Raw genomic sequence first — 57671 nt, 5'->3', positions numbered from 1 at the left:
GCGGCTCGGCAGCCGTCGCCGGGGTGGGTGCCGTCGTCGGCGTTCCCGAGGCGCAGTCGCTCGACAACAATGACGCGCTCGCCATCATCAGCAGCAACGCCCTCACGCTCGGGCAGGCCGCGCTCGCGCTGCATGAGCTGCGTGGTCTTGTGGAGGCCACGCAGGTGGTCGGTGCGTTGTCGATGCTGGCCGTCGACGGGTCGCACGAGCCGTACGCCGCTCCCGTGCATGCCGCCCGGCCGCACCGGGGGAGCAGCGAAGTCGCGCGGCGGATGCGGGAGTTGATCGGTGCCGCCGATCGGCCCACCCCGCCGCTCGGCCGGATCCAGGACCCGTACGGCTTCCGCTGTCTGCCGCAGATCCACGGGCCGGCGCACGACGCGGCCGACGCGCTGGAGGCGGTGCTCGCCATCGAGATCAACGCGGCCGCCGAGAATCCGCTGATCTCCCCCGAGGACATGGCCGCCTACCACCACGGCGGCTTCTACCAGGCCCAACTCGTCCTCGCCCTGGACCACTTCAGGCTCGCGCTCACCCAGGTGGCCCGGCTGTCGACGTCACGGCTCTCGTCGCTCAACGAGCCCGCGTTCACCCGCCTCAAGCCCTTCCTCGCCGACCAGGAACCCGCCTCCTCCGGCGTGATGATCCTGGAGTACGCCGCCGCGGCGGCCCTCGGCGACCTGCGGGCCTTCTCCGCTCCCGCCTCGCTCGGGCACGCTGTACTCTCCCGGGGCGTCGAGGAACAGGCCAGCTTCGCCTCGCTCGCCGCACGCCAGACGCTGCGCGCCTGTCGTGCGTACCGTCTCGTCGTCGGCTGCGAGCTCGTCGCCGCGGTACGGGCGCTGCGCCAGCGCGGGCTGCGGCCCGAGCCGGACCTTCCGGTGGGCCGCGCGCTGGAGCTCGCCGAGTCGGTGCTGGCGCAGGACCAGGCCGACCGGCCGCTCACGGACGACGTGACGGCGGCGGCCGCGCTGCTGGACCGGTTCACGGACATCTGGAGGGGGAACGCGTGACGAACGCGGAGAGGGGCACGACCGTGACGGACACTCCGGCGGGGCGGCTGCAGACGCTCTTCGAGGGGCACCGGCTGACACCGACCCAGCGGCGCATCGCGCACAGCATGGTGCGGCGGGCCGCCGACGTGCCGTTCCTGTCCAGCGTCGAGCTCGCCGAACTGGCCGGCGTCAGCCAGCCCTCGGTGACCCGCTTCGCCGTCGCCCTCGGCTTCGACGGCTACCCCGCGCTGCGTAAACACCTGCGCGAGGTCGCGCCCACCGAGCAGCCCGCCGACGCGGGCTCCTACAACGAGTACCAGCAGGCCGTCGAGGCCGAGATCGAGAACCTCAAGCACCTCGCCGAACTGCTCGCCGACCCACGCCCGTTGCAGAAGGCGGGCCGTCTGCTCGCGAACTCCCGCCCGCTGCCCGTCCTCGGCCTGCGCGCCGCCGCCTCCCAGGCCTACGGCTTCGCCTACTTCGCCGCCAAGGTCCATCCGGACGTACGGCTGCTGAACGAGGGCGGCACGATGATCCACGACCGCATCGAGGCCGCCGTGCGTGCCGGGGCGACCGCCCTGCTCTGCTTCGCGCTGCCCCGGCATCCCCGCGAGGTCGTCGACACCCTCACTTTCGCCAAGGCCGCCGGCCTGACCGTGGTGACCGTCGCCGACTCCGCCTTCGCACCGGTCGCCAAGGCCTCCGACCTGCTCCTGCCCGCCGCCGTCGGCACCGGCCTCGCCTTCGACACGGCCTGCGCGCCGATGCTGCTCGGCCGGGTCCTGCTGGAGGCCATGTGCGACGACCTGCCGGACGCCCAGGCCCGCCTGGAGGAGTTCGACGCGGGGGCGGCGGCACGGGGGCTGTTCGTGGAGTGAGACGGGCGGTCCAGCTGGTGGGTTCTCAGCTTCGTCTCACGTTCGCTCACTAGTCTCCCGGCCGGACGGGACTGTGCCGTGACGATGAGGAGGCGCGACGTGGCGCGCGGAAGTGGAGATCGCAGAGCCCAGGGTCTGACCCGGGTGGCTGTAGTCGTTCGGGCCGGGGCCGGCCCACTGTGGTGGTCCGGGGTGTTCGCGGCCGGTGTCGGCGTGCTGCCGCCGGGCATCACCGGGCGCCGGATCGGGGTGATGGCAGGGGCCGCGCTGTTCATCATCGCGGCGATCGTGGCGTCGTACGGGCGTCGTAAGCGCTACCTCGCCCTCGCCCGCGGAGCGGCCCGCGCCGGCAAGCACGACGTGCTCCAGGACCGCGCGGTCGGCGTGCGCAACTGGCGCCGCGGACACCGCTGGTGGCTGCTCCTGGCGTTCCTGCTCGCGGTGGGCTCGTCCTTCGCCGTGCCCGCGGCGGGCGGCATGCTGCTGGCCGGCGCCGGTGTCGGGCTGCGCCTGAAGGCCGCCTGGCTGGGCCGGCGCGAACGGGCCGAGGACGCCCTGCTGTGGGTCCGCGTCGACTGGCTCGCCGGCAACGGCGGCCGTCCGGCCGGCAAGTCCGTCAAGGCCTACCGCAGCACGGGCATCGCGGCGGGCGACGCGGCCCCGGGCGGGACCCGCCGCCGCACCGCGGCGCTCGTCTAGCGGTCGTGGGCCGAGCCGCCGCCCGTCAGATCTCCAGGTCCTCCTCGATCTTCTTCAACTGGTGGCGGGCCATCGCCAGGTTGGACCTCTTGGCGTCCAGCACCAGGTAGAGGAAGAGACCGTTGCCGCCGCGCCCGCTCATCAGGCGCAGCAGGTGGTACTGGTCGGACAGCGTGATCAGGATGTCCTCGATCTGGCCCTTGAGCCCGAGGTGCTCCATCGTGCGCATCTTGGCGCGGACGACGTCCGTGTTGCCGGCGGCGGCCACGCCCAGGTCGAAGCTCTTGCTGCCGCCCAACGTGCCGAGCGCCATACCGCTGGTGTAGTCGACGAGCGCGACCCCGGTCGCGCCCTCGATCGAGGCCAGGCACTCTTTCAGCGAGGTTTCGGTGTTCGCCATGACTCTGCTCCTTGGGTTCCTGTCAACTTTCCGTGGTGGTGCGCGCGCTGGTGTTCGTGGTGCGTGGAGCGCGCGCCGTTCTGGTCCGTGCGGGGGTGGCCGGCTTGAGGGCCGGCTTCGTGGGCTTGGGGACCGCCTTGGCGAGCGCGGCGGCCCGGGCGTCGACGAGTTCGCCGACGCGGACCCCGGCCCGGCGTCCCTCCAGCAGCAGCCGCCCGACGTTCACCCGGTCCTGGGCGAGCAGCGTCAGCACGGCCCCGCCGCCGGCCGCGTACGTCGCCACATAGCCGTACACACCGCGTACGAGCACCTCGCGGACCTCGCCCTGGCCGGTCGCGTCCGCCAGCCTGGCGGCGGCCGTGTGCGCGGTCGCGGCGAGCGCGGCCATGCTCTCCGGGTCGACGCCCGGGGTGTCCTGGGCGAGGACCGCCCCGTCGACGCCGGTCGCGAGGGCGCCGGTGAGCTGCGGGACGCGGGCCCTCAACCGGCGCAGCTCGTCCAGGATTTCGGGCTCGGCGGCCATCCGGGTTCTCCTCTCAAAGGGCCTCCAGCGCATCCCTGAGCCTCTTCAGCAGCGTGACGTGGGGATCGAGTGGAAGCTGTCCGGCGGCTGGGTCCTCGGCGGCGGCCGGCTCGGCGGGTTCGGGGCCGCGGCCCGGCCGGCGGGTGCCGACCGCGCCGGCCGCCGTCAGCCGCCGTACGTCCACCAGGGTGTGGAAGGCCGGCCGGCCCAGCGCCCGGGCGATGTCCGTCGCCGTGCGGACCCCGTCCACCAGGGCCAGCACCGAACGCTGGCGGCGGGTGAGCGCGGGCACCTCGGGGCGCTCGGCGCGGGTCAGCGGGGCCTCGTCGGGGCCCGGGTCCGGCCAGAGCCGGTGCAGCAGATCGCGCCGGCGCAGCGTCTCGCGCTCCAGGGCGGCCACCGGCACCGGATGGACGGGGCTCAGCTCGTGCGCGGAGCCGTAGCGGAACCGGCCCGGGGCGCTGCTGGGCCCCAGCGTGAAGTACGCCGCGTCGTACACCGCCGCCAGATGGCACAACTCCAGTGCTCCGGCGGCGAGTTGTCCGCTGTCGACCAGCCGGCGGCCCACGTGGTAGCGGTCGCCCGCGTCGGTCAGCGCCTGGTGCCAGACCTCGGGGGTGAGCGTCCCGTGCGCCGTCAGCAGGACGTCCAGGCCGGGGGCGGACGCGCTCTCGGCGTGCACCACCAGGCCTTCGGCGAGGTAGAGCGAGCCGCGCTCGCGGACCAGGACGCCGGTGGCCCGCTCGGCCGCGAGCCGGGTCAGCATCGGTGAGACACCGCCCCACCCGCGGTCGCTCGCCGCCGCCTTGTCCCGCACCGGCAGGCGCGGTGGTTCGGTCGTGCTCACGGCGCTCACGCCAGCACCAGCCGTTCCGCCATCTCGGCGAGCCGGATGCGGGCCAGCGCCAGATTGCCCTCGGCGCGGGCCAGCCACAGGTGCAGGAACACGCTGCCGTCGAAGGACGCGCCCACGAACCTGAGCACGTGGTAGCTGTCCCGGTTGCTGATGATCAGGTCCTCGACCGGCGGGTCCGCGTCGGCCGCCGGACCGGCCTCGGGGTCGTCGTCGGGTGCGAAGGCGTGCTGCTCGGCTGCGAGCCGGGCGAACTCCGCGGCCTCCACGGCGGCGGCCTCGTGGTCGCCGCCGGGCGACTCGCCCACGGTGCCCAGGGCGAGCCCACTGGTCCAGTCGACCAGTGCGGCGCCCCGAGCACCGGGCAGTCGCATGGCTTCCAGCAGACACTCGTCGATTCCGGGCACCGTGGCTCCCCTCCTGCCTTGGTTTCGGCTGAGTGACGCCGAAACTACGCACCGTGTGCGTGAGGGGTGAGGGATCTGGCATTTTCCGGCGGAACATGCGGCGGGGGATTAGGGTGGGTCAACTGTGCCTGTTTTCTCCCCAGTTGAACATCATGTTCCTCGGGACACGTCAACCGCGCCCGGGTGCGCGCCGGGTGGTGAGCGCATCCGCGTGCGCCCCTCCGGATTCGGCCACGATCTCGTCGAGGCGCTGCGCCGTCCGTACCGTCGCGAAGGAGACGCTCCCGCCGGGCCCGTCCTGCGTGAAGCCGTAAATGCCGGGCCGGGCCAGGGAGTTGTAGGCGTAGTGGTGCGCGAAGTAGTACGCGCCCGTGTCGAGCGCCGCCGCGTAGTCCCCCTGCTCCAGGAGCGGCAGCGCGCGCCCCTCGGCGAGCAGGTCGCCCGCGAAACAGGCCGGCCCGGCGATGTCCTGCACCACCGGCGCCCCCGTCCTGGGCCGCCCCTTCCCGTCGTACGCGGCGATCCTGAGCGGCCACGACCCCGGTACGTACACCGTCCGCGTCGCCACCTGCACGCCCGCGTGCGTGACCGCGACCGGCCGGCCGCCCGCGCTCTTGGCGTACTCCACCCGGGCCACCACCGTCCCGTGCTTGGCCAGTAGCGACCGCCCGAACTCGGTCACCAGTCCGTACCGCCCCGAGAACAGCCCCGGCACCGCCTCGCCGAGGAGCCGCGCGTACTGCGCGTAGGTCGGTGTCTGCTCGTCCGAGCCGAAGTTCACCGGCAGCCCGCCGCCGATGTCGAGCGTGTCGATCTGCGGGCGCCCGATGCGCCGGTTGATCTCCTCGGCCAGCGCGTACGTCTGTGCCACGCCCTGCGCCAGCAGCGAGAGCGGGATGCCCTGGGAGCCGGTGTGCGCGTGCAGCCGGGTCAGCCACGGGCGCTCCGCGTACGCCCGCACCACCCACTCTCGCGCCCCCTCGTCGCGCAGCGCCACCCCGAACTTCGAGGTCGCCGTCGCGGTCGAGGTCGCCCCGATCGACCCGCCGCCGACCTGCGGATTGACCCGGATCCCGAGCGGCGAGCGGCTGGTCGCCGACCGCATCAGACCGTCGATGCGCTCCAGCTCCTGCGGGTTGTCCGCGTTGACGGCGATCCCCAGCGCCAGCGCCTCGCGCAACTCGGCCGGCGTCTTCGCGGGCGAGTCCAGGACCGTACGGCTCGGCGGCACCCCCGCCGCCCGCGCCAGCGCCAGCTCGCCCGGGCTCGCCACCTCCGCGCCGATGCCCTCCTCGAGCAGCAGCCGCAGCACCGGCACCAGTGGGGTCGCCTTCACCGCGAAGGCGTGCAGCACGGGCGTGCCGGGCGCGGTGACCGCGTCGAACGCCGCCCGCAGGGCCGCCGCCGACTCCCGGATGCCGGCGACGTCCAGCAGGCCCACGATGGGGGTGTCCGGCCCCAGCAGCCCCTGTTCCACGGCGGCCCGCACGGCCTCGTCGCGGCGCGCGGGCCGTCCCCCCTGGCCGTCGATCCGGTCCGCCGGTTCCCCGCCGGCCTCCCTGCGTGTATCCCTGTCCACAAGGTCCCCGTCCTGTCGTCGCCCGTGCCCGTGCATCCAGCCAAACATCCACAGTCCACCCGTAGTGACGCCGGGAGGTGTTGACTAGTTCTATTCAGGAAGTCAGGATGTGAATAACCGCAGTAAAGATGTGCCGTAGACATCCGCTGATCGCAGTCCGCTAGGAGGCAGACCATGTCAGGACCCCGCCCCGTACGAGCACCGCGCGGTACGGAACTGAGCGCCCTGGGATGGCAGCAGGAAGCCGCTCTGCGGATGCTGCAGAACAACCTCGACCCGGAGGTCGCCGAGCACCCCGACAAGCTCGTCGTCTACGGCGGCACCGGCAAGGCCGCCCGTGACTGGCGCTCCTTCGACGCCATGGTCCGCACGCTGCGGACCCTGAAGCAGGACGAGACGATGCTCGTCCAGTCCGGCCGCCCGGTCGGCGTGATGCAGACCCACGAGTGGGCCCCGCGCGTCCTCATCGCCAACTCCAACCTGGTCGGCGACTGGGCCAACTGGGAGGAGTTCCGGCGTCTTGAGGCGCTCGGCCTCACCATGTACGGCCAGATGACCGCCGGTTCCTGGATCTACATCGGCACCCAGGGCATCCTCCAGGGCACCTACGAGACCTTCGCCGCCGTCGCCGCGAAGAAGTTCGGCGGCACCCTCGCCGGGACGATCACCCTCACCGCGGGCCTCGGCGGCATGGGCGGCGCCCAGCCCCTCGCCGTGACGATGAACGACGGCGTCGCGATCTGTATCGACGTCGACCCGCGCGCCATCGAGCGCCGCATCGAGCACCGGTATCTGGACGTGCGCGCCGACTCGCTGGCGCACGCCCTGCAACTCGCCGTCGAGGCCCGTGACGCGCGCCGCCCGCTCTCCATCGGCCTGCTCGGCAACGCGGCGGAACTGCTGCCGCAGATGCTCGCCGAGGGCGCCCCCATCGACATCGTGACCGACCAGACCTCGGCCCACGACCCGCTCGCGTACCTGCCGGTGGGCATCGCCTTCGAGGACATGGCCGACGCCGCCGCGAAGGACCCGGCGGGGTTCACCGTCCGCGCCCGTGAGTCCATGGCCACGCACGTCGAGGCGATGGTCGGGTTCATGGACGCCGGCGCGGAGGTCTTCGACTACGGCAACTCGATCCGTGGCGAGGCCCAACTCGCCGGGTACGACCGGGCGTTCGCCTTCCCCGGCTTCGTCCCCGCCTACATCCGCCCCCTCTTCTCCGAGGGCAAGGGCCCCTTCCGCTGGGCGGCGCTGTCCGGCGAGGCGTCCGACATCCACAAGACGGACAAGGCGATCCTCGACCTCTTCCCGGAGAACGAGTCGCTCCACCGCTGGATCAAGCTGGCCGGTGAGCGCGTCCACTTCCAGGGTCTCCCGGCCCGGATCTGCTGGCTCGGGTACGGCGAGCGGGACAAGGCCGGCGAGCGCTTCAACGACATGGTGGCGAGCGGTGAGTTGGCTGCGCCGCTGGCCATCGGCCGTGACCACCTCGACTGCGGGTCCGTGGCCTCCCCGTACCGCGAGACGGAAGCCATGCTCGACGGCTCCGACGCGATCGCCGACTGGCCGCTGCTGAACGCGATGGTGAATGTGGCGTCCGGGGCGTCCTGGGTGTCCATCCACCACGGGGGTGGGGTCGGCATGGGTCGCTCCATCCACGCGGGGCAGGTCTCGGTGGCCGACGGTACGAAGCTCGCCGGCGAGAAGATCCGGCGTGTGCTGACGAACGACCCGGGCATGGGTGTCATCCGGCACGTGGATGCCGGGTACGACATCGCGGAGCGGGTTGCGGACGAGCGGGGTGTTCGGGTGCCGATGCGTGAGGGTGGGGGCGAGTGACCCGGCGTGACGTCGAGCACGGCGACGCTTCGGTGGGGGCGGACGCCTCGTCGCCGAGCGCGGGTCCGGCTGTGCCCACCCGTTCCGCCCTGCGGAACGACTGCCCACAGCCTGTAGCGGCGGAGGCTGGTACGCCCACCGACGGCCAGCAGCCTGGCGTGGGTGTGGCGGTGAGTCGTCCGGCGCCTGGGCAGTCTGAGGGGCACAGCCAGGCCGTGAGTCATAACGCGCCCTCCTTTCATGAGATGTGGCGGGAGTTGTTGCCCATTGGGCGGCATCCCGACTCCCACGGTTACCGGCGCTTCGCCTGGACCGGGGCCGATGCCGAATGTCGGGACTGGTTCAGGGCGCAGGCCGAGACGCGGGGTCTGGTCTACGAGCTCGACCGGAACGGGAATCAGTGGGCCTGGCTCGGGGATCCGGACGCCGGGGACGCCGTTGTCACCGGGTCGCATCTGGACTCCGTGCCCGATGGTGGGGCCTTTGACGGGCCCCTCGGGGTTGTCTCGTCCTTTGCCGCGCTCGACGAACTGCGCCGCAGGGGAGTGCAGTTCGGGAAGCCCCTTGCCATCGTCAACTTCGGGGACGAGGAAGGTGCCCGGTTCGGGCTCGCGTGTGTCGGGTCGCGGTTGGCCGGTGGGCAGCTCAACGTCGAGAAGGCGCGCCTGCTGACCGACATGGACGGCGTCACCCTGCCGCGGGCCATGGAAGCCGCCGGGTACGACCCCGACGGCATCGGGCCCGACCCCGAACGGCTCGCGCGGATCGGCGCCTTTGTCGAGCTGCATGTCGAACAGGGACGGGCGCTGGACCTGAGCGGCGACCGCGTCGGCATCGCCAGTGCCATCTGGCCGCACGGGCGGTGGCGGTTCGACTTCCGGGGCGAGGCCAATCACGCCGGTACGACGAGGTTGGTGGACCGGCGGGACCCGATGCTCTCGTACGCCGAGACCGTGCTGGCCGCCCGCCGCGAGGCCGAACTCGCCGGTGCCGTCGCCACCTTCGGCAAGATCGCCGTCGAACCGAACGGCGTCAACGCCATCCCCTCCCTGGTGCGCGGCTGGCTCGACTCCCGTGCCGAGGACCAGGAGAGCCTGGATCAGGTGGTGGGTGGCATCGAGAAGGCCGCCCGCGCATACGCCACCGCGCACGGCATCGACCTCGACATCGTCCGTGAGTCCTTCACACCCGTCGTCGAGTTCGACCACGCCCTGCGCGACGAACTCGCCCGCATCCTCGGCAAGGACACCGACCTCAAGGTCCCCGTCCTCGGTACCGGCGCCGGACACGACGCCGGAATCCTCTCCGGGAGCATCCCGACCGCCATGCTGTTCGTGCGCAACCCCACGGGCGTCTCGCACTCCCCGGCCGAGTTCGCCGCCGAGGACGACTGCGTGGCCGGGGTGACCGCACTCGCCGACGTACTGGAAGGACTGGCCCGCAGGTGACCGGGACCCGCACGTACTGGCTGGAGCACGCCTGGCTCGACACCTACGTCGAGCCGGGCGTCGCCGTCGAGACCGAGGGCGGCAGGATCACCGCCGTCCGCACGGACGTCGCCGCGCCACCGCCCGGCGCCGAGATCCTGCGCGGCCTCACCCTCCCCGGTCTGGCGAACGCCCACTCGCACGCCTTCCACCGCGCCCTGCGCTCCACCGTCCAGGTCGGCTCCGGCACCTTCTGGACCTGGCGCGAGGTCATGTACTCCTTCGCCGACCAGCTGACCCCGGAGACCTACCACGCCCTCGCCCGCGCGGTGTACGCCGAGATGGCGCTGGCCGGGATCACGGCGGTGGGCGAGTTCCACTACGTCCACCACCAGCGCGGCGGCACCCCCTACGCCGACCCCAACGCCATGGGCGAGGCCCTCGTCGCGGCCGCCGCCGACGCCGGCATCCGCATCACCCTCCTCGACACCGCCTACCTCGCCGCCGGCATCGTGAGCGAGCACCGCGGCGAACCGCCCAACGCCCACCAGCTGCGCTTCTCCGACGGCACCGCGGAGGCCTGGGCCGAACGCTGTTCACTTCTCAAGGAACGGGATCACGCGCGGATCGGAGCGGCCGTCCACTCGGTGCGGGCCGTGCCCGCCGGACAGCTCGCGACCGTGGCCCGGTGGGCCGAGGAGCGGCGGGCCCCGCTCCATGTGCACCTGTCCGAGCAGACCGCCGAGAACGACGCCTGCCTGGCCGCGCACGGACGCACACCGACCCGGCTCCTCGCCGACCACGGTGTCCTGGGACCGCGCACCACCGGCGTCCACAACACCCACCTCACCGACGAGGACATCGCCCTGATCGGCGACAGCGGCACCGGCACCTGCATGTGCCCGACCACCGAACGGGACCTCGCCGACGGCATCGGACCCGCCGTCGCCCTCCAGCGCGCCGGCTCCCCGCTCTCCCTCGGCTCCGACAGCCACGCCGTCATCGACCTGCTCGAAGAGGCCCGCGCGATGGAGCTGAACGAGCGCCTGCGCACCCGCACCCGGGGTCACTGGACCGCCGCCGCCCTGCTGCGTGCCGCCTCCGCCGACGGCCACGCGGCGCTCGGCTGGGACGAGGCCGGCACCATCGAGGCCGGCGCGCTCGCCGACCTCACGACGATCGCCCTCGACTCGGTCAGGACGGCCGGGCCGAGGCCCAGGCTCGGCGCGGAGACCGCCGTATTCGCCGCGACGGCAGCGGACGTACGGCACACGATCGTGGGCGGACGGCACGTCGTACGCGACGGGGCGCACACCCTCGTACCGGATGTGCCGCAGGCGCTGGCGGCCGCTGTGGAAGCCCTCCGCGCCTGACCCGACCGACCTTCACCGAAGCCCCCCTCGACGAGGACACGATGAGCAGCAGCACCGGCACCAGCACCGTCATCACCAACATCGCCACGCTGGTCACCAACGACCCCTCCCTCGGTGACGGATCCCCCCTCGGACTGATCCAGGACGCGGCGCTCGTCATCGACGGCGACCGGGTCGTGTGGACCGGTGAATCCAGCAAAGCACCCGCCACTGACAACCGGGTCGACGCCGAGGGGCGTGCGGTGCTGCCCGGGTTCGTCGACTCGCACTCGCACCTCGTCTTCGCGGGCGACCGCACGCAGGAGTTCAACGCCCGGATGTCCGGCCGCTCCTACACCGCGGGCGGCATCCGCACGACGGTCGCGGCCACCCGGGCCGCGAGCGACGAGGCGCTGGCGGCGAACCTCACCCGCTACCTCGCCGAGGCCCTGCGCCAGGGCACCACGACCTTCGAGACCAAGTCCGGCTACGGCCTGACCGTCGCCGACGAGGCCCGTGCCCTGCGCATCGCCGCCGCCCACACCGACGAGGTCACCTATCTCGGCGCGCACATCGTGTCGCCGGACTACGCCGACGACCCCGCCGGTTACGTCACCCTCGTCACCGGCGAGATGCTCGACGCCTGTGCGCCCTACGCCCGTTGGATCGACGTGTTCTGCGAGAAGGGCGCCTTCGACGGCGACCAGGCCCGCGCGATCCTCACCGCCGGCAGGGCCAGGGGCCTGCACCCGCGCATCCACGCCAACCAGCTCTCCTACGGTCCCGGCGTGCAGTTGGCGGTCGAGTTGGACGCGGCCAGTGCCGACCACTGCACCCACCTCACCGACGCGGACGTCGACGCCCTCGCGAGCGGCGACACGGTGGCCACGCTGCTGCCCGGCGCCGAGTTCTCGACGCGGGCCCAATGGCCGGACGCCCGGCGGCTGTTGGACGCGGGTGTGACCGTCGCCCTGTCCACCGACTGCAACCCGGGCTCGTCCTTCACCTCGTCCGTGCCGTTCTGCATCGCCCTCGCCGTGCGGGACATGGGCATGACCCCCGACGAGGCCGTCTGGTCCGCCACGGCCGGCGGCGCCCGCGCCCTGCGCCGCGAGGACGTCGGCCGCCTCACCGCGGGCGCCTACGCCGACCTCACCCTCCTCGACGCCCCGAGCCACGTCCACCTGGCCTACCGCCCGGGCGTCCCCCTCGTCACCGGCGTCTGGCGCCGGGGCGTCCGCCAGGTCTGAGCCCCCGTCCTGAGACCGGCCTCAGGCCGCCCCCGCCCGCCACCGCTGCTCCGCACCCCCGCTGAGCGGCTCCATTCCCACCCCTTCCCCGCCCTCCGGCGTCACGGCGGTCAGGATGGCGATCGCCGGGCGGATGACTCCGTCGGAGTCCACGGTGAAGGTCAGGTTGTCGCCGTTGTCGCCGTCCACCGAGTCGCACTCCCAGATGCCCACGCCCTTGTCCACGTCACCCCGGTTGTCGAGGCAGAAGTCCGGATCGGCGGCCGACTGCACGACCCCGCGCCCGGCGTCGACCCGCCAGCGCTGGGTGCTGGACCCGGAGCAGGGGGCCGTGATCACGTCCGTGCCCTTGGACAGGTCGCCGTCGCGGATGTCCAGGCAGCGGCCCGAGGAGACGTTCACGACCTGCGCGTAGGTGCCGTTCGGGGCGTGCGCCGCAGGGGCGGTGGGGGAGGGGCGGGTCGACTTGGAGGGGGTCGGACTCGGCTTCGGGGACGGGGAGTTCGACGGTTTGCCGGTGGTGGCGGAGGGCGACGGCGTGGCCGACACCGTCGCCGTCACCGTGACCTGCGGCGCGCTGCTCGGCGTACCGGCCGCGCCCGCCGCCTGCCCGGACGTGGGGGACGACGACGTGCCGCCCTGGGTGAGCAGCAGGACCAACAGCGGGGCCAGCGCCACCCCGAGGGCGGCCGAGGTGAGGACGATCCGCCGGGACGGTGGCCAGGAGGACGGCTTCACAAGGGTTTTGGGGCGCGGGGGCGGCTCGCTGCCGACGTACGCCGTGCCCGCCCACGGCAGCAGGCCCTCGGCGAGCGTGGTGCGCGGGGTGTCGCGCAGGGCGCACAACTCCTCGTGGGCGGCGGTGCAGTGCGGGCAGTGCGCCATGTGGGCGTGCAGGTCGGCGCTGTCGCGGGGGTGGGGCCGTACCGACTCCTCGATGAGCCGGCGGAAGTCGCCGCACCGCGGATCGTCGGAGGCGGCGAGCCGGGTGCGCAGACAGGCCTGGCCGAGGAGTTGGAGGGCCGCGTCGCTCTCGTACGCCACGTCTTCGGGGGTGATGCCGAGGAACAGGGCTGTCGTGGCGGCGGATTGGCGTTCCACCAGGCCGTACCAGACCAGGCCCTGGGCCCGGGACGGGAGCGTCTGGAAGGCGGCCGTCATCGTGGGTACGAGGCCGCCGGGGCCGGTCGTGTTGAGGACCAGGAGGAGTCCGGCGTCCAGTCCCGCGGCCCGGTCGTCCGTGGCCCAGGACGCGGCCACGCGGGCGGTGAGCAGCAGCAGGTGGTGGCGCCAGGGACCGCCGGGCTCGATGCCGCGGGCCGTCTCCCGGGCCGCCGAGGTGAAGGCCTGGGCGGCGAGTTGGCGGGCGGAGGCGTCGCCGGAGGCGCACAGGCGGGCGTAGCCGAGCACCGACTCCTGGTGGCGGGCGCGCAGTTCGTGCAGGGCCGGGTAGGCCGTGGCGGTGCTGGTGCGCAGCAGCTCGGTCAGCCGGGCGTCGGACGCGCCCGTGTGCACCCCGGTCTCCACAGAGTCCTCTTTTCCCGCCGGGCTCCTGACGTACCGGCCAGTTTGTGGGGACCATAGTGAGGCACGGGGACCGGTGGGAGAAGAGGTTTCTGTGGGTAACCCGGGAACGCTGCGGGAACGGCCCGAGGACTACCTGGGCGGCCGGGTGAACTCGTTGCGCAGGTCCGCGATCAGACCGTTCCCGTCGAGCGTCGCGTGCTCCACCCCCGCCACCGTCACGAGCCGGTCGTCGGTCGTGCGCGCCGCGCACACCCACTCGGCCCGCAGGGTGCCGTCGTCGAGCACGGTGCTGTTCCAGTAGTGCTTGGTGTCGGCGAAGGAGGCGAAGTGCGCGCGGTAGAACGCGGCGACGGCCGCATGACCGTGGACCGGCTCCGGGCCGATCCGCACCGTCGCCTCGGGGGCGAACAGCGCCAGGAGTTCGTCCAGCGCCGAGTCGTCGTGCACCGCGCGGTCGGCCAGACCGATGTAGCGGTCGATCGCGGTGCCGGTGCCGGTGGAGTCGGTGGTGGCGTCGGTGGTGCCGGTGTCCCTCACTTCGTCGAGCCCCCCTCGTTCGCCGCGACCGCCTTCGCCAGCAGGGCCGGGTCGGCCAGCGTGGCCGGGTGGCGCAGCATGTAGGAGACGTCGTGGAAGGCGCGCGTGACGTCCCCGTCGGAGAGGGTCGCGACGGTGATCTGTTCCATGGCCCAGCGCTGTCGCCGTACCTCCTCCGGCACCGCGGTGCCGTTGAGCGCGTCCAGGCGGGCCGCGTCGCCCCCCGCGGAGACCATCCAGGCGGCGTCCACGACAACCTGCTGGAGCCGGAAGAACTCCCGTGCCGCCGTGCCGAGTTCGGGGCTGCCGCCGAGGTAGGAGGCCAGGCAGGAGGCGTGCAGCGCGGCGGAGCTCATGCCCTGGCCGCGGATGGGGTTGAAGGACGCCACGGCGTCGCCCACGCTCACCAGACGGGCGGGGAAGCGGTTCACCTCGGTGAAGTGCCGCCGTCGGCTCTCGGCCTGGTGGTAGGTCACCACGTCGCCGGTGACGGCGCCGGCGGTGGCGGCGGCGAAGACCGGGGGCAGTTCGGCGCAGGCCGCGCGGAACGCGTCGAGGGTCCGGCCGGGCCGGCTGTCCCCGTACCCCATCAGCATGACGAGCCACTGCCGGTCCTCGATCGCGTTCGCCGCCGCGACGGACACCTCGCCCGAGGGGAAGTCCGGCGTGAAGATCCCCAGGGCGCACGCCGTCTCCAGGTCGGCGAACTCCGCCGGCCGCTCGAAGAGGGCCGTGGCGTAGTTGATCGGTGCTTCCAGGCGCTCCAGCCGGGGATGGTCGTAGCCGCTCTCCTTCAGCCAGGTGGACAGCCTGCTGGAGCGCCCCATGGCGTCCACGACGAAGTCCGCGTCCAGCACGTCCGGGTCCCCGCCGGCCGGGACGTGGCGCACACCGCTGACGGCGTCGTCGCGGTACCGCAGCCCGGTCGCCCGGCCGTGCAGGACGGACACGTTGGGCAGCGACGTGACCCGGTCGCGGATCAGGGACTCCAGCAGCGGGCGTCCGATCGCGAGCAGGTGGTGGTCCTCGCCGTCCCACGCCTGCGGTACGCCGTTGAGGGCGGTGACCTGCTTGTCGGGACCGGCGAAGGAGGCACCGCGTGCCTGCGCCTCCTTCGTGATCCCCGGCAGCCAGCGCTCCACCCACTGCTGACCGGCCGGCAGCAGCGTGTGCACCTGCTGGTCCTGGGGCACGCCGGTCCGTGACCCGGTCGCCGTGGAGATGTCGTCGCTCTCGAGGACCACGACCCGGCGGGCCCGGTCGGCGAGCACCCGCGCCGCCAGCAGCCCGGCGATGCTGCCGCCGAGCACACAGGCCGTGTCGAACAGCACGGGTACGTCGTCGGGCGGGTCGGCCTGGACGAGCTTCTCGAAGAGCGCGATCACGGACTCGGTCATGGAACTTGCTCCCGTGGGTGAGGGCAGGGTGTGCGGACAGGACATCAGGACTGGGCGTGCGGAGACAGGGCGCGAGCGCGGGGCGAGGTCACCTGCGCGACGCACGGCGCGAACCCCCGTGACGGCCACTCTCGCCGTCGCCGCCCGTCCGGGTCTTGTGCCGTCCGGCCACCTGTCCGGTACCTCCCTGCCAACCCCGCCGCCCCCGGGCCCCACGGGCGCGCCCCTTGGCGCCGCCCCGGCGCGCCCGCCTACCCTGGCCGCGTGGAGAGCGGCGGCATATCTGCCTGGCGGATCGGCGGTGACGGGCCGCCCCTGGTCGACGTCCGCGTGCCCTACGCCGACGAGAACCGGAACCACGTCCTGGTCAGCGAATGGCGACGCCAGTCGAGCGACATGGTGCCGCCGCCCCCGCTGCTGCTGCCCCGGCACAGCGAGGGGGCGTACCGGGTCCGCATCCGGGCCCAGCGGATGCTCGATCTCCAGGTCGAGGACCTGTCCAGCCACGCGATCTCCGGGAGCACGGGCGGTCCGGGCGGGCACCAAGGGGAGGGGATCGTCACGCACGTCACGTTCGGCGGCGAGTGGCGATTCGCCGCGCGGGGCCGACCGGGCCACGAGGTCAGGGTGGGAGCCGGGACCCTGTGCGTCCGCAAGAACGTGGAGCCGTGGGACTTCGAGGTGGACCGGGGCACCCGGGCGCTGGCGGTGACCCTGCCCGCGAGCGCGCTCCGCTTCCCGGCGAACACCCTCTCCGTCAGCGTCGAACAGACCTCGCCCGCCGCGCGGTTGCTGCTCGCCCACCTCCGGCTGTTCGCGGAGACGGCCGACCTGCTCGCACCCGCGTCCGCCGCGTCGGCGCGCGAGGCGGCGGTCGAGCTGTTCCGGGGAGTGCTGAACGAACAGGTCGTCGACGACGCGGAGTTCGCGCCGGCGCTGCTCGCGGCGGCGACGGACTACATCGAGGACCGGCTGCTCGACGGCGACGACCTGAGCCCCCGGGACATCGCGGACGCGCTCCATGTGTCGCCGCGCACGCTCTACCGGGTGTTCGCCCAGCACTCCGCCACGTCTTCGGTGATGGCCTACGTCCGTGAGCGGCGCCTCGAACGTGCCAGGGCGGAACTCGTCGCCACCCGGCTGACCGTGTCCGAACTGGCCGCCCGCTGGCGCTTCGCCGACAGCAGCCACTTCGTCAAGGCGTACCGCAAGCGCTTCGGCGAGACCCCGACCACGACCCGCCGCGGCTGACGGCCAGGGTCTGTCCGGCGGATCGGGCCGCTGCGAGGCGCGGTGCTTCTTGGCCGGGCCGGGCGGGGTCCGGTGCACGCGGTTGCAAGGCGGAGGAGACGCCGACATCAGCTCGCCGGCCAAGCCCTGAACGCACTGAGCGCGGCGCACAGGCGCCGCGCTCAGTGGAGGTAACCGAGGCCGGGAATGTCAGTCAAAGGGCTTGGCGGCGGCGGGAGTTGTCACTCCTCGACGGTCAGGCCCTTGCGCAGCCGCACCAGGGTCCGGGTCAGCAGCCGCGACACGTGCATCTGCGAGATGCCGAGCTCGTCGCCGATCTCGGACTGGGTCATGCCCGCCACGAAGCGCAGCGAGAGGATCTGCCGGTCCCGGGACGGCAGCGCGGCGATCAGCGGCTTGAGCGACTCGACGTACTCGATGCCCTCGATGCCGTGGTCCTCGTAGCCGATCCGGTCCGCGAGGGCGCCCTCGGCGTCGTCCTCCTCGGGCTGGGCGTCCAGCGAGGAGGCGGTGTACGCGTTCGACGCGGCCATGCCCTCGACGACCTCGTCGTTGGAGAGGCCGAGCCGCTCCGCGAGTTCGCCGACCGTGGGCGCCCGGTCGAGCTTCTGGGCCAGCTCGTCGCCGGCCTTGGCCAGGTCGAGCCGGAGTTCCTGCAGCCTGCGCGGTACGCGTACGGACCACGAGGTGTCACGGAAGAAACGCTTGATCTCGCCGACGATGGTCGGCATGGCGAAGGTCGGGAACTCCACGCCCCTGGAGAGCTCGAAGCGGTCGATCGCCTTGATCAGGCCGATGGTGCCGACCTGGATGATGTCCTCCATCGGCTCGCTGCGGGAGCGGAAGCGGGAGGCGGCGAACTTGACCAGCGCGAGGTTCAGCTCGACGAGGGTGTTGCGGACGTAGGAGTACGCGTGGGTGCCCTCTTCGAGGGACTCCAGGCGCGCGAAGAGCGTCTTGGACAGCGCTCGTGCGTCGACCGGCCCCACCTCGTCGAACGGGGGGATGTCCGGAAGCCCGGCGAGTACATCCGTTTCGGTGCGCTCGATGGGATCCAGATGTTCCTGTTCCGGAAGGGGTGTCGACGTCGCCTGTGGGGTGTGCGGTGCGTCGAGCCGGGGTGACATGATGTCCTCCATCGTTCTCGGCATATGGCTGCCGAAGCCAGTGCGTGCACTGCGGTGTGCGGCGCCTCCAAAGCCGGCCGTGTCGGTTACGTACCTCTAGCCCTATCCGGTTTCGCACGCCTGCCGCAAGTGCTCTCTGTGTCGATATGTCCGCTTTCAGGCGGTTGTTCGGGTGTCGGAGAGTGTGAGGAAGGCGTAGTGTTCGAGGGCACATCAGTCAGCAGCCACCACGTCGGGAGACAAGACGGCATGGACCGCGGGACGGTCGGCAGCGCACAGTCCGGTCGGCTACTGGTCGAGGTGCGGGAAGAGGGCCACAGTGCCGTCGTGACCGCTGCGGGTGAGTTGGATCACCACACCGCCGACCTGTTGCGCGAGCCGCTCGACGATTGCCTCGACAAGGGATTCAACCGGCTCGTCGTGGACTGTTCACGACTGGAGTTCTGCGACTCCACCGGTCTCAACGTACTGCTCGGCGCCCGGCTGAAGGCCGAGGCCGCCGGGGGTGGGGTGCATCTCGCCGCGATGCTGCCGGTGGTGGCGCGCGTCTTCGAGATCACCGGCGCGGACGCGGTCTTCTCCGTCCACGACACCCTCGAAGCGGCCCTGGCCGGCGAGACGGGCTGAGGCGCGTGCGGGACACCGGCTGCCCGGCACGGGCGTTCCTGTCGGCGGGGGATTTTCCGGGCGTTACGCGTTCTGCGTCACATCGGGGGGTGTTCCGCCGGTTCCGTCGGGCAGGAGACATCCTGAACATGGTCTGCGGGCACAGTGACGGATCGGCCGTCGATGTACGTACTGACTTCTGAATCGTGAACTGGTGAATCGGTGAGGTGAAGCGCTGATGAGCACCACCCGGCCTTACCCGCCGGGCGACCGCGGCCCGGAGCCCGGCGGCGCTTCCGGGGCGTCCGACGGGGGCGTGGCGGCGGCGACCGGGGGAGATGGGGATGCGGCCGTGCCGCCGGCGGCGGCTGCGGCGGCCCCGGTGGGCCGGCAGGTCCGCACGCTGAACTTCGACGGCGCGAGCGGGGTCGTACCCCTCGCCCGTGACTTCGCCCGTCAGGCGCTGTACGAGTGGGGCTGGCTGCCCGCCGCGTCGGCCGACCGGCGGGCCACCGCGGAGGACGTGCTGCTCGTGGTCTCCGAGCTGGTCACCAACGCCTGTCTGCACGCCGAGGGTCCCGACGAGCTCTGGATCAGCGGCGACAGCAAGGTCATCCGCGTGGAGGTCTCCGACCGCGGCAGCGGCGAGCCGGCCCCCCGCACCCCGCACCGCGCGGGCCGCCCCGGCGGCCACGGCATGTTCATCGTGCAAAGGCTCTGCCTGGACTGGGGGGTCATGCGGACCCCGGGTGTGCCCGGCAAGAAGGTGTGGGCGGAGCTGGGCGCCCCGGCCTGACGCTCCCGCACCCAGGAGCACCCTCTCCACTCGAATCCCCTTGCGTGCGCGCCGGATCCCCACAACTCCGGCGCGCATCGTGTCTTCCTTCCTCACGACCCCGGGCGTACCTTGACGGCCGATCTGATGTGCCGTCAGGAATGAGGGGATCGTGTCGTACCACAAACGAACCGCCGCGCTCGCGTCCGTCGCGGCCCTGGCCGGCTCGGCGGTGCTGCTGACCGCCCCCGCAGCCAACGCCGAGGTCGTGAGCGTCAACTACCAGTGCAAGACGCCGATCGGTGACAAGAGTGCCGTCTCGCCCATCGACATCAAGGGCGTCGAGAGCGGCAGCGGCTACAAGATCACCATGTCCTGGCAGAAGGGCGTCTCCTCGAGCCCGGTCGAGCTGGGCAAGGGTGCGATGAACCCGAGCGCCACCATCAAACTGGGCGGCGCCGACAGCGGGACGATGAACGTCACCGGACCCGCCAACCAGGCCGCCATCCCGGCCAACACCCCCATAAAAATCAACGACTTGACGGGTACGTACACCCCGAAGGCCACCGGGAAGGTCACCTTCGCCCCGGCGATCCTCACCATCAAGGCGCTCGGCACCACCACCACGTGCACGCCCTCCAACAGCCCGGGCGCCGCGCTGACCCTCGACGTGACCGCGGCGGGCGGCTCCTCGTCCACGGGCGGCACCTCCCAGAGCGGTACGGACTCGGGCGGCTCGTCCCTCCCGCAGACCGGCCCGGACGACTCCGCCATCGCACTCGGCACCCTCGGCGGCACGGTGCTGCTCGCGGGCGCGGCGGGCGCACTGTGGCTGACCAGGCGGGGCCAGGCGGTACGCCGCTGACGACACCTTCCGTACGACCGCTGGAGCCGCCGGATGCGTGTCCTGTTCCTGTCCGCTTTGCTGCTGCTGGCCGCCGCCCCGCAGGCGAGCGCCGCCGAGGGCTGGTCCCTCGCGCCCGCCGGCGGCTCCCGCCCCGCCTTCTACGCCGAGGGCGAGCCCGGCACGCCCCTGCGGGACACGGTGTCGGTGACCAACCGTGGTCAACGACCCGTCACCGTACGGCTGTCCGGCACGGGCTCCGGCGTCCGGATCGCCTTCGCCGAGAGCCGGGTACGGGTGCCCGCCCGCACCCGCGCCGACATCCCCTTCACGGTGACCGCCACCGGGGACCGCACCGGCGAGCTCGTCGCCCGTGACCAGGACGGCCGCCGCGCCACGGTCCCGCTCCGCCTGCGCGCGGCCGCCCCGGCCCTGTCCGCGCTGACCGTCGAACACGTCACTGTGCACGCCGACCACATCGCGTACGAGCTGGTCAACCGCGGTACGACCGTGCTGGTGCCGCGCCTGGCCGTGCACGCGGACGGCCTCCTCGGCCCGGTCCTGGACCGCGCCCCACGCACCCTGCCCGTCCACCTCCGCCCCGGCGAACGCCTCGACCTCACCGAACCCTGGCCCGACCACCCCGCCCTGGACGCGGTCGACGTCCGGCTCACGGCGACGGCGGCCGACGGAGCCCACGCGAGCGCGCACACCTCGGCCCGGTTCGTGCCCTGGGGCGCGGTGGCGGGGGTCGCGTGCGCGATGGCCGCCGGGGGCGCCCTGATGGTCGTACGACATCGGAGGCGGCGGGCGCGGGCGGCCGGCGGGGTGGCCCAACCCTCGCGTACGGAAGCCGAATTGACGGGAGCGGTGCTGTGAGCGGCAAGGTTCGGACACCTCGGCCCAAGGGTCGGATACCCGCGCTGGTCGCGGTGCTCGCGCTGCTGGTGCTGCCCTTGACGGGCACTGCCGCGGCGGCGGACGGGCCGGTCGTGAAGCTGTCCAAGTCCCAGGCGGGGACCGGTGGTTCGATCACCGTCAGCGGCAGCGGCTGGCGGGCGAACGCGCTGCTGATGGTGCTGATCTGCGGCCAGGCCACACCGGCCCGGGGTGTCGTCGGCGGCACCAACTCCTGTGCCAACAGCGACGGTCGAGCCGTCACCACCGACGCCAAGGGCGCCTTCGGCAAGAAGCTTCCGGTCGCCGAACCGCCCGTGCCGTGCCCGTGCGTGGTGCACGTGGCGACCGTGACCGGCGCGAAGGCGCAGGCCGACGCGGTCCTCCAAGTGGCGGGCCACGCGGTCGAACCGCTGCCCGCCGAGACCGCCGGCGGCCGGCTCTCGGTCCTCACCGACACCCGCCTCGACGGCTCCAGCGGGCTGCTCACCTGGTTCGGCGCCCCGCCTTCACGGACCCTCGACTTCACCGTCGGCAACGTCGGTACCGCCGCGGTGAAGAACCCCGTCTTCCAAGTCGGCACCTCCCACGGCGTGTTCGCCCCGCAGTGGGAGGAACAGGAGTGGCGCGGCACGATCGAACCGGGCGGGAAGGCGCGGATCAAGCTCCCCGTCGACCTGGCCGCGGGCGCGCACGGCGACTACACCGTCTCCCTCAAGTACAGCGGGAAGGTGCTCGCCGAACAGCCCTGGGGCGTGGGCCGGCCGTGGGGCGTGACCGTGTTCTGGATCCTGGTCTGCGTAGTCGTGCCGGCCGCGCTGTTCCGTATCGGCATGGCGGTCGTCGACCGGGTCCGCCCGCGCCGCGCGGGCGGACTGCGCCACCGAGGCCTGCACCTCCCCGAACTCTCCCTGCGCCGCCCGAAGTTCACGATCACCCGGGCGCCCGCCGAGGAGCCCCTCGTCGCTTCGACCCTGCCGTGGTTCACCCCGGACTCCGATCCGGGCACGGCCGGTCGGCTCTCCGCACCGCACGACGACAGCCAGCCGAGTCCTACGGCTCCGGCGAGTCCCACGACTCCCGCGGGTCCGACGACTCCCACCAGGAAGGGATCCACGTGAGACAGCCGAGGAGAGCCACACCGGCCCGGAGAGCGGGGGCGGCGGGCGCCGCCCTGGCCCTGTGTTCGGCCGGCGTCCTATTGGGCATGGCCGCCGCGCCCGCGCAGGCCGCCGAGGTGTCGTACGCCACCCACTGCGTACCGCCCGCCGGTATCGATCCGGTCGACGGCACCACGAAGGTCGAGATCACCGCGCCGGCCACCGCGAAGGTCGGCGACACCGTCGACATCGTCTGGAAGTTCACACAGGCCGCGTCCAAGAACCCCGACATCATCGACCTGCCCGCGAACTCGGTGCAGCCCTCGGGCACGCTCAAGGCGGCCGGCGCGCAGACCGCGTCCGTGGCGATGCAGGGGCCGCGCGAGAACCCGGCCATCCCCAAGGGCGCCACCATGGTGCTGTCCGACATGAAGGGCTCGCTGAAACTGACGACGGCCGGGTCGGTGACCCTGACCCCGGACGCCTACAAGGTCAACGCCTTCGGCACCGACACCCAGTGCGCGCCGACGGTGACGGTACAGCCGGCGGCGACGATCACGGTGACGGCGGGCGACGGCGGCGGCACGGACACGCCGACGCCGACGGACACTCCGACGGAGACGCCGACCGACACGCCGACCCCTTCGGACACGCCCACCGCCACCCCCAGCGAGAGCGACGGCACCGGCGGCCAGACCGACTTCACCGGCAAGGAGGTCGACATCCCGTACACCTGCCAGTCGCCCCTGGGTGAGAAGAAGGCGACCTCGCCGATCCAGATCAACGCCAAGAAGGACGGCGGCGACTTCGACCTCACGGTGCAGTTCAAGAAGTCGGTGATGGACAGCCCGGCCGACATCCCGGCGGGCTCGGTCAAGCCGTCGATGGACGTGATCGTGGCCGGCGCCGACTCGGGCTTGGTGCACGTGGAGGGCCCGCTGAACGCGGACGCCATCAAGACCGGCGACCCCATCGCCATCCCCGACCTCACCGGCACCTACAAGCCGGGCGCGAGCGGCTCCTCCACCCTCTCCCCGGGCATCCTCACGATCGAGGCCCTCGGCACCACCACGACCTGCACACCGGACAGGACCGAGGTCTCCCTGACCCTGGACACGACGGAACAGGCGAGCGGAGTGGCGGGCGGTTCGTCGACCTCGGGCGGCAGCACGACGTCCGGCACGTCGTCGACGGACGGGGGCCTGGCGGCGACGGGTGCGGACGACCACGGGGCGCTGAAGGCGCTGGGACTGGTGTCCGGCACGGCGATCCTGCTGGGCGGGGCCGTCTTCACGTTCATGCCGGGCCGGAGAAGGACCAGGTAGGAGCGAAGGGTCACCGCGTCCGGCGAGGGAGGCGGTGACCCTTCGTGGATCTCTGGACCGGGCTTACGTCAGTGCACGTCGCCCATCAGCTCGCGGACCTTCCTGCGGTACATCCACACCGCCGTGCCCGCGATCACCGCGAGCACCGCTTCCAGGGCGACGATGCCCGTCTTGTTGAGGTCGACGCCGGCGATGGAGAGCAGGCCCGTGGTCGCGTCGCCGGCGGTGACCGCCAGGAACCAGACGCCCATCATCTGCGAGGCGTACTTCGCCGGGGCCATCTTCGTGGTGACCGAGAGGCCGACCGGGGAGAGGGTCAGCTCGCCGACGGTCTGGACGAAGTAGATGCCGACCAGCCACAGCGCCGCCGCCTTGTGGCCGCCGTCCGCGATCGCCAGCGGGGCCAGGAAGAGGAAGAAGGACGCGCCGATCAGGACCAGGCCCATCGCGAACTTCGTCGCCGTGCTCGGCTCCTTGCCGCGCCGGGCCAGCGCCAGCCACGCCCAGGCGAAGACCGGCGCGAGCGCCATGATCATGACCGGGTTGACCGACTGGTACCAGGAGACCGGGAACTCCCAGCCGAAGACCGTGTTGTCGGCGGAGGAGTCCGCGAACAGGGACACGGTCGAGCCGCCCTGGTCGTAGATCATCCAGAACACGGCCGCCGCCACGAAGAACCAGATGTACGCGGACATCTTCGACTGCTCGGCCCGGTCGAGGTCCTTGTCCCGCTTGATCCGGGCGATGACCAGTACCGGGATGACCAGTCCTGCCACGGTGATCGGGACCAGCAGCCAGTTCAGGGTGTAGTGGCCGGAGAAGCCGACGACCGCGTAGAAGACGATCGCGACGGCCGCCCAGAAGCCCGCCTTGCGCAGCGTGGCCGCCTTCTCCTCGGCGGACATCGGCGTGGGGACGATGTCGGAGCGCGAGCTGAGGTGACGGGTGCCGAGCAGGAACTGGGCCAGCCCCAGTGCCATGCCGAGCGCGGCGAGCGCGAAGCCCAGGTGCCAGTTGACGTTCTCGCCGACGGTGCCGATCACCAGCGGCGCGGCGAACGCGCCCACGTTGATGCCGATGTAGAAGACCGTGAAGCCACCGTCGCGGCGCGGGTCGTCCGGGCCGTCGTAGAGGTGGCCGACCATCGTGGAGATGTTGGCCTTCAGCAGGCCCGAGCCGATCGCGACCAGACCGAGACCGCCGTAGAAGGTGCCCGCGCTCGGCAGCGCCAGGGTGAGGTGGCCGAGCATGATGATCACGCCGGCGACGGCGACGGTCCTGCGGGGGCCCAGGACCCGGTCCGCGAACCAGCCGCCGGGCAGGGCGAGCAGGTACACGAGCGACAGGTACACCGAGTAGATCGCGGTAGCGGTGGCCGCGCTCAGGTGCAGGCCGCCCGGGGCGACCAGGTACAGCGGGAGCAGGGCTTTCATGCCGTAGTAGGAGAAGCGCTCCCACATCTCGGTCATGAAGAGAGTGGCCAGTCCGCGGGGGTGGCCGAAGAAGGTCTGCTCGGAACCGGGGGTGCCCGGAGTCACCGAGTCCTTCGTCAGGCTGGACGCCATGGGTCGATCCTTGCTGCTGGGGTCACGCGCGCGTTTCTTTCAAGGCCGGTGAGAGCCGGCCCGCACACAAAAGAGACCTTCAGCGTCATTTCCTCGCCAAAGGTCCCCACGGTGCCGCACGCGCCCGATCACCATACGGCAGGACACTGCCGGATATGGAAGGACTTGAGACACGGATCACAGGTGGCGGCGGAACCGCAAGCCTGTTTCCAAGGTCCCTCCCACGATCGCATCCCACAGACAGAGGTTCGCACCAGAACGCCCAAAGGTAAGAATCATGGGGGCCGATCACACCCCAGCTCAGGTAAAGAGCGGTCTACCATCACCTCATGACCCGTGTACTGCTCGCCGAGGACGACGCGTCCATCTCGGAGCCGCTGGCCCGCGCCCTGCGCCGGGAAGGCTATGAGGTCGAGGTGCGTGAGGACGGCCCCACCGCGCTCGACGCCGGGATCCAGGGCGGCATCGACCTGGTCGTGCTCGACCTCGGTCTGCCCGGCATGGACGGCCTGGAGGTCGCCCGCCGCCTGCGCGCCGAGGGGCACGCCGTGCCCATCCTCATCCTGACCGCGCGCGCCGACGAGGTGGACACCGTCGTCGGCCTCGACGCGGGCGCGGACGACTACGTCACCAAGCCCTTCCGGCTGGCCGAACTGCTGGCCCGGGTGCGGGCGCTGTTGCGGCGCGGTGCGGCGGAGCCGGCGCAGCCACCTGCCACGCACGGCGTGCGCATCGACGTGGAGTCGCACCGGGCGTGGATGGGGGACGAGGAGCTTCAGCTCACCGCCAAGGAGTTCGACCTGCTTCGGGTGCTTGTGCGGGACGCCGGGCGGGTGGTGACCCGGGACCAGTTGATGCGGGAGGTCTGGGACACGACGTGGTGGTCGTCGACCAAGACGCTCGACATGCACATCTCCTGGCTGCGCAAGAAGCTCGGGGATGATGCGGCGAACCCTCGGTACATCGCCACGGTGCGTGGTGTGGGGTTCCGGTTCGAGAAGAGCTGACGCCTGCTCGCCGTAGGACCGATGCGACGATGGCGAGTGCGGGTTGTTTGTGGCTGGTCGCGCAGTTCCCCGCGCCCCTGAAAGACAAAGACAAAGACAGGGGCGTCTGCGTCCTCGCCCCCTGTTGAGTCACCGCCCGGAGGAAGTTCGTGCGCCGTCGTCTTATTCAGTCCACCCTGGCCGTCGTGCTCGTCGTGATCGCCGTCTTCGGGGTGTCTCTCGTCATCGTCGAGACGCGGACCATCAGCAACAGCGCGCAGGAACGGGTGAGTTCCGAGGCGCAGCGGCTGGCGAGCATCGTGGACAGCCGGCTCATCGGGGCCGGGACCGTGAACGCCGAGGTGCTGCGGAGCCAGGTGACGCAGGATCGGTTCGCCGTGATCCGGATCCCCGGTGAGCCCGTCATCGAGGTCGGCACCCGGCCCGAGGGCGAGGTCATCCGCGGGCACGCCAAGGGGGAAGAGGGCGAGACCGTCGTCGTCGAGGAGCCCCGGTCGACCGTCACGCGCGAGGTCGGCCGAACGCTGCTGATCATCGGCCTGGTCGCGCTGCTCGCGGTGATCGCCGCCGTACTGCTGGCGATCCGCCAGGCCAACCGGCTCGCCTCCCCGCTCACCGACCTCGCCGAGACCGCCGAACGCCTCGGCTCCGGCGACCCGCGCCCCCGCCACAAGCGCTACAGCGTCCCCGAGCTGGACCGGGTCGCCGACGTCCTGGACGCCTCCGCCGAGCGCATCGCCCGCATGCTCACCGCCGAGCGCAGGCTGGCCGCCGACGCCTCGCACCAGTTGCGTACGCCGCTGACGGCGCTGTCGATGCGGCTGGAGGAGATCACCCTCACCGACGACCCGGACACGGTGAAGGAGGAGGCCAACGTCGCCCTCACCCAGGTCGAGCGGCTCACGGACGTGGTGGAGCGGCTGCTGACGAACTCCCGCGACCCGCGCACCGGCAACGCCGTCTCCTTCGACCTCGACGAGGTCATCCAGCAGCAACTCGCCGAGTGGCGCCCCGCCTACCGCAGCTCGGGCCGCGCGATCGTCAGCTCCGGCAAGCGGCACCTACAGGCCGTGGGCACGCCGGGCGCGGTGGCGCAGGTGCTGGCGGCGCTGATCGAGAACTCGCTCATGCACGGCGGCGGCACGGTCGCGCTGCGCACCCGTGTGGTCGGCAACCAGGCCGTCGTCGAGGTGACGGACGAGGGACCGGGGGTGCCCGCCGATCTGGGGGCGCGGATCTTCGAGCGGACCATCAGCGGCCGCAACTCCACGGGCATCGGCCTCGCGGTCGCCCGCGACCTCGCGGAGGCCGACGGAGGCCGCCTGGAGATGCTTCAGACCAAGCCCCCGGTATTCGGGCTCTTCCTCTCCCGCAATCCTCTGAAGCGCCCCCTGGACCCGGACGACGACGAACCCACGACGGTCCGCTAGGGGTCTAGGACGTGCCTCAGACGGCGCGCTGCTCCACAGTGGGCCGTACCGCGGTCTCCGCCTCCTCCAGGAACGACTCCGCGCTGGCGACGGCCTCGCGGGCCGGCAGGGCGCGGAAGACCCAGGAGCGGTAGGACCAGAAGCGGAAGAGGGTGGCGATGCCGATGCCGAGGAACTTGAAGATGTTGCTCTGCAGCGGGCTGTCCCAGCCGAAGCCGTAGGTCGCCGCGTACAGCACGCCGTTCTCGATCACCAGGCCGACCGCGCTGAACAGCAGGAACAGGGTCAGTTCCTTCGTCCGCCCGCCCTTGTCGCGGTCTCGGTAGGTGAAGTAGCGGAAGCCGACGTAGTTGAAGACGATCGCCACGACCGTGGCTATGACGCTCGCGCGGACCACCTGGAGGTCGGTGGAGTGCCGCATGAGGTTGAACACGCCGAGGTTGACGAGAAGCCCCGCGCCGCCCACCGCGCCGAATTTGGCGGCCTCGTGTACGAGCCTTCGCAGCCCGGAGGAACCACGTCCCATGGTCGTGCAGGCCCCCGTCCGGTCGGTTTCGTCAACCCAGCCATGCTAACCACCCCCTCTTCGTAATCTCCTGTGTACGAGCTCACAGCTGGGGAACAGCTTGGGAAGAGCTGCGGAAATGCCAGGGAAAAGCCGGGTAAGAGCCGATGGAGAACCGCTGGAGACCGGGAAGAACGGCCGGAAATCGGCGGCCCCGGTCCGGCCGATACCCTAGGAGCGTGACGTTCCCGGTAGTCGGCATGGTCGGCGGGGGCCAGCTCGCTCGTATGACACACGAGGCAGGCATCCCGCTCGGCATCAGGTTCAAGCTCCTCAGTGACACCCCTCAGGATTCCGCGGCGCAGGTCGTCAGCGATGTCGTCATCGGCGACTACCGCGACCTCGACACGCTGCGTGACTTCGCGCGGGGCTGCGATGTGATCACCTTCGATCACGAACACGTACCCGTCGAGCATCTACGGGCCCTGGAGGCGGACGGCATCCCCGTGCGCCCCGGCCCCGACGCGCTCGTGCACGCCCAGGACAAGGGCGTGATGCGGGCGCGGCTCGACGCGCTCGGGGTGCCGTGCCCACGGCACCGGATCGTGGCCGACCCGGCCGACGTGGCCGCGTTCGCGGCCGAGGGCGACGGGTTCCCGGTCGTCCTCAAGACCGTCCGCGGCGGCTACGACGGCAAGGGCGTGTGGGTCGTCGACTCGGTCGCCGAGGCCGAGGCCCCCTTCCGCGCCGGCGTCCCCGTCCTCGCCGAGGAGAAGGTCGACTACGTCCGCGAGCTCGCCGCCAACGTCGTCCGCTCCCCGCACGGCCAGGCCGTCGCCTACCCGGTCGTCGAGTCCCAGCAGGTGAACGGCGTCTGCGACACGGTCGTCGCGCCCGCCCCCGACCTCGACGAGTCCCTCGCCCTCGCGGCCGAGGAACTGGCCCTGCGCATCGCCAAGGAACTGGACGTCGTCGGCCACCTCGCCGTCGAGCTGTTCCAGACCCGCGACGGCCGCATCCTCGTCAACGAACTGGCCATGCGCCCGCACAACTCGGGCCACTGGACCCAGGACGGCGCGATCACCAGCCAGTTCGCCAACCACGTCCGCGCGGTCCTCGACCTCCCGCTCGGCGACCCGCGCCCCCGCGCGAAGTGGACCGTCATGGTCAACGTCCTGGGCGGCGACTACCCGGACATGTACTCCGCGTACCTGCACTGCATGGCCCGCGACCCCAAGCTCAAGATCCACATGTACGGCAAGGACGTGAAGCCCGGCCGCAAGGTCGGCCACGTCAACACCTTCGGCGACGACCTGGACGAGGTGCTGGAGCGCGCCCGTCACGCCGCCGGCTATCTGAGAGGCACGATCACCGAATGAGCCCCGTTGCAGGACCCGTCGTAGGCATCGTCATGGGGTCGGACTCCGACTGGCCGGTCATGGAGGCCGCCGCCAAGGCCCTCGACGAGTTCGAGATCGGGTACGAGGTCGACGTCCTCTCCGCCCACCGCATGCCGCGCGAGATGATCACGTACGGCGAGCGGGCCGACGGCCGCGGCCTCAAGGTGCTCATCGCGGGCGCGGGCGGCGCGGCCCACCTCCCGGGCATGCTCGCCTCGGTGACCCCGCTGCCGGTGATCGGCGTCCCCGTGCCCCTGAAGTACCTCGACGGCATGGACTCGTTGCTCTCCATCGTGCAGATGCCGGCCGGCGTCCCCGTCGCGACCGTCTCGGTCGCCGGCGCGCGCAACGCCGGTCTCCTCGCCGCCCGCATCCTCGCCACCCACGACGAGGAACTCCTCGGCCGCATGCGGGACTTCCAGCAGGAGCTGAACGACCAGGCCACCGAGAAGGGCAAACGCCTGCGCGCCAAGGTCGAGGGCGGCGGCACCGGCGGCTTCGGATTCGGCAAGTGACGGCGATGACGTCCCTCGAAGAGGCCCGCGCGCTGCTCGCCGAGTTCCCCGTCGTCGACGGCCACAACGACCTGCCCTGGGCGCTGCGCAAGCAGGTCGGCTACGACCTGGACTCGCGTGACATCGCCGCGCACCAGAACGCCCACCTGCACACCGACATCCCGCGGCTGCGCGAGGGCGGGGTCGGGGCGCAGTACTGGTCGGTGTACGTCCCCTCCGACCAGCCCGAGCCGGTCGCCGCGACGCTGGAACAGATCGACTGCGTACGGCAGTTGCTGGCCCGCTATCCGGCGGACCTGGCGCCCGCGCTGACCGCGGCGGACCTGGAGGCGGCGCGTCGGGAGGGTCGTATCGCCTCGCTCATGGGTGCAGAGGGCGGGCATTCCATCGCCAGCTCCCTCGGCACACTGCGGGGGCTGTACGCCCTCGGTGTGCGCTACATGACGCTCACCCACAACGACAACGTGCCGTGGGCGGACTCGGCGACGGACGAACCCGGCGTGGGCGGGCTCTCGGAGTTCGGCCGCGCGGTCGTGCGGGAGATGAACCGCGAGGGCATGCTCGTCGACCTCTCGCACGTGGCGGCGACGACGATGCGGGACGCGCTGGACGCGACCTCGGCGCCGGTGATCTTCTCCCACTCCTCCTCGCGGGCCGTCTGCGACCACCCCCGCAACATCCCGGACGACGTCCTGGAGCGGCTGCCCGCGAACGGGGGCGTGGCGATGGTGACGTTCGTGCCGAAGTTCGTGCTCCAGGCGGCCGTGGACTGGACGGCCGCCGCCGACGAGAACCTGCGCGCCCACGGACTGCACCACCTCGACACCAGCCCCGAGGCGATGAAGCTGCACCGCGCCTTCGAGGAGCGCAACCCCCGTCCGGTCGCCACGGTCCCGACGGTCGCCGACCACCTCGACCACATGCGCGAGGTCGCGGGCGTCGACCACCTCGGCATCGGCGGCGACTACGACGGCACGGCCTTCACACCCGACGGTCTGAACGACGTCTCCGGCTACCCCAACCTCATCGCGGAACTGCTGGACCGCGGCTGGTCGAAGTCCGACCTGGCCAAGGTGACCTGGCAGAACTCGGTACGGGTGCTGGGCGCGGCGGAGGACGTGGCGCGCGAGCTCCAGGCGACGCGGGGCCCGTCCAACGCCACGATCGAGTCCCTCGACGGCTGAGACGGCCGAGGGGGCGAAGAGGGCGAGGGGGCGGCGGGTCGCTGAACCGGCCGACCCCCGAACGCCCCACCCACCAGGAAGGCCTCCGGCCCTCGTGCGACGGTGACGGTACCCCCACCGGGACTTTCACGACGTACGGAGCCCGCCATGGCAGACCTCCAGGACGAACTGCACCCCACGACCGAGGTGGGCGCGCTCGACGACCTCCCGGACCCCTTCGAGCCCGGCGAGCCGTACGCCCCCGTCTCCGATCCGGACACCGCGCCCCTGGAGCGCGCCCACGCCATCCTCGCCGCGCATCCCGTCGCCGACGGCTACAGCGGCCTGCCGTGGGCCCTTCGCCACATGCCGTGGTTCGACCTGGAGCTCGGCGAGAGCGCGGTCGACACGGACGTGCCGCGGCTGCGCGAGGGGCACGTCGGCGCGCTGTTCTGGTCCCTGCACCTGCCCGAGGGGCTGGCCGGGGACCGGGCGGTCGGCGCCACCCTGGAGCAGCTGGACCTGGTGAAGACCGTCGTGCACGGCCACCCCGAGGGTCTGCGCCTGGCCCGCACCGCCGGGGAGACCACCGACGCCCGGCACTGCGGCCGGGTCGCCGTGCTGCTGGGGCCGGCCGGCGCCTCGGCCCTCGGCGACTCCCTCGGCATCCTGCGCGCCCTGCACGCCCTGGGCCTGCGCGTCCTCACCCTGTCCGGCGCGTCCTGGGCGAGCGAGGCGGGGCTGACCCGGTTCGGCGAGGAGGTGGTACGGGAGATGAACCGGCTCGGCGTGCTCGCCGACGTCTCCGGCGCCTCCGAGGAGACCGCCCGCCGCGCGTTCGCCGTCTCCAAGGCGCCGGTGGTGTGCACCCGCTCCGCCGCCCGCGCCCTGCGCCCGCACCCGTCCAACCTGCCCGACGGCCTGCTCGCCGCGCTGGGCGCCGCCAAGGGCCTGTGCATGGTGCCGCTCACCGCCGAGCAGACCGGGCCGTCCGTCCGCGACGTGGCCGACCATCTCGACCACGTGCGCGAGGTCGCGGGGCCGGAGTGCGTGGCCCTGTCCGGGACCTACGACGCCGGCACCGCGCACCCGCAGGACCTCGGCGACGCCTCCTGCTACCCGTACCTCATCGCCGAGCTCCTGCACCGCGGCTGGACCGAGTCCGACATCGCCCTGCTCACCTGGGGCAACGTCCAACGCGTCCTGCGCGGCGCCGACTTCACCGCCCGCGCGGCCCAGCAGCGCCGGGATCCTTCGACGGCGAAGATCGCCGAGCTGGACGGTTAGTCAGGGGTTGTCGGCCGGTCGCGGGTTCTCGATCCGGCAGAGGCAGAACGGATGCCCGGCCGGATCGGCGTACACCTGGAAGTCCTTCTCCTCGCGGTCCTCCAGGTCCAGCGGCCGGGCACCCAGCGCCATCACCCGCTCGTGCGCCGCGTCGAACTCCGCCCAGGTCGGGCCGGCGTCGAGGTCGAGGTGGAACTGCTGGCCGTTGTCGCCCTCGCGCGGCCAGGTCGGCGGCCGGTGGCCGAGGTCCTGGCTGAAGGCGAGGCGCGGTACACCGGGTGCCTCCAGGACGACCCAGTCCTCGTCCTCCACGCGGGGTGTGCCGCCCAGGATCGCCGCGTAGAACTCGGCGAGTGCGCGCGGGTCGGGGCAGTCGAGCACGACGGAACGGAAACGGGCCACGGGCATGACGGGTGCCTCCTGGTCGACGGTCGGTTCGGCGGGCCTTGGAGCCTCTTCTCAGCAGGCGCACAGGCAGAACGGGTGCCCCGCCGGGTCGGCGTACACACGGAACGTCCGCGAGCGGTCGTCCGCGTCCAGGGTCTTCGCGCCGAGCGCCAGTACGTCCGCCTCGGCCGCGTCCAGGTCCTCGACGGTGAGGTCGATGTGGAACTGCTGGGACCGGTCCGGCGCGGGCCACTTCGGCGGGACGAACCCCGGTGCTTCCTGGAACGCCAGCGACTGCCCGTCGGGCACCTTCAGGTCCACCCAGTCTCCCTCGCCCTCGACGGTGCCGCCCAGGATCTCGGCGTAGAAGCCGGCGAGCGCGCGGGGGTCGGGACAGTCCAGGACGACGGCGCCCAGCTTGGCGATGGCCATGACTACTCCTCACTAGTTGCGTGCAGCCAGTTACCTTTAGAGCGGTGCAAGAGGTAACGGTTACTGCATGCTCCCGTATTGGAGGTAACGTCGCAAGCATGAGTGAGAGAGTTCCGGCGCCCGGCGGCCTGGTCCTGGTCCAGGGCCTGGTGAACACGCTGGACCTCGAGGGGGGCGTCGACGGACTCGACACGGCGGACGGCCGGGCCCGCTTCGGGCTCACGGCGGCCGAGGTGCCCGGGGCCCGTGACCTGCGCGAGTCGCTCCGCGTCACGCTGCTCGCCCACGCGGGACACCCGCCGCACCGCGAGGTCACCCCGCTCGGCGTCCTGCTGGCCGGGGCCCCGCTGCTCGTCACGATCGACACCGACGACGGCTCCGCGCGCCTCGCTCCCGCCGACGGGGACCCCCTGCTCTCCCGCGTCGCGGCGGCGATCGCCGACTCCCTCACCGACGGCACCTGGACCCGCCTCAAGGCCTGCGAGGCCCCGACCTGCCACTGGGCCTACTACGACCGCAGCCCGGCAGGCCGCGGCCGCTGGTGCTCGATGCAGGTGTGCGGGGCGCGGGCGAAGATGCGGCGGTACCGAGCCAAGTAGCTCCCAAGGCCGAGTGGTTCCCCGCCTGCGGGTGGGTCCGGTGGTGCAGAATGCAGCCAGACGCCGGTTCGGCCGACTGAGCCTCGGCCGAACCGGCGTCGCCTGTGTCCGGCCGTGGGGCGGGGCGCTGCGATACGCCGTCGGGCGGGACCCGTGCCGGCTCCGCCGCGTCCGTGCCCTGGGGCGCCTGCGAGGCGGGTGTCTCGCGGCGCCGGTCGTTCCCGTCGGCCCGTTGTGCCGTCGGGCGTGCTTCGCGCCGTCCGCCGTCACGCCACGGGCGGCCCGGGACCGACGTGGCGCCGCACTCGCCGGCTCACCGCACAGGCCTTCCCGCTAAGCCGTCGGACGGCCCATCGCCCGGTACGTCCAGCCCGCCTTGCGCCACAGTTCCGCGTCGAGGGCGTTGCGGCCGTCGAGGACGAGGCGGTGGGAGGCGACCGTGCCGAGGGCCGCCGGGTCGAGGTCGCGGAACTCCTGCCACTCGGTCAGGTGCAGGACCACGTCGGCGCCGCGGACCGCGTCCAGGGCCGTGTCGGCGTAGCCGAGGGTCGGGAAGAGGCGGCGGGCGTTGGCCATGCCCTTGGGGTCGTACACCGTGACCTGGCCGCCCTGGAGATGGATCTGGCCCGCGACGTTGAGCGCGGGGGAGTCCCGGACGTCGTCCGAGTCGGGCTTGAAGGCGGCGCCGAGGACGCCGACCCGCTTGCCGAGGAAGGAACCGCCCCCGAGCGCCTCCCGGGTCAGCTCGACCATCCGCCCGCGCTGGCGCATGTTGATCGAGTCGATCTCGCGCAGGAAGGTCAGCGCCTGGTCCGCGCCCAGCTCACCGGCGCGCGCCATGAACGCCCGGATGTCCTTGGGCAGACAGCCGCCGCCGAAGCCGATGCCGGCCCGCAGGAACTTCTTCCCGATCCGGTCGTCGTAGCCGATCGCCTCGGCGAGCTTGGCGACGTCGCCGTCGGCGGCCTCGCACACCTCCGCCATCGCGTTGATGAAGGAGATCTTGGTGGCGAGGAAGGAGTTCGCCGAGGTCTTCACCAGCTCGGCGGTGGGGAAGTCGGTGACCACGAACGGTGTCGCGTCGGACAGGGGCGTCGCGTACACCTCGCGCAGCAGCTTCTCCGCCCGCTCGCTGCGCACGCCGACCACGATCCGGTCGGGGTGCAGCGTGTCCTGGACGGCGAATCCCTCGCGCAGGAACTCGGGGTTCCAGGCCAGCTCGGCGTCCGCGCCCGCCGGCGCGTTCGCGGCGAGGTAGGCGGCGAGCCGGTCGGCCGAGCCGACGGGCACGGTCGACTTGCCGACGACCAGGGCGGGGCCGGTCAGGTGCGGCGCGAGAGAGGCGATCGCGGAGTCGACGTACGACATGTCGGCCGCGTACTCACCGTGCCGCTGCGGGGTGTTCACGCAGACGAAGTGCACGTCACCGAAGGCCGCGACCTCCGCGAAGTCCATGGTGAAGCGGAGCCGCCCGCTCGATCCCTCGATGCCGGCGACGTGCTTGCGCAGCAGTTCCTCGAGACCGGGCTCGTACATCGGGACCTCGCCCCGCTTGAGCATCTCGATCTTCTCGGGCACGACGTCGAGCCCGAGCACTTCGAACCCGAGCTCGGCCATGGCCGCGGCGTGGGTGGCGCCGAGATAGCCGGTGCCGATCACGGTGATCTTGAGGCTCATGGGGGCTCCCGAGAGGTACGGCTGCTGCTGCGGTGCCCGAGCATAACCGGGGCGTGGAAAGGGCCTTCGACGGGCACCTTTCCCTCTGTCGCCAAGCTCACGTATGCGTCCCGTGGGCGGGCCCCTAAAATTTGAGTTACTTAACGGTAATTAGCACCGTCACCACAGTGCGTCAGAAGCGTCCTTGGAGCGTGAGAGACCTTGGCCGGATCGGCTGACTTCGACCTGTACCGCCCGTCCGAGGAGCACGACATGCTCCGTGACGCGATCCGCTCACTGGCCGAGGCGAAGATCGCGCCGTACGCCGCCGCGGTGGACGAGGAGGCCCGCTTCCCGCAGGAGGCCCACGACGCCCTCGTGGCCAACGACCTGCACGCCGTGCACGTCCCCGAGGAGTACGGCGGCGGGGGCGCCGACGCGCTCGCCACGGTCATCGTGATCGAGGAGGTGGCCCGCGTCTGCGCGAGTTCCTCCCTCATCCCCGCGGTGAACAAGCTGGGCTCGCTCCCGGTGATCCTCTCCGGCTCCGAGGACCTGAAGAAGAAGTACATGACCCCGCTCGCCAAGGGCGACGGCATGTTCTCCTACGCCCTGTCCGAGCCGGACGCCGGTTCCGACGCGGCCGGCATGAAGACGAAGGCGGTCCGCGACGGCGACCACTACGTCCTCGACGGCGTCAAGCGCTGGATCACCAACGCGGGCGTCAGCGAGTACTACACGGTGATGGCGGTGACCGACCCCACCAAGCGCTCCAAGGGCATCAGCGCGTTCGTGGTCGAGAAGTCCGACCCGGGCGTCTCCTTCGGCGCCCCCGAGAAGAAGCTCGGCATCAAGGGCTCCCCGACCCGCGAGGTCTACCTCGACAACGTCCGCATCCCCGCCGAGCGCATGATCGGCGAGGAGGGCACGGGCTTCGCCACCGCGATGAAGACCCTGGACCACACCCGCATCACCATCGCCGCCCAGGCCCTCGGCATCGCCCAGGGCGCCCTCGACTACGCCAAGGGCTATGTCCAGGAGCGCAAGCAGTTCGGCAAGCCGATCGCCGACTTCCAGGGCATCCAGTTCATGCTCGCCGACATGGCCATGAAGATCTCGGCCGCCCGCGCCCTGACCTACCAGGCCGCCGCCGCCTCACAGCGCGGCGACGCCGACCTCACCTACCTCGGTGCCGCCGCGAAGTGCTTCGCGTCGGACGCGGCGATGGAGGTCACCACGGACGCGGTCCAGCTGCTCGGCGGGTACGGGTACACGCGGGACTACCCGGTGGAGCGCATGATGCGCGACGCGAAGATCACGCAGATCTACGAGGGCACCAACCAGGTCCAGCGCATCGTCATGGCGCGGAACCTTCCGTAACAGTCGCGGAGGGGGCCGGCGAGAGCCGGCCCCCCCGTCAGTCGTCCAGGCCCTCCGCCGCCCGCTTCTCGCGCAGCTCCATGATCGCCCGCCGCCGCGCCAGCCGGTGCGTGCGGCGGATCTGGGCCTCCTGGTTGCGGCGCTCGTCGCGCTCGGTCTCCGGGATCACCTGCGGCACCCGCCGCGGCCTGCCCTCCGCGTCCACGGCCGCGAACACCAGGTAGGCCGAGCCGACCTGGGTGGCCGGGGTCGACTCGTTCCAGCGCTCGGCCAGGACCCGTACGCCGACCTCCATCGAGGTCCGTCCGGTCCAGTTGACCTGCGCCTTCACATGGACCAGGTCGCCGACGCGGACCGGCTCCAGGAACGCCATCTCGTCCATGGACGCGGTGACGGCGGGACCGCCGCTGTGCCGGCCGGCCACCGCGCCCGCCGCGTCGTCGACCAGCTTCATGATCACGCCGCCGTGCACGGTGCCCAACAGGTTGGTGTCGGCGTTGGTCATGATGTGGCTCAGCGTGGTCCGGGACGCCGAGGTGGGCTTGCCGGGGATGTCCGAGGTGTCCGGGGTCTCCGGGCTGTTCGACTCCGCGGTGGAGGCCAGATCTGTCATGACCGCCACCCTATGCCGAGGTGACTTCCGGGGACTTTGTGTCGGGTTGGCAACAGCAGTGCCCTGATTTTCCGACGACCCTTGTAAAGGACATGGCCGCGGACGGCACACTGGGCCCCATGAACGATTGGCCCGAGGAATGGTCCGACAACAACCGCGGCGGCGGGTACGGACGAGGCAGCGCCAGCGCACAGCCCGACCCTGCACGCGTCATGCGGCAGGTTCGTCGGCCCGCCTCGGGCGCCTATGGCGCCTCCGGCCCGTCCGCACCGCCCTACGGCGGCTCCGTGCCGCAGCAGCCGGGATACGGCGATCAGGGGTACGGCGACGGCCAGGGGTACGGCGACCAGGGCTACGGCCAGGGTTCCGCCAACGACGGCTACAACACCGGCCAGGTCTACGGCTCGCCCGGCGGCGGAGGCCAGGGCGGCGGTGGCTACCAGGGCGAGCGGCCCCGGCCGAACTGGCGCCGCCGCATCAAGTGGACGGCGATCACGCTGGTCACGGTGCTGGTGGTGACGTCCGTCGCGACCTACTTCTGGGCCGACTCCAAGCTCAACCGTGACGTCGACCTGTCCAAGGTCATCGACCGCCCCTCGGGCGGCGACGGCACGAACTACCTGATCGTCGGCTCCGACAGCCGCGCGGGCCTGTCCGACGAGCAGAAGAAGGACCTGCACACCGGCTCCGCCGAGGGCAAGCGCACCGACTCGATGATGATCCTGCACGTCGGCGACAGCGGCGACACCTTGATCTCGCTGCCCCGCGACTCGGACGTCGAGATCCCGTCGTACAAGGGCTCGACCTCCGGCAAGACCTACCCGAGCACCGGCCGGCACACCAAGCTGAACGCGGCCTACGCCGAGGACGGCCCGACCCTGCTGGTGCGCGCCGTCGAGTTCAACACGGGGCTGCGCATCGACCACTACGTCGAGATCGGCTTCGCCGGCTTCGCGAACATCGTGGACTCGGTCGGCGGTGTCACCATCGACATCGACAAGGCCTTCAAGGACAAGTACTCGGGCGCCGACTTCAAGGCCGGCAAGCAGAAGCTGAACGGCGAGCAGGCCCTGGCCTTCGTCCGCACCCGGCACGCCTTCGCCGCCTCGGACCTCCAGCGCACCAAGAACCAGCAGAAGTTCCTGTCCGCGCTGGCCCACCAGGTGGCGACCCCGGCGACCATCCTCAACCCCTTCAAGCTCTACCCGACCCTCGGTTCGGGCCTCGACTCGCTGAGCGTCGACAAGGACATGAGCCTGTGGGACCTGGCGTCGATGTTCTTCGCGATGAAGGGCGTCAGCGGCGGCGACGGCACCTCCATGAACATGCCGATCTCCGGCTCCAGCGGCGGCAACCTCCTCTGGGACAAGGCGAAGGTCAAGACGCTGGTGAACGAGTTGAACAACGACCAGAAGGTCACGGTGTCGAGTGACTGACACCGTGACCGGCAGACCGCCCTTCGGGGCGGTTCTGTGCGATGTGGACAATGTGATCCGGTCCTTCGACTCCGGGCGCCTGGAGGCGCTGGAGCGGGTGGCCGGGATAGCCGAGGGCACCACCAAGAAGCTGGCGTTCGCGCCGGACGCGGATCTGCCGCTGCTGCTGGGCGAGATCACCTCGCAGGAGTGGGCGGAGGCGATCGCGGCGGACCTCGCCGACCTGGTGCCCGAGCCGCAGACGGCGTTCGACCTGGCCCGCGCCCTGCTCGAGTCGCCCTTCCACGCGGACGACGAGGTGGTGGGCCTGCTGCGCCGGGCCCGCGTCCGGGTGCCGCTGGTGCTGGTCTCCAACGCGGCCCTGGAGCTGGAGTCCGACCTGGACTCGATGGGCCTGAGCGACCTCGCCGACCACGTCGTCAACAGTGCGCGGGTGGGCCTGGCCAAGCCCGACCCGCGCATCTACCGGCTCGCCGCCGACCTGGCCGGCGTCAGCCCCGACCGCTGCCTCTTCGTCGACGACAGCGAGGAGAACGTGACCGCGGCCGCCGCCCTCGGCATGCACACCGTCCATTTCCGCGAACCGGCGGACCTGGAGCGGGCGTTGGAGCCCCTGTTCCGCTGACGGACTACGGGCACACCACCTGGTCGCCCGTCACCACCCCGAACTCGCCCTGGTACGGGTCGTCCGCGCGGACCTTGCGCACCTCACGGAAGTCCGCGCCCGCGATCACCTTCAGGGTCGGTCCCAGGCCCTTGACCGCCCGTAGCTCGCTGCCGGGCAGCGCGGCGGCCAGGGACTTGGCGGAACGGTCCCAGCGGGGGTCGTAGGCCACGACCGTGCGCCGCACGGTCCGGTCGGCCGCGTTCGACGGCGCCCGGGTGGTACGGAAGCCGGTGGCGGCCAGTTGTGAGTCCACGCGCTTGCCGAGGCCCGCCGTCGGCGTCCCGTTCTCGACCTGGACCCGGATCTGCTGCGGGGCCACGTCCACCCGTACCGCCTTGCTGACCGGCCGGTGCGCGGTGAGCGGCTTGTCGTCGTTCAGGGCGCGGAAGAGGCGGTCCGCCTTGGCGGTGTCCCACTTGAGGGTCGAGCCGACGCCCTTGACGGCGTATCCCATCCGGCCGATGGGGACCGTCGTGAACTCCGAGGAGGAGGGGGAGAAGTCGCGCATCGCCCGGCCGAGGTCGAGCAGTTCGTCGGTGCCGAAGCCCTTGTCGGCGCGGACCGAGCCGAGCACGGCCCGGGTCACGTCACGGAACTTCATCGGGTTCAGCAGGATCCCCGAGGACGTGGCGCGGTCGATGAGGGCCGCCAGGAAGCGCTGCTGACGCTTCATCCGGCTGAGGTCGGAGGCGCCGTCGACGTGCCGGGCCCGGACGTACTGGAGGGCCTGGCCGCCCATCAGGGTGTGGGAGCCGGCCGGGAGGTTCAGGCCGGTGTAGGTGTCCTTGAGGGGGGCGGCCGTGCAGACCTTCACCCCGCCGAGCACGTCCACCGTCTTCATGAAGCTGGTGAAGTCGACCTCCAGATAGTGGTCGACCTTCACATGGGTCATGTCCTCGACGGTGCGCACGGTGAGGTTCGGACCGCCCTCCGCGTAGGCCGCGTTGAGCTTGATGGGGTGGCCCTTGTGGTGGTGCCCGGTGGTTTCGTCGACGTGCGGGGGCGTCATGGCGTACGAGTCGCGCGGCAGGCTGACCACGCTGGCCCGCTCCCGGTCCTCCGAGATGTGCACGATCATGATCGTGTCGGTGCAGTGGCAGGGCGCGCCGCCCAGACGGTAGCGGCGCCGCTCCTGCTCGCTGATCTTGTCGCGGCCGTCCGTGCCGACCAGCAGGACGTTCATGCCGTGGCCCGCGCGCGGGCGGTTCTTCATGTCCTTGAAGGGGTCGACGCGGGCGATGTCCGCGTCCAGGCTGGTGACCACCGCGTGCCCGATCCCGGCCGAGGCGAGGACGACGACGGACAGCGTCGTCACCGCCCGCATGGCCCAGCGCGGCTTCTTGCGCCGGACGGGTGGCCGCGGCGAGCGCCCCTGTGGCGCGCGGGGCGGCTGGGGGCGGCGCTCGGGGCGGGCGGTGGCGGCGGACCGTGGCGGCGTGGGCAAGGGGGACACCTCCGGGCGACGGCCGTACGTGGGATCCGTGAGCACCGTAGGTCCATACGATCTGTGGCCCGGTCCGCCGCCCCGGCGGGGCGCGAACGTGTCCCCCGTTCGCGGTAACGTGAGCACCGATGAACGCCAATTCCGACGTGCGCCTCCCCGCCGTATCTGTGATCATGCCCGTCCTCGACGAGGAGCGGCATCTGCGCGGAGCCGTCCAAGCGATCCTCGCGCAGGAGTACGACGGCGAGATGGAGGTCGTGCTCGCCCTCGGTCCCTCGAAGGACCGCACGGACGAGATCGCGGCCGAGCTCGTAGCCGAAACCGCATCCTTCGAGAACAAGCGCGTGCACACCGTGCCGAACCCGGCCGGCCGCACGCCCGCCGCCCTGAACGCCGCGATCAAGGCCTCCCGCCATCCGATCGTCGTCCGCGTCGACGGCCACGGCATGCTCTCGCCGAACTACATCGCCACCGCCGTACGGCTCCTGGAGGAGACCGGCGCGCAGAACGTCGGCGGCATCATGCACGCCGAGGGCGAGAACGACTGGGAGCACGCCGTCGCCGCCGCGATGACGTCGAAGATCGGCGTGGGCAACGCCGTCTTCCACACGGGCGGCGCCGCGGGGGAGGCCGAGACGGTCTACCTCGGGGTGTTCCGGCGCGAGGCGCTGGAGCAACAGGGCGGCTACAACGAGGAGTTCATCCGCGCCCAGGACTGGGAGCTGAACTTCCGCATCCGTGAGGCGGGCGGCCTGATCTGGTTCTCGCCGGAGCTGCGGGTGTCGTACCGCCCCCGTCCGTCGGTGAAGGCCCTCGCCAAGCAGTACAAGGACTACGGCCGCTGGCGGCACGTCGTCGCCCGCTACCACGAGGGCTCCATCAACCTGCGCTACCTCGCCCCGCCGACGGCGCTGCTCGCCATCGTGGCCGGCATCGTGGTCGGCGCGGCCCTGACGCCCTGGGGTTTCGTGATCCCCGGCGGCTATCTCGCGGCGATCGTGCTGGGTTCCGTCCCGGCGGGCAAGGGCCTTCCCCTGAAGGCACGCCTCCAGATCCCGGTGGCCCTCGCCACCATGCACCTGTGCTGGGGCTGGGGCTTCCTGACCAGTCCCAAATCCCTGGCCAAGAAGGTCATCGCGTCCCGCCGCCCGGCGGTGGTGACCGCGAGCTGAGCGGTGCCGGGCGACGGCCGGCGGTGGGCTACCGTCGGACGCGTCGCTCGGCGCGGGCGCGGCGGTACTGGTGGGCCAGGACCCTCAGGGAGGCCGTCGCCGACGGGTTCGCCGCGCGGTGCAGCAGCTCTCCTCCCGTGCGCCGTACCGCGGCGAGACGGAGGTCCTGGACGGCGATCAGGGCGTCCAGGAACGGGCGGTACTCGGGTGCGACGAGGTCGGGCAGGGACCGGCCCTCGGTGAGCGCGGCCTCGGCGCGGTCGGCCTGTGCCTGGACCAGCGTCTCCAACGCGGGTACGCACTCCTCCGACTTGCTCAGCAGATCCCCGAACTTCAGCCCGTGCAGGGCCAGTTCGTCCTTCGGAATGCCGATCCGGCCCCAGCCGGCGTCCTCGGAGAGGTCGGCCAGGAAATCGGTGCGCTGCATTCCCTCGATCAGGGCCCGGCAGCCGGCGACGAACGGTTCGTCGTCCCCTGCGCCGGGATCGGGCGCGATCAGCGACGCCGTGAGCATCAGCGCGGGCAGCGCGTAACCGTCCACGTAGGCCTGGAAGTCGGCCTCCGTCTCGAAGCCCGTCCAACTGGCCTCCACGGGCGCGCCGTCGAGGAAGGCCCGCACCCGCGCGGCCAGGTGCGGATGACGGTCCACGGCGTCCCGGAGCGCCGACAGGGTGCCGTTCGCGGGTGGTTCGTCGCCGTCGAGGGCCGCCACGGTGTCGGCCTCCCAGACGCGCAGGGCCGCGTGGCGGTCGCGCACGGCGCCGGTGTCGATCAGCTCGTCGGTCGCGTGCATGTAGGACACCGCGGCCACCACGGGCGGATGCAGGCGGGCCGGCAGCAGGAGCCGGGTCGCGACGTACTCGTGCAGCGCGAATCTTCGGACCAGCGTGCGCTGGGCGTCGTAGGTTCTGCGCAGACGCGGGTCAGTGATTCCCGCCTGAGTCAGGGCGGTGGACCAACGGATCACGGCTCTCCCGTCGAGCTGCGTTCGATTGTCAGGACCAGGTGTAGTCCGGGTCTACGTGCATACAGGCCTTGCTGTCCGCCCCGTTGAGCGCGCTCGCCGAGGCCGGCGTGGTGTCGTCCTCGGCGGTGTACTTCGCCCCCGAACGCCAGTCCGCGCCGACCACCAGTGTGACACCGGAAACGGCCGTCGACTTCTTCACCGAACTCACCGGAATCCCCAGCGACTTGGCGACCCGCTGGGCGTCGGCCTGGAGGTCGGCCGACGGATAGCGGACGACCGTCCCGTCCTGGCTGAGCAGCGCCGAGGAGTCCGCCTCCGCCTTGTCGAAGCCCTTGGAGACGAGCAGGTCGGCGACCGTGCCGGCCCGGCCCGTCACCGCCGGCTCCGCGTCGGACTTCGTACCGTTCTGCACCCGCACGGCGATCTCGTCGTCCGCCGCCGCCTTGTCCGTCGTCGCGGTCGACGTGCCGGTCTTCTTCTTGTCCTTGCCGTCCAGCGCGATGTCCTCGCGCACCAGCCGCCACAGCTTCTCCGCGTCGCCGGCCTTGGGCAGCACCCGGTTGCCGTCGGCCGAGTACACCCACGGCATCGTCGTCATCGTGATGCGCGCGGTGGGCACCTTCTTCAGTTGCGTCGACACGTCGTAGAGCTTGGCCACGGTGCCGAGCCCGTCGTCCACCGTCAGCGCCTTCGTGGCCGTCTCCGCCAGGTCGCGCAGCTTGCCCGGGTTGCTCAGGGTGGCGTTGGCACGCAGTTGGCGGACCATCGAGTTCATGTACATGTGCTGGGCCTCGGTGCGCGCGATGTCGCTGCCGTCCTCGAACCCGTAGCGCGTCCGCAGCCACTGGAGCGCCTGCTCGCCCTTGATGGACGTGGTGCCCTTCTCCAGCTTCAGGCCGCTGCCGTGGCCCGAGGAGGTGTGCGAGTAGATGTTGGCGTCGACGCAGACCGGGACGCCGCCTATCGCGTCGGCCATGGAGACCACGCCGGCGAAGTCGACCATCATGAAGTGGTCGATGTGGATGTCGGTCAGCTTCTCCCAGGTGGCCACCGAGCAGCCCGGTCCGCCGCGTTCCAGGGTGGTGTTCGTCATCGCCGAGGTGCTCGCCGCGTAGACCTTGCCGGTGTCGGGGTCGGTGCACTCGGGGATGTCGACCAGGGTGTCGCGGGGCATGCTGACGACCGACATGTCGGTGCGGTCGGCGGAGACGTGCAGCAGCATCTGGACGTCGGCACGCGGGGCGGTGTTGTACGTGTCCTTGGCGCCGCCCAGCTTCTGGTTCTCCGCGGAGTCCCGCGCGTCCGAGCCGATCAGCAGGATGTTCAGCGGCTTCTGCCCGGCCGCGTTCGCCTCCGACTCGGCCGCCCGGTCCTTGGCGTCGCCGATGTTGAGGGCGTCCTTCTGGATGTTGGCGTTGAGGTGCCGGTAGTAGAGGTAGCCGGCGCCTGCCGCCCCCACGGTCACCAGCGCGGTGACGATCGCCGTCCAGCGCAGGATCCGCCGTCCCCGGCGTCTGGTCTGCGTCAACTCAGTGCCCTCCCACCCTTGCGCCTGACGGCGACCGACCGAGCCGGGCTCATCATTCGGGAGAGAGTTAGGAGTTGCCTGTGGGTCCTGAGGGGGAGGAGTGGCGTACGGGGCTCAGGACCAGGTGAATCCGGGACTGACGTGCATGCACGCCTTCTCGTCCGCCCCGTTGAGCGCCTCGGCCGTCTTCGGTGTCTTGTCGTTCTTCTTGGGCGCCTTGTACACGCTGCCCTCGCGCCAGTCCGCTCCCACGACGAGCGTGACCTCGGAGACGTCCGCCGACTTCTTCACCGAACTCAGCGGAATCCCGAGGGACTTGGCCACCGCCTGGGCGTCGCCCTCCAGATCGGCGCTCGGGTAGCGGACCACCGTCCGGGCCTCGCTGAGGATCGTGCCCCGGTCGACGGCGGCCTTGGTGTAGCCCTTCTCCGCCAGCAGGCCGACGACCGTCCCCGCCCGCCCGGAGGCCGCGCCGAGGGTGTCGGTGCGGGTGCCGTTCTGCACCTGGACACCGATCGCGCCGGGAGCGGCCGCGGGGTCGTCCGAGGTCTCCTCCGCCGCGGTCTTCTTCTTGTCCTTACCGTCGAGCGCGATGTCCTCGCGCACCAGGCGGAACAGCTGGTCGGCGTCCTCGGTGGGCTCGACGCGCGCGCCGACGTATCGATTCGGCATGGTCGTCATCGTGATCCGCTTCGGCGCGGGCTTGCGCAGCTCGTTGCTGAGGTCGTAGAGCTTCTTCACGGTGTCCAGGCCCGGGTCGACCGTGAGGGCCGCGGTGGCCTTCTCGGCGAGGGTGCGCAGCTTGCCCGGGTTGCTGAGCGTGGCGTTCTCGCGCAGCTCGCGGACCATCGAGTTCATGTACATGTGCTGGGCCTTGGCGCGGGCGAGGTCGCTGCCGTCCTCGAACCCGTACCGCGTGCGCAGCCACTGCAGCGCCTGCTCGCCCTTGATGGACGTGGTGCCCTTCTCCAGCTTCAGCCCGGAGCCGTGGCCCGCGCTGTCGCGGGAGTGGATGTTGGCGTCGACGCAGACCGGGACGCCGCCTATCGCGTCGGCCATGGACACCACGCCCGAGAAGTCGACCATCATGAAGTGGTCGATGTGCACGCCGGTCAGCTTCTCCCAGGTGGCCACCGTGCAGCCCGGGCCACCGCGCCCGAGGCTCTGGTTGGTCATCACCCGTCCGTCGCTCGCCGGGTAGACCTTGCCGTCGTCGGGGTCGGTGCACTTCGGGATCTTCAGGAGAGTGTCGCGGGGCATGCTGACGACCGACATGTTGGACCGGTCGGCGGACAGGTGGACCAGCATCTGGACGTCGGCGAGCGGGGTGGAGCCGAAGGTCTCCCGGGCGCCGCCGAGTTCCTGGTTCTCCTTGGTGTCCCGCGCGTCGGAGCCGATGATCAGGATGTTCAGCGGGGTCTGCCCGGCCGCGTTCGGCGTGGGCGCGGCGACCTTGTTGTCGCCGAGGTTGAGGTCGTCCTTCTTGAGGTTGCCGTTCAGGTGCTCGTAGTAGAGGTAACCGGCCCCGGCCGTGCCGACTATGAGCACCGCGAGCGTGAGCGCGAACCACCTCAACAGCCGGAATCTCCGCGCCGACCGGCCGCTCCCGCCGTGCCGCCCGTCGCCCTCGGCCGCGCCGGTGTCGTCACCGGCGCCGTCCCCCGCGGCGGCAGACTCGGCCTCCCGCACAGTCCCCTGCGTCACTTACCCGTCCTCCCAGCGGTCCCCCGTACGTTCTGGAGACATGCGACGGGCCCGTGAGGTTGCCCTGATCCGCGTTACCGCCCGGTTAACCGGTGCACGGACCCGTTAACCGGCGCACTGGACCTTGTCGGCCGTGGACTTGTCGACGTCGACGTTCGCCGCGGCGGAGGAGTTGAGCTTGATGCCGGCGCCCTTGAAGTCCTTGCCGAGGGTGAGCGTCATGGCGGGCAGGCCCTGGGAGTTGGTGACGCTCTCGCCGGGCTTCAGGGCCGAGCCGGACAGGCCCATGATCGCGGCCAGGCGGCGGGCCTGGTCGGCCTGGTCGGGGTCGTACTCGAGGGTGGTCTTCGCCAGCGCCGCGTCCGCGTTGCCGGCGTTCTCGGACTTCTCGACGCCCTCGTCGTTCTGGAGGTAGTTCAGCTCCGCCTGCGCACTGCCACCGGCCGCGCCGCCGTTGAGGATCCGGACCCGCACGTCCGCGGCGGCGGACTTGGTGCCCTTCAACCGGGCGGCCACGGCGGCGGCTTCCTTCTTCTTCTCCTGCTTGACCGCGGTGAGCGAGACGTCGTTCTTGATCAGGTCGAAGAGCTGGGGGCCCTTCGACTCGTTGACCACGACCGTGGCCTTGATCGTCTCGGCCGGGTTGTCCAGCACCGGCACCGTGGTGAAGGAGATGTTCTTCGGCGGCACCTTCTTCAGCTCCAGGGCGATGTCCTTGAGCGTGCCGACCTTGCCGATGGCGCTGTCCACGGTGAGCGCCTTGGTGGCGGCCTCGGCCAGCTTCAGCAGCTTGGTGGGGCTGGTGAGGGTGTCGCCGGAGGACATCTTGCGCATCAGCGAACCCAGGAACTGCTGCTGCACCTTGATCCGGTCGAGGTCGCCCTCGTTGCCGAAGCTGTGCCGGGTGCGCACGAAGGCGAGGGCCTGCTCGCCCTCCACCTTGGACTCGCCCGCGGGCAGGTCGAGCTTGGACTGCTTGTCCTTGACGGCGTGTTCGAGGCAGACCGTGACGCCGTCCACCGCCGTCGTCAGCGTCTTGACCGCGTTGAAGTCGGCCATCATGAAGTGGTCGACCGAGATGCCGGTGTTCTCCTTCACCGTGCGCATGGTGCAGCCGGGGTCCCGGCCGCTCTCGCCCAGGCTCCGGTTGAAGCGCACGCCCTGCTGCCCCGGGACGACGGTCTCGGTGCCGTCGGTCTGCTTGGTCGGGCAGTCGGGGATGTCGACGATGAGGTCGCGCGGGATGCTCAACGCGGTCGCGTTCGTACGGTCCTTGGAGACGTGCAGCAGGATGTTGGTGTCGGCGTGACCGACGCTGCCCTTGTCGCCGTATCCCTCGTTGCCGTCGCCGGTGCGCTTGTCGGTACCGATGATCAGGATGTTGAAGGCCTCGTCCTTGCTGAAGCCGCTCTTGCCCGCGTCGCCGATGTCGGTCGTCGCCACGTTGCCTTCGAGGTGCTTCAGATAGAAGTAGGCGCCGCCGACGGTGGCGACCAGGACGAACGCCATGGTGCCGCCGGTCCACAGCAGGACCTTCTTGGCCCGCGACGCCTTCGCCTTCTGCGGCACCGGGCGACGGCCGCGCCGCCCCGCACCCGCCCCGGGGGACGGCGTACGGGTGTCGCGCGGGGCGGGGTCACGGGGTGCGGGGTCCCGGGGGGCCGGTCTGCGCGGGCCCGGGACCGCCGACGGAGGCGTGGACGGCGTCAGACGCAGTTCGTAGTCGCCCGTGTCCGGGTTGAGGACCCACTGGTCTGCGGGGTCGATGCCGTCCGCACGGCCACGGCCTTGCACGTCCACGGTGTATGAGTCCTCCGTCAGGCGCGGCGCTGGGTCGCCCACACTAACCGCACAGCTCCGCCTCAGGTGTCGCCACCGGGGAAACGCGACCCCCTACAAGTGGTCATTCCCTCTCAATCCCGAACACGGATCCGCTACCAGCGATAGGGCGCGTACACGTCCATGCACTGGCCCTTGTCCGAGCCGTTGATGGCGTCGGCGTTGTCCGGCAGGTCACCGGCCTGCGGCGCGGACTGCTTCGGATACGCCGTGCCCTCCCGCCAGTCGGCGCCCACCACGACCGTGACTCCCGACACATCGGTCGACTTCTTCACCGAACTCAGCGGAATCCCGAGGGACTTGGCGACCGCCTGGGCGTCACCCTCCAGATCGGCGCTCGGGTAGCGCACCACCGTCTTCTCCTCGGCGAGCGTCGCCGTGGTGTCCGCCGCGGCCCGGGTGAAGCCCTTGCCCGTGAGCGTCTGGGCGATGGTGCGTGCCCGGCCGGAGACCGGCGCCCGGTCCGAGCTGCGGGTGGCGTTCTGCACGAGCACGCCGAGCGCGCCCGCGTCGACCGAGGGCGCCTCGGTGGCCGTACTCGTGCCCTTGCTCTTCTTCTTGGCGTCCGACGCCTTGCCGTTCTTGTCGAGCGGCACGTCGTCGCGGAGCATCTGCCACAGCTTGTCGGCGTTGGTGGCGTCCGGCACCACGTGGTCGCTGTTCTGGGCGTCCGCGACGTTCGGCATCGTCAGCGACGTGATCCGGTCGGACGGCACCGACTTGAGCTGCATGCCCAGGTCGTAGAGCTTCTTGACGGTGCCGATCTCCTCGGAGACCGTCAGCGACTTGGTGGCCGCCTCGGCCAGGCCGGTCAGCCGCCCGGTGTCGGTGAAGACGTTCTGCTTCGTCAGCGTGCGCATCATCGAGTTGAGGTACATGTGCTGGGCCCTGGCCCGCATCAGGTCGCTGCCCCAGGCGTGCCGGGTGCGCAGCCACTGCAGCGCCTTCTCGCCCTCGACCTTGTGCGTGCCGGCCGTCAGCTTCAGCCCCGAACCGCCGGGCACGGCGGCCGTCGGGTGGTCCCACACGTTCTGCCGCACACAGACGTCGACGCCGCCGATGGCGTCCGCCATCCGCACCACGCCGGCGAAGTCGATCGTCATCCAGTGGTCGATGTAGACCCCGGTGAGGTTCTCCCAGGTGGCCAGCGTGCAGCCGGCGCCGCCGCGGGCCAGCGACTCGTTGATGATGGTGTTGGTCGCCGGGTACACCTTGCCGGTGTCCGGGTCCTTGCACTTGGGGATGTCGACCCGGGTGTCCCGCGGGATGCTGACCATCGCGGCGCTCTTGCGGTCCGCGGAGAGGTGGATGAGCATCTGCACGTCGCCGCGCGGCGGGCTGCCCACGTCGTTCTTCGAGCCGCCCAGCTTGAGGTTCGCGGCGGAGTTACGGCTGTCGGAGCCGATCAGCAGGATGTTCATCGGCGTCTGCCCGTCCGCGTTCGGACCGGTCTTCCGCGCCTTCGAGTCGCCGCTGCTGCGCTGGCCCTTCTCGATGTTGCCGTTCAGGTGCTCGTAGTAGAGGTATCCGGCGCCGGCCGTCCCGAGTATCAGGACCGACAGGGTCAGCGCCGACCAACGCAGCACCCGGTGCCCGCGTTTGGGCGGTTGTCTGCGCCGGCCGGACCCCTCCGGTTCGGCGGGGCCACCGGTGCCGCCGTCCTCCGGATCACGAGCGTGCCGGACGTCGTCGAACGTCCCTTCCCCGCGCACACTGCTCTGCGTCATTCCTCTGTCTCCCCACCCCTGCGCCTGAAAGAAGCCGAAAAATCCGAAATGGAAGCGAACAGGCCTGCCGTGCATCTAGTGAGATGCACGGCAGGCCCTTCAGGATCGCTTCGAGCCCTTGCGGATTACTTGGCGCACTCGACCTTGTCCGCGGTGGACTTCTGGACCCCCGCCGGGGTGGACCCGGAGGCGGCGTTGATCTTGACTCCGGCGCCCTTGAAGTCCTTGCCGAGGGTGAGCGTCATCGTCGGCAGGCCCTGGGAGTTGGTCACGCTCTTGCCCGGCTTCAGCGCCGAGCCGGACAGGCCCATGATGGCGGCGAGGCGGCGGGCCTGGGAGGCCTGGTCGGGGGCGTACTCGAGAGTGGTCTTCGCCAGCGCCGCGTCCGCGTTGCCGGCGTTCTCGGACTTCAGCACGCCCTCGTCGTTCTGCAGGTAGCTCAGCTCCGCCTGCGCGCTGCCGGCCGCGGCGCCGCCGTTCAGGATCCGCACCCGCACGTCCGCGGCGGCGGACTTGGTGCCCTTCAACCGGGCGGCCACGGCGGCGGCTTCCTTCTTCTGCTGCTGCTTGACCGCGGTGAACGACACGTCGTTCTTGATCATGTCGAAGACCTGCGGTGCCGTCGTGTCGTTGAGGACGACGGTCGCCGCGACCTTCTCGGCCGGGTTGTCGACCACCGGGACCGTGGTGAAGGTCAGGTTCTTCGGGTTGAGCTTGCCCAGCTCCAGACCGAGGTCCTTCAGCTTGCCGATGCTGTCGAGCTTGGAGTCGACGGTCAGCGCCTTGGTGCCGGTCTCCGCCAGCTTCAGCATCTTCGTCGGGTTGGTGAGCGTGGAGTTGGACTTCAGCTTCCGCATCAGCGCGCTCAGGAACTGCTGTTGGAGCGTGATCCGGCTCAGGTCACCGCCGAAGCCCACCGAGTGCCGGGTGCGCACGAAGGCCAGCGCCTGCTCGCCGGAGATGTTGTGGGTGCCCTTGGACAGCTTCAGATGCGAGTCCGGGTCGTCGATGTCCTTGGCCAGACAGACCTCGACCCCGCCGACCGCGTCCGTCAGCGTCTTCACCGCGTTGAAGTCGGCCACCATGAAGTTGTCCGGCGTGATCCCGGTCAGCTCGGTGACGGTCCGCATGGTGCAGCTGGGCGTGCGCTCGTCCTGGCCCAGGCTGGTGTTGAAGCGGACGCCGGTCGAGCCCGCGATGACCTTGGAGGAGCCGTCGTCCTGGGTGGTCGGGCAGTCCGGGATGTCGGTGATCAGGTCGCGCGGGATGCTCAACGCGGTCGCGTTGGAGCGGTCCTTGGAGACGTGCAGCAGGATCGTGGTGTCGGCGTGGCCGACGCTGCCGGAGTCGCCGTAGTTGGTGTTGCCCGCGCCGGTGCGCTTGTCGGTGCCGATCAACAGGATGTTGATCGCCTTGTCCTTGTTGAAGCCACCGGTGCTCGCGCCGTCGTCGGAGACGGCCGTGATGTTGTCGTTGAGGTGCTTGATGTAGAGATAGGCGGCGCTCGCCGTGCCCACGAGCACGAACGCCATGATGCCGCCGGTCCACAACAGGACCTTCTTGGTCCTCGACTTCTTCTTCACCGGCCGCCGGCCGCGCCGCCCCGGCAACGGTTCCTCGGGCGCCCCGCGCCGCCGACGCGAGGGCTGCGCCTCGCGCTCGGGAGCCTGCGGTGCCGCCCGTCCCGCCGCCCGCCCGGGCGCCGCCGAACGGACCGCGCCCTGCGCGGCGGACCTGCGCGGCCCCGGCACACCTGATTGCGGTGCGGAAGGGGTCAGTCGCAGTTCGTATTCACCGGTGTTCGGGTTGAGTACCCACTGGTCTGCGGGGTCGATGTCGTCCGCCCGCCCACGGCTTTGCGCGTCCACGGTTGTCCGAATCCTCCGTCGGGGCCACGCAAGCGCCTTCCCCCCTGCAAGGCGCTCGTCGGTCACACAGTGCACGACGCCAGGAAGCACCTCGCGGCCGAACGCACCGGATCGCTCACACTATCCGCCCTGTTCAGTGCCGGGGGACCGCGGTGACGAATTGCACGTGCGGGCAACCGGTCAATTCGCCCATTTTCTCGGACATTAGTGCGCCGATTTGGTGAGCGCTTTACCCGCACAAGTCTTCGGCGGCGGTGTTGCCGCGGAACGTCGGCCCGGGAGAAACATCGACCACGGGCTCGTCGGGCCGCTTTCCGCCTGCCTTTCCGTCGTCGTCCCCGTACTCGCCGTAGTCATAAGCGTCTTCGTACGACCCCTCGTACGAAGACTCCTCCCCGTCCCCGTACGAGTTCTCCTCGTCGGCGGACACCGAATTGCGGCTCTTTGCGGCGGAATCCCGCGGAATTTCCTTGGCCACCGCGAGCGGCGCGTCCGTGCGCAGCCGTTCGAACAGTTTCTCGGCCTCGGGTTCCACGAGCTGGTCGCGATTGGCGTTGTAGACGTACGACTCCCGCGGCACGGTAAGGAATTGCACACGTTCCGTGGGGATGTCGCGTACCCCGCGCACGAGTTCGTACAACCCGCGCAGGCTCGCCAGATCCGGATCGGTCGTCAGTGACGAAGTCGCCGCGTCCAGCACGGGATAGAGCTTCACCGGATTCAGCAGTACGTCATTGCCGCGCACCTTGTTGACCAGCGCGCCGAGGAACCGCTGCTGACGGTCCATCCGGTCGGTGTCACTGCCGTTGCCCAGCGACTTGCGGGCCCGTACATAGCCGAGCGCCTGTTCCCCGTCGAGCGTCACCCTGCCCGCGCGCAGGTTCAGCTTGGCGGCCTTGTCGTGAATGGGCCGACGCAGGCAGATCTCCACGCCGTCCACGGCGTCGACCATCTCCTTGAACCCGTGGAAGTCGACGACCATGTGATGGTCGATCCGCACATTCGTCAGCTTCTCCACGGTCCGGATGGTGCAGGCCGAACCGCCCGTCTGGAACGCGTAGTTGAACATCGCGAACATCGGTTCGGTCCGGGTCCCGTCCGGCCGCAGACAGGCCGGCACGTCCACCATCAGGTCGCGCGGCAGCGAGACGGCGGTGGCGGCGCGCCGCCCGGCGGCCAGATGCAGCAGGATCGTCGTGTCCGACCGCTCGGTCCCCGAGTCCCGCCCGTAGCGCGCGTTCCCGTCCCCCGACCGCGAGTCCGACCCGATCAGCAGGATGTTCTGCGCGTCCTTGACGAGCGAGGTCGGCCGTTCCTTCTCGTACCGCGCCAGCTCGGCCGCCGCCGCGTCGTCGGGCGTGATGTTCCCGTCGAGCTTCGCGTAGAGCACCCACCCGCCCCCGGCGGCCACGACCACCAGGACGGCGACCCCGAGCCCCCCGTACTTGACCCACTTCCGCCGACGCCGCCGTATGAGCCCCTTACCGCTCGCCGACGACCCGGCGCCGGGCCCGAGGGTGCCTGCGCTGTCGGTCACGGCGGATCCCCCTCATGGCGTACGAGCATGCGGTGTCGGCTGCTTCTACGACCATGACGCGTGGAGGGCACCAGGGGTGGGCGGTGCTGATCCGATCGGGTGACTGCATGCCCTAAGGGGCGCGGGGCTGTGTCGATGTGCGGCTCCGCCGCGTGGGCGCGACAAGCCACGACGGGCCCGCACTCGCCGAACCAGCCGCACCGATCCCTTCAGTAGCGCGAAGCAGTAACGCGCTCGCTCTCGATCCGCTTGGCCAGGCCGTCCTCGCCCAGTTGGTCAAGATTCCGGCACAGCACCACCGAACCGCCGGTGGCGAGCGGCCCGTACAGCCCGGCATTGAGCCCTTCCCAGGTGTCGTACGAGAGCCCCGACAGGATCCGCGACCCCGGCCCGGTCAGCCCGAGCGCCCCCGCCTCCTCCCGCGCCCGCTCGACGACCTCGGCCCCGCTGAAGCTCCGCCCGGCCACGATCAGCGCGGGCTCCTCCGGGTCCACCGGGGAGAACGGGGCGAACCGGTCCCCTTGGCTCGGCACCTCGACGGCGTAGTCGGCGAAGCCCGCCGGAGCCTGCGGGAACCGTCCGCCCAGCGGCCGCAGCGCGAGAGCGACCCGCTCGCCCCGGCACGCCCGCGCCGCGTCCAGCGAGTCGGGCCCGCTCACGACCACGTCGGCCGCCCCCGCGTCCCCGCCCACGTCCGCGACCACGCCGACCGACGCGCACGCCAGCAGCCACACCGCCGTCTGCCAGTGCGCCGGCAGCAGCAGCGCGACCCGGTCGCCGGGGGCGGCGGCGAGGTCGCTCTGGAGGAGGTTCGCGGTCTTGGCCACCCAATTGGCGAAGGTGGCCACGGACAATTCCACGCGCTCGCCCGTGGCGTCGTCGTAGAAGGTCACCAGGGGGCGTCCCGGGTCCGCGGCGAGCGCGGAACGCAGCAGGTCGGCAGGGGTGCGGTCGGTGGCGTTCACCCGCGCAAGGGTACGCGGGAGGGACGGTGCGCGGCCGGGTGCGGGGCCACCGGTTCGGCGCAGCGGGAGCCGACGGTCCGTCAGTTCCCAAATGGACAGATATATATGACTATGTCCAACATCGGATGCATGCGTGGATTCCTTGCTTCCTCGGTCGGCGTCGCCTGTGCGGCCGCCCTCGCCCTTCCGCTGACCCCGCCGGCGTCCGCCGCGGCGAGTCCGGCGTCGAGCCGCACGGCGTCCATGCCGGCGGCCCACCCGGCCGGCCTCTCCGGCGGCACCCAGTCCCTGCCCCTCACCCCCCTCACCCGCGCCCGCGTCCTCGGCTCCGCCGCCTCCGAACAGGGCCTGGCCCGCCGGGACGTACGCCACTTCTCGATGGTCGGCGTCATCTGGGACGACCCGGACACCGCTCTGCACGGCAGCGTCCAGGTCCGCACCCGCGCCACCGACTCCGGCACCTGGTCGGACTGGCAGGACCTCGGGACCCACAACGACGACGCGCCCGACCCCGACTCCGCCGAGCGCACCTCGGGTCGCGTCCACGGCTCCACGGCACCGCTGTGGGTGGGCGACTCGGACGGCGTGGAGGTCCGCGTCCGCGCCGAGAGCGCGAGCCGTACGGAGGACACGGCCCGCGGCACCCGCACGCTGACGTCCGCGACCGGGCTCCCGACGGGCCTGCGTCTCGAACTGGTGGACCCGGGGGAGCCGGGTGCGGGGGAGCCGGCCGGGTCGGAGCCGGTGACGCGAGCAGGGACCCCGCCCGAGGCCACCGAGATCCCGGCGCTGGACCTGCGGGCCACCGAACAGGAAGTACAAGCGCTCTACGGCAGCGAGTTGACGCGGAGTCAGCGGGTGAAGCCGTACATCGGCCCTCGTCCGCGCATCATCACCCGGCGCGGCTGGGGCGCGGACGAGAAGCTGCGCGAGAAGAAGTTCGTCTACACGAGGAACGTCAAGGCGGCTTTCGTCCACCACACGGACACCGGCAACGGGTACAAGTGTTCGCAGGCGGCCTCCGTCATCCGCGGTATCTACCGCTACCACGTCAAGAGCATGGGCTGGCGGGACATCGGCTACAACTTCCTCGTCGACAAGTGCGGAACCATCTACGAGGGCCGGGCCGGGGGAGTGGCGAAGCCGGTGCTGGGCGCCCACACCCTCGGGTTCAACACCAAGAGCATGGGGATCGCGGTCCTCGGCAGCTTCGGCTCGGCCAAGCCGCCGACCGCCGCGGTGAAGGCGATCGCCCGCCTCACGGCCTGGAAGCTCGGGATCTGGGGCGGCAATCCGAAGGGAAAGACATATTTGAAGTCCGGGGGTGGCAATCTCTACCGAAAAGGAAAGAACGTACGACTGAATGTGATCTCCGGTCACCGTGACGGCTTCGCCACGGACTGCCCGGGCCTGCAGCTCTACCGCAAGCTCGGCACGACCCGCACGACTGCCGCTCGCTTCCAGGGCCGCTGACCGGCGGGCGGGACCGGGGACCGCACGCACCGCCATCGGGGGGCACTGGGTGGAATCGCGGGATGCCGCACGGCCGTCGAAGGCGCCGCGCAACGGTCTGCATACACTTGCCGGTCGAAAGTCAGTTCGGCCGGTCCCGGCAGGAAGCAGAGACGACAGGTGACAGAAGCGATTCTCCTGGTCGGCGGCAAGGGCACGCGGCTCCGCCCGCTCACGGTGCACACGCCGAAGCCCATGGTCCGGGCGGCGGGTGTCCCCTTCCTCACGCACCAGTTGGCGAGAGCGAGAGCGGCGGGGGTCGAACACATCGTCCTCGCCACGTCCTACCTGGCCGAGGTGTTCGAACCGCACTTCGGTGACGGTTCGTCCCTGGGCCTGCACCTCGAGTACGTCACGGAGGAGGAACCCCTCGGCACGGGCGGCGCCATCCGCAACGTGGCCTCGCGCCTCCACTCGGGCCCCGACGACCCGGTCCTGATCTTCAACGGCGACATCCTGACGGGCCTGGACATCCGTCGCCTGGTCCACACCCACGAGGAGACGGGCGCGGACGTGTCCCTCCACCTCACGAAGGTGACGGACCCGAGGGCGTACGGCCTGGTTCCGACGGACGAAACGGGCCGAGTCCTCGCCTTCCTCGAAAAGCCCCAGACCCCCGAGGAGATCGTCACCGACCAGATCAACGCGGGGGCGTACGTCTTCCGCCGCTCGATCATCGACACGATCCCGGCGGGCCGGCCCGTGTCCGTCGAACGCGAGACGTTCCCGGACCTCCTCTCCGCGGGCGCCCACCTCCAGGGCATGGTCGACTCCACGTACTGGCTCGACCTGGGCACCCCCGCCGCCTTCGTCCGCGGCTCCGCGGACCTGGTCCTGGGCCACGCCCCGTCCCCGGCGATCCCGGGCCGCTGCGGAGACCGCCTGGTCCTCCCCACGGCAAGGGTGGCCCCGGACGCGAAACTGACGGGCGGCACGGTGGTGGGCGAGGGCGCGTTCGTGGCGGAGGGAGCAAGAGTCTTCGGCTCGACGATCCTCCCGGGCGCCGTGATCGAACCCGGCGCCGTCATCACCGACTCCCTCATCGGCACCCGAGCCCGCGTGGGCGAACGCTCCATCCTCACCGGCACGGTCATCGGCGACGGCGCGATCATCGGCGCCGACAACGAACTCCGGGACGGCGTCAGAGTGTGGTGCGACGCCCGAATCCCGGCGGGTTCGGTGAGGTTCTCTTCGGATCAGTAGGGGCGGGCCGGTTCCCTCCGGGGAGGGGCGATTGCTTCCCGGACCGGCATCCAGCGCGCGCTGCACGCGGCGCGAGCTGGATGCCGGTCCGAGTCTTTGAGCCCGTCCGGAGTCCGAGGCCGCGCCTCTTGAACTCCAGTCCGCATCTCGTTGAGCCTGTCGGGCGTCCGCGGTCGAGGCTGCGCCGTCCCGATCCCCCATTCACCCGCAGGGGGCTGCGCCTCTTGGATGCTGGCGCGGGCGTCTGTTTTTCTTCTCGTCCGGTGTTCGAGGCCGAGGCTCTGCCATCCCGAACCCCCACCCACCCCCAGGGGGCTCCGCCTCTCGAGCTCCGGTCCGTACAACTCAGCCCGTCCGGTGTTCGAGGGCAAGGCTTTGCCATCCCGAACCCCCACCCACCCCCAGGGGCTTCGCCTCGTGAACTCCGGTTCGTACAACTCAGCCCGTCCGGCGTCCGAGGCCGAGGCTCTGCCATCCCGAACCCCCACCCACCCCAAGGGGCTCCGCCTCTTGAACTCCGGTCCGTATCTTTTAGCCCCGCCCGCGGGTGAGGACGATGCCCTTAAGGCCGAAGC

The 57671-nt window shown here is 71.2% G+C and carries 51 protein-coding genes (1 of these 51 running past the window's edge); 27 read left to right on the top strand and 24 right to left on the bottom strand.

The window, feature by feature from the left end:
* The 3 genes from ACWD5F_RS14320 to ACWD5F_RS14310 form a co-directional block, all read left to right on the top strand.
* Positions 1–1013, top strand: the 3' portion of a protein-coding gene (locus tag ACWD5F_RS14320; RefSeq protein WP_451254224.1) for an aromatic amino acid ammonia-lyase. It extends 727 nt beyond the left edge of the window; only the last 1013 of its 1740 coding nucleotides appear in the window; its start codon lies beyond the left edge, outside the window; the stop codon is at positions 1011–1013.
* Between the two features lie 23 nt (positions 1014–1036).
* Entirely contained in the window at positions 1037–1873 is an 837-nt protein-coding gene (locus tag ACWD5F_RS14315; RefSeq protein ID WP_451254222.1) for a MurR/RpiR family transcriptional regulator, read from the top strand.
* Positions 1874–1957: 84 nt separating this feature from the next.
* The gene (locus ACWD5F_RS14310; RefSeq protein WP_451255083.1) at positions 1958–2572 is read left to right on the top strand and encodes a hypothetical protein; all 615 of its coding nucleotides are present in this window, start codon (positions 1958–1960) and stop codon (positions 2570–2572) included.
* Between the two features lie 25 nt (positions 2573–2597).
* Here the strand turns inward: ACWD5F_RS14310 and ACWD5F_RS14305 are convergent, their stop codons facing one another.
* From ACWD5F_RS14305 to ACWD5F_RS14285, 5 genes are all read right to left on the bottom strand, one after another.
* Positions 2598–2972 (bottom strand): roadblock/LC7 domain-containing protein, encoded by a 375-nt coding sequence (locus ACWD5F_RS14305; RefSeq protein ID WP_124003737.1) that lies wholly within the window; start codon positions 2970–2972, stop codon positions 2598–2600.
* Positions 2973–2994: 22 nt separating this feature from the next.
* A complete protein-coding gene (locus ACWD5F_RS14300; protein WP_451254220.1) occupies positions 2995–3495 on the bottom strand; it encodes a roadblock/LC7 domain-containing protein in 501 nt (166 codons plus the stop codon).
* 13 nt (positions 3496–3508) lie between these two features.
* Complete coding sequence (locus ACWD5F_RS14295; RefSeq protein WP_451254218.1) at positions 3509–4342, bottom strand: transcriptional regulator; 834 nt, start codon at positions 4340–4342, stop codon at positions 3509–3511.
* 5 nt (positions 4343–4347) lie between these two features.
* The gene (locus tag ACWD5F_RS14290) at positions 4348–4755 is read right to left on the bottom strand and encodes a hypothetical protein (protein ID WP_402358166.1); all 408 of its coding nucleotides are present in this window, start codon (positions 4753–4755) and stop codon (positions 4348–4350) included.
* Positions 4756–4924: 169 nt separating this feature from the next.
* Positions 4925–6370 carry a diaminopimelate decarboxylase gene (locus ACWD5F_RS14285; RefSeq protein WP_451254216.1) on the bottom strand — a complete coding sequence of 482 codons (1446 nt, stop codon included), beginning with the start codon at positions 6368–6370 and terminating at the stop codon, positions 4925–4927.
* Positions 6371–6508: 138 nt separating this feature from the next.
* On the opposite strand from ACWD5F_RS14285, the gene hutU reads away from it, so the two are divergent.
* From hutU to hutI, 4 genes are all read left to right on the top strand, one after another.
* Positions 6509–8173 carry a urocanate hydratase gene (gene hutU, locus ACWD5F_RS14280; RefSeq protein ID WP_451254214.1) on the top strand — a complete coding sequence of 555 codons (1665 nt, stop codon included), beginning with the start codon at positions 6509–6511 and terminating at the stop codon, positions 8171–8173.
* A gap of 245 nt (positions 8174–8418) precedes the next feature.
* Positions 8419–9621 (top strand): allantoate amidohydrolase, encoded by a 1203-nt coding sequence (locus ACWD5F_RS14275; protein WP_451255081.1) that lies wholly within the window; start codon positions 8419–8421, stop codon positions 9619–9621.
* Positions 9618–10973, top strand: a complete 1356-nt coding sequence (locus tag ACWD5F_RS14270; protein WP_451254212.1) for a formimidoylglutamate deiminase — start codon at positions 9618–9620, stop codon at positions 10971–10973. The genes ACWD5F_RS14275 and ACWD5F_RS14270 overlap by 4 nt, the downstream gene beginning before the upstream one ends.
* A gap of 41 nt (positions 10974–11014) precedes the next feature.
* The gene (gene hutI, locus ACWD5F_RS14265) at positions 11015–12202 is read left to right on the top strand and encodes an imidazolonepropionase (RefSeq protein WP_451254210.1); all 1188 of its coding nucleotides are present in this window, start codon (positions 11015–11017) and stop codon (positions 12200–12202) included.
* Positions 12203–12223: 21 nt separating this feature from the next.
* On the opposite strand, the gene ACWD5F_RS14260 is transcribed toward hutI, so the two are convergent.
* From ACWD5F_RS14260 to ACWD5F_RS14250, 3 genes are all read right to left on the bottom strand, one after another.
* Positions 12224–13729 (bottom strand): ricin-type beta-trefoil lectin domain protein, encoded by a 1506-nt coding sequence (locus tag ACWD5F_RS14260; protein ID WP_451254208.1) that lies wholly within the window; start codon positions 13727–13729, stop codon positions 12224–12226.
* 129 nt (positions 13730–13858) lie between these two features.
* The gene (locus ACWD5F_RS14255) at positions 13859–14266 is read right to left on the bottom strand and encodes a nuclear transport factor 2 family protein (protein WP_451254206.1); all 408 of its coding nucleotides are present in this window, start codon (positions 14264–14266) and stop codon (positions 13859–13861) included.
* A complete protein-coding gene (locus ACWD5F_RS14250; RefSeq protein ID WP_451254204.1) occupies positions 14263–15663 on the bottom strand; it encodes an FAD-dependent oxidoreductase in 1401 nt (466 codons plus the stop codon). The genes ACWD5F_RS14255 and ACWD5F_RS14250 overlap by 4 nt, the downstream gene beginning before the upstream one ends.
* A 264-nt stretch (positions 15664–15927) precedes the next feature.
* On the opposite strand from ACWD5F_RS14250, the gene ACWD5F_RS14245 reads away from it, so the two are divergent.
* Positions 15928–16914: a helix-turn-helix transcriptional regulator gene (locus tag ACWD5F_RS14245; protein WP_451254202.1), complete on the top strand. Its 987-nt coding sequence runs from the start codon at positions 15928–15930 to the stop codon at positions 16912–16914.
* Positions 16915–17135: 221 nt separating this feature from the next.
* Here ACWD5F_RS14245 and ACWD5F_RS14240 read toward each other — a convergent pair whose 3' ends face one another.
* A complete protein-coding gene (locus tag ACWD5F_RS14240) occupies positions 17136–18041 on the bottom strand; it encodes an RNA polymerase sigma factor SigF (RefSeq protein WP_451254200.1) in 906 nt (301 codons plus the stop codon).
* Positions 18042–18290: 249 nt separating this feature from the next.
* Between ACWD5F_RS14240 and ACWD5F_RS14235 the strand changes: the two genes are divergently transcribed.
* From ACWD5F_RS14235 to ACWD5F_RS14210, 6 genes are all read left to right on the top strand, one after another.
* Complete coding sequence (locus ACWD5F_RS14235) at positions 18291–18668, top strand: STAS domain-containing protein (protein WP_401716828.1); 378 nt, start codon at positions 18291–18293, stop codon at positions 18666–18668.
* 217 nt (positions 18669–18885) lie between these two features.
* Complete coding sequence (locus ACWD5F_RS14230) at positions 18886–19443, top strand: ATP-binding protein (protein ID WP_451254198.1); 558 nt, start codon at positions 18886–18888, stop codon at positions 19441–19443.
* Positions 19444–19594: 151 nt separating this feature from the next.
* Positions 19595–20287 carry an LPXTG cell wall anchor domain-containing protein gene (locus ACWD5F_RS14225; RefSeq protein WP_451254196.1) on the top strand — a complete coding sequence of 231 codons (693 nt, stop codon included), beginning with the start codon at positions 19595–19597 and terminating at the stop codon, positions 20285–20287.
* A gap of 33 nt (positions 20288–20320) precedes the next feature.
* Positions 20321–21145 (top strand): hypothetical protein, encoded by an 825-nt coding sequence (locus ACWD5F_RS14220; RefSeq protein ID WP_451254194.1) that lies wholly within the window; start codon positions 20321–20323, stop codon positions 21143–21145.
* Positions 21142–22284, top strand: coding sequence for a hypothetical protein (locus ACWD5F_RS14215; protein ID WP_451254192.1), 1143 nt, complete (start codon positions 21142–21144; stop codon positions 22282–22284). Before ACWD5F_RS14220 ends, ACWD5F_RS14215 begins: the two co-directional genes overlap by 4 nt.
* A gap of 86 nt (positions 22285–22370) precedes the next feature.
* Positions 22371–23588, top strand: coding sequence for a hypothetical protein (locus ACWD5F_RS14210; RefSeq protein ID WP_451254190.1), 1218 nt, complete (start codon positions 22371–22373; stop codon positions 23586–23588).
* Between the two features lie 68 nt (positions 23589–23656).
* Here ACWD5F_RS14210 and ACWD5F_RS14205 read toward each other — a convergent pair whose 3' ends face one another.
* Positions 23657–25153 carry an oligopeptide:H+ symporter gene (locus ACWD5F_RS14205; RefSeq protein ID WP_401716845.1) on the bottom strand — a complete coding sequence of 499 codons (1497 nt, stop codon included), beginning with the start codon at positions 25151–25153 and terminating at the stop codon, positions 23657–23659.
* Positions 25154–25482: 329 nt separating this feature from the next.
* Between ACWD5F_RS14205 and ACWD5F_RS14200 the strand changes: the two genes are divergently transcribed.
* Complete coding sequence (locus ACWD5F_RS14200; protein ID WP_124003719.1) at positions 25483–26160, top strand: response regulator transcription factor; 678 nt, start codon at positions 25483–25485, stop codon at positions 26158–26160.
* A gap of 149 nt (positions 26161–26309) precedes the next feature.
* Complete coding sequence (locus tag ACWD5F_RS14195; protein ID WP_401716850.1) at positions 26310–27590, top strand: ATP-binding protein; 1281 nt, start codon at positions 26310–26312, stop codon at positions 27588–27590.
* Between the two features lie 16 nt (positions 27591–27606).
* Here the strand turns inward: ACWD5F_RS14195 and ACWD5F_RS14190 are convergent, their stop codons facing one another.
* On the bottom strand, positions 27607–28116 hold the full coding sequence (locus tag ACWD5F_RS14190; protein ID WP_451254186.1) for a GtrA family protein: 510 nt from the start codon (positions 28114–28116) through the stop codon (positions 27607–27609).
* A gap of 218 nt (positions 28117–28334) precedes the next feature.
* On the opposite strand from ACWD5F_RS14190, the gene ACWD5F_RS14185 reads away from it, so the two are divergent.
* From ACWD5F_RS14185 to ACWD5F_RS14170, 4 genes are all read left to right on the top strand, one after another.
* Positions 28335–29474, top strand: a complete 1140-nt coding sequence (locus tag ACWD5F_RS14185; RefSeq protein WP_451254184.1) for a 5-(carboxyamino)imidazole ribonucleotide synthase — start codon at positions 28335–28337, stop codon at positions 29472–29474.
* On the top strand, positions 29471–30010 hold the full coding sequence (purE, locus tag ACWD5F_RS14180; RefSeq protein WP_401716859.1) for a 5-(carboxyamino)imidazole ribonucleotide mutase: 540 nt from the start codon (positions 29471–29473) through the stop codon (positions 30008–30010). The genes ACWD5F_RS14185 and purE overlap by 4 nt, the downstream gene beginning before the upstream one ends.
* A 5-nt stretch (positions 30011–30015) precedes the next feature.
* The gene (locus ACWD5F_RS14175; RefSeq protein WP_451254182.1) at positions 30016–31194 is read left to right on the top strand and encodes a dipeptidase; all 1179 of its coding nucleotides are present in this window, start codon (positions 30016–30018) and stop codon (positions 31192–31194) included.
* 147 nt (positions 31195–31341) lie between these two features.
* A complete protein-coding gene (locus tag ACWD5F_RS14170; protein WP_451254180.1) occupies positions 31342–32460 on the top strand; it encodes a dipeptidase in 1119 nt (372 codons plus the stop codon).
* Here the strand turns inward: ACWD5F_RS14170 and ACWD5F_RS14165 are convergent, their stop codons facing one another.
* Both ACWD5F_RS14165 and ACWD5F_RS14160 read right to left on the bottom strand, forming a co-directional pair.
* A complete protein-coding gene (locus ACWD5F_RS14165) occupies positions 32461–32868 on the bottom strand; it encodes a VOC family protein (RefSeq protein WP_401716864.1) in 408 nt (135 codons plus the stop codon).
* A 51-nt stretch (positions 32869–32919) separates the two neighbouring features.
* Positions 32920–33279, bottom strand: coding sequence for a VOC family protein (locus tag ACWD5F_RS14160; RefSeq protein ID WP_451254178.1), 360 nt, complete (start codon positions 33277–33279; stop codon positions 32920–32922).
* Between the two features lie 98 nt (positions 33280–33377).
* Between ACWD5F_RS14160 and ACWD5F_RS14155 the strand changes: the two genes are divergently transcribed.
* On the top strand, positions 33378–33878 hold the full coding sequence (locus tag ACWD5F_RS14155) for a CGNR zinc finger domain-containing protein (protein WP_451254176.1): 501 nt from the start codon (positions 33378–33380) through the stop codon (positions 33876–33878).
* 333 nt (positions 33879–34211) lie between these two features.
* Here ACWD5F_RS14155 and ACWD5F_RS14150 read toward each other — a convergent pair whose 3' ends face one another.
* Positions 34212–35555, bottom strand: coding sequence for a UDP-glucose dehydrogenase family protein (locus ACWD5F_RS14150; protein ID WP_451254174.1), 1344 nt, complete (start codon positions 35553–35555; stop codon positions 34212–34214).
* Positions 35556–35756: 201 nt separating this feature from the next.
* On the opposite strand from ACWD5F_RS14150, the gene ACWD5F_RS14145 reads away from it, so the two are divergent.
* Positions 35757–36914: an acyl-CoA dehydrogenase family protein gene (locus tag ACWD5F_RS14145; protein WP_451254172.1), complete on the top strand. Its 1158-nt coding sequence runs from the start codon at positions 35757–35759 to the stop codon at positions 36912–36914.
* A gap of 37 nt (positions 36915–36951) precedes the next feature.
* On the opposite strand, the gene ACWD5F_RS14140 is transcribed toward ACWD5F_RS14145, so the two are convergent.
* Positions 36952–37527, bottom strand: coding sequence for an acyl-CoA thioesterase (locus ACWD5F_RS14140; RefSeq protein ID WP_451254170.1), 576 nt, complete (start codon positions 37525–37527; stop codon positions 36952–36954).
* 119 nt (positions 37528–37646) lie between these two features.
* On the opposite strand from ACWD5F_RS14140, the gene ACWD5F_RS14135 reads away from it, so the two are divergent.
* Both ACWD5F_RS14135 and ACWD5F_RS14130 read left to right on the top strand, forming a co-directional pair.
* The gene (locus tag ACWD5F_RS14135; RefSeq protein ID WP_451254168.1) at positions 37647–38963 is read left to right on the top strand and encodes an LCP family protein; all 1317 of its coding nucleotides are present in this window, start codon (positions 37647–37649) and stop codon (positions 38961–38963) included.
* Positions 38956–39588 carry an HAD family hydrolase gene (locus ACWD5F_RS14130; RefSeq protein WP_401716882.1) on the top strand — a complete coding sequence of 211 codons (633 nt, stop codon included), beginning with the start codon at positions 38956–38958 and terminating at the stop codon, positions 39586–39588. Before ACWD5F_RS14135 ends, ACWD5F_RS14130 begins: the two co-directional genes overlap by 8 nt.
* A gap of 4 nt (positions 39589–39592) precedes the next feature.
* Here the strand turns inward: ACWD5F_RS14130 and ACWD5F_RS14125 are convergent, their stop codons facing one another.
* A complete protein-coding gene (locus ACWD5F_RS14125) occupies positions 39593–41074 on the bottom strand; it encodes an LCP family protein (protein WP_451254166.1) in 1482 nt (493 codons plus the stop codon).
* Between the two features lie 128 nt (positions 41075–41202).
* Between ACWD5F_RS14125 and ACWD5F_RS14120 the strand changes: the two genes are divergently transcribed.
* Positions 41203–42246 (top strand): glycosyltransferase family 2 protein, encoded by a 1044-nt coding sequence (locus tag ACWD5F_RS14120; RefSeq protein WP_451254164.1) that lies wholly within the window; start codon positions 41203–41205, stop codon positions 42244–42246.
* Positions 42247–42274: 28 nt separating this feature from the next.
* Here ACWD5F_RS14120 and ACWD5F_RS14115 read toward each other — a convergent pair whose 3' ends face one another.
* The 8 genes from ACWD5F_RS14115 to ACWD5F_RS14080 all read right to left on the bottom strand — a co-directional run bounded on the left by ACWD5F_RS14115 (position 42275) and on the right by ACWD5F_RS14080 (position 54381).
* Positions 42275–43213 (bottom strand): squalene/phytoene synthase family protein, encoded by a 939-nt coding sequence (locus tag ACWD5F_RS14115; protein ID WP_451254162.1) that lies wholly within the window; start codon positions 43211–43213, stop codon positions 42275–42277.
* Between the two features lie 28 nt (positions 43214–43241).
* Positions 43242–44741, bottom strand: a complete 1500-nt coding sequence (locus ACWD5F_RS14110) for an LCP family protein (protein ID WP_451254160.1) — start codon at positions 44739–44741, stop codon at positions 43242–43244.
* Between the two features lie 114 nt (positions 44742–44855).
* Positions 44856–46445: an LCP family protein gene (locus ACWD5F_RS14105; protein ID WP_451254158.1), complete on the bottom strand. Its 1590-nt coding sequence runs from the start codon at positions 46443–46445 to the stop codon at positions 44856–44858.
* Between the two features lie 105 nt (positions 46446–46550).
* Positions 46551–48245 (bottom strand): LCP family protein, encoded by a 1695-nt coding sequence (locus ACWD5F_RS14100; protein ID WP_451254156.1) that lies wholly within the window; start codon positions 48243–48245, stop codon positions 46551–46553.
* Positions 48246–48379: 134 nt separating this feature from the next.
* Positions 48380–50011 carry an LCP family protein gene (locus ACWD5F_RS14095; protein ID WP_451254154.1) on the bottom strand — a complete coding sequence of 544 codons (1632 nt, stop codon included), beginning with the start codon at positions 50009–50011 and terminating at the stop codon, positions 48380–48382.
* Positions 50012–50136: 125 nt separating this feature from the next.
* Positions 50137–51879: an LCP family protein gene (locus ACWD5F_RS14090; RefSeq protein ID WP_451254152.1), complete on the bottom strand. Its 1743-nt coding sequence runs from the start codon at positions 51877–51879 to the stop codon at positions 50137–50139.
* Positions 51880–52108: 229 nt separating this feature from the next.
* Positions 52109–53416, bottom strand: a complete 1308-nt coding sequence (locus ACWD5F_RS14085; protein WP_451254150.1) for an LCP family protein — start codon at positions 53414–53416, stop codon at positions 52109–52111.
* A gap of 209 nt (positions 53417–53625) precedes the next feature.
* Positions 53626–54381 (bottom strand): TIGR03089 family protein, encoded by a 756-nt coding sequence (locus ACWD5F_RS14080; protein ID WP_451254148.1) that lies wholly within the window; start codon positions 54379–54381, stop codon positions 53626–53628.
* 129 nt (positions 54382–54510) lie between these two features.
* Here ACWD5F_RS14080 and ACWD5F_RS14075 point away from each other — a divergent pair, with 129 nt between their 5' ends.
* Together ACWD5F_RS14075 and ACWD5F_RS14070 are read left to right on the top strand one after the other, a co-directional pair.
* The gene (locus tag ACWD5F_RS14075) at positions 54511–55854 is read left to right on the top strand and encodes a peptidoglycan recognition protein family protein (RefSeq protein ID WP_451254146.1); all 1344 of its coding nucleotides are present in this window, start codon (positions 54511–54513) and stop codon (positions 55852–55854) included.
* A 159-nt stretch (positions 55855–56013) separates the two neighbouring features.
* The gene (locus tag ACWD5F_RS14070) at positions 56014–57096 is read left to right on the top strand and encodes a sugar phosphate nucleotidyltransferase (protein WP_451254144.1); all 1083 of its coding nucleotides are present in this window, start codon (positions 56014–56016) and stop codon (positions 57094–57096) included.
* Positions 57097–57671: the final 575 nt, after the last annotated feature.

This window comes from Streptomyces sp. NPDC002499 (assembly GCF_053595415.1).
This window is presented reverse-complemented; position numbering and strand designations above follow the sequence as displayed.

Excerpts from the sequence above, each read along its gene's own strand:
- hutU (WP_451254214.1), top strand. The coding sequence starts at position 6,509 with ATGTCAGGACCCCGCCCCGTACGAGCACCGCGCGGTACGGAACTGAGC.
- ACWD5F_RS14095 (WP_451254154.1), bottom strand. The coding sequence starts at position 50,011 with ATGACGCAGAGCAGTGTGCGCGGGGAAGGGACGTTCGACGACGTCCGG.
- ACWD5F_RS14200 (WP_124003719.1), top strand. The coding sequence starts at position 25,483 with ATGACCCGTGTACTGCTCGCCGAGGACGACGCGTCCATCTCGGAGCCG.
- ACWD5F_RS14285 (WP_451254216.1), bottom strand. The coding sequence starts at position 6,370 with ATGCACGGGCACGGGCGACGACAGGACGGGGACCTTGTGGACAGGGAT.
- ACWD5F_RS14150 (WP_451254174.1), bottom strand. The coding sequence starts at position 35,555 with ATGAGCCTCAAGATCACCGTGATCGGCACCGGCTATCTCGGCGCCACC.
- ACWD5F_RS14210 (WP_451254190.1), top strand. The coding sequence starts at position 22,371 with ATGGCCGCCGCGCCCGCGCAGGCCGCCGAGGTGTCGTACGCCACCCAC.
- ACWD5F_RS14190 (WP_451254186.1), bottom strand. The coding sequence starts at position 28,116 with ATGGGACGTGGTTCCTCCGGGCTGCGAAGGCTCGTACACGAGGCCGCC.
- ACWD5F_RS14155 (WP_451254176.1), top strand. The coding sequence starts at position 33,378 with ATGAGTGAGAGAGTTCCGGCGCCCGGCGGCCTGGTCCTGGTCCAGGGC.
- ACWD5F_RS14250 (WP_451254204.1), bottom strand. The coding sequence starts at position 15,663 with ATGACCGAGTCCGTGATCGCGCTCTTCGAGAAGCTCGTCCAGGCCGAC.
- ACWD5F_RS14135 (WP_451254168.1), top strand. The coding sequence starts at position 37,647 with ATGAACGATTGGCCCGAGGAATGGTCCGACAACAACCGCGGCGGCGGG.
- ACWD5F_RS14160 (WP_451254178.1), bottom strand. The coding sequence starts at position 33,279 with ATGGCCATCGCCAAGCTGGGCGCCGTCGTCCTGGACTGTCCCGACCCC.
- ACWD5F_RS14305 (WP_124003737.1), bottom strand. The coding sequence starts at position 2,972 with ATGGCGAACACCGAAACCTCGCTGAAAGAGTGCCTGGCCTCGATCGAG.
- ACWD5F_RS14075 (WP_451254146.1), top strand. The coding sequence starts at position 54,511 with ATGCGTGGATTCCTTGCTTCCTCGGTCGGCGTCGCCTGTGCGGCCGCC.
- ACWD5F_RS14170 (WP_451254180.1), top strand. The coding sequence starts at position 31,342 with ATGGCAGACCTCCAGGACGAACTGCACCCCACGACCGAGGTGGGCGCG.
- ACWD5F_RS14140 (WP_451254170.1), bottom strand. The coding sequence starts at position 37,527 with ATGACAGATCTGGCCTCCACCGCGGAGTCGAACAGCCCGGAGACCCCG.
- ACWD5F_RS14175 (WP_451254182.1), top strand. The coding sequence starts at position 30,016 with ATGACGTCCCTCGAAGAGGCCCGCGCGCTGCTCGCCGAGTTCCCCGTC.
- ACWD5F_RS14205 (WP_401716845.1), bottom strand. The coding sequence starts at position 25,153 with ATGGCGTCCAGCCTGACGAAGGACTCGGTGACTCCGGGCACCCCCGGT.
- ACWD5F_RS14235 (WP_401716828.1), top strand. The coding sequence starts at position 18,291 with ATGGACCGCGGGACGGTCGGCAGCGCACAGTCCGGTCGGCTACTGGTC.
- ACWD5F_RS14275 (WP_451255081.1), top strand. The coding sequence starts at position 8,419 with ATGTGGCGGGAGTTGTTGCCCATTGGGCGGCATCCCGACTCCCACGGT.
- ACWD5F_RS14220 (WP_451254194.1), top strand. The coding sequence starts at position 20,321 with ATGCGTGTCCTGTTCCTGTCCGCTTTGCTGCTGCTGGCCGCCGCCCCG.
- ACWD5F_RS14120 (WP_451254164.1), top strand. The coding sequence starts at position 41,203 with ATGAACGCCAATTCCGACGTGCGCCTCCCCGCCGTATCTGTGATCATG.
- ACWD5F_RS14300 (WP_451254220.1), bottom strand. The coding sequence starts at position 3,495 with ATGGCCGCCGAGCCCGAAATCCTGGACGAGCTGCGCCGGTTGAGGGCC.
- hutI (WP_451254210.1), top strand. The coding sequence starts at position 11,015 with ATGAGCAGCAGCACCGGCACCAGCACCGTCATCACCAACATCGCCACG.
- ACWD5F_RS14310 (WP_451255083.1), top strand. The coding sequence starts at position 1,958 with ATGAGGAGGCGCGACGTGGCGCGCGGAAGTGGAGATCGCAGAGCCCAG.
- purE (WP_401716859.1), top strand. The coding sequence starts at position 29,471 with ATGAGCCCCGTTGCAGGACCCGTCGTAGGCATCGTCATGGGGTCGGAC.
- ACWD5F_RS14240 (WP_451254200.1), bottom strand. The coding sequence starts at position 18,041 with ATGTCACCCCGGCTCGACGCACCGCACACCCCACAGGCGACGTCGACA.
- ACWD5F_RS14230 (WP_451254198.1), top strand. The coding sequence starts at position 18,886 with ATGAGCACCACCCGGCCTTACCCGCCGGGCGACCGCGGCCCGGAGCCC.
- ACWD5F_RS14165 (WP_401716864.1), bottom strand. The coding sequence starts at position 32,868 with ATGCCCGTGGCCCGTTTCCGTTCCGTCGTGCTCGACTGCCCCGACCCG.